Genomic DNA, 56,261 nt, shown 5'->3' with positions numbered 1-56,261 from the left:
CATACAGGTCGCGCGGGACCTTGGCCATGCCAGCCATCAGGAGGACGGTGACCAGGCCGGTTGACACCCATGTTCCGATGAGACCCACCGCCGGCAGGGTCCACGTGTAGTCCCCCAGCCAGGCGGTCGTCAGAGAGTCGAGCCCGACGAGCCGAAGCAGGCCGTTGAGCGGGCCATCCGGTGCATAGATCTGCCGCCAGATGACAGCGACGACGACCATCGCAATCACCTGTGGCAGGAAGATGATGGTGCGGAAGAATCCCATTCCCCGAACATTTGCTCGGGTCAGGATCGCGGCGAGAACCAGGCCGATGATCAGCGGCAGCACAGCGTAGAAGAAGATCAGCACGAGTGCGTGCCAGAACGCTTCGCGCAGTTGCTCGTCCTGAACGATCGCGACGTAGTTATCCAGGCCGACGAAAGTCGACGCCCCAAGCCCGTCCCACTCGAAGAAGGAGAACTGCGCTGCGCGCCCGAGGGGGACGAGCAGGAACAACCCGTACAGCAACAGCGCCGGCGCCAGGTACGCGAATGGCACCCAGGGTCGGGTCAACCGACCGGAGCGCGCGGTGGCGCTCCGGTCGGTCTTCACAGCACTACTCATTCGACTCGACGAAGTCCGCATAATCCGCTTCGAGTGCTTCCGTGAACTCCTCAGGTGTCACGCGACCATCGAGCAAGTCCTGAAGAGACTGCCCGAGGGTTTCGCCGAACGTCGGGGTTGCGTAGTCGAGGTAGGGCAGCAGCGAACCGTTTTCCGTCACTTCGCCGAAGGCCGAGTAGACATCGGCGAGCACACCAGAGGTCGGAGCGAGCTCCGCAGTGCGGTTGACCGGCAGGTTACCGGTCTCAGCGATGATCTCCATGGCACTGTCACTCGTGATGAAGTCGATGTACGCCGCAGCGACATCCGTGTTCTCGGCAGCCGAGGTAATCGTGAACGGCAGACCGGTTCCGCCGGTCGTGGCGAGCGATCCATCGCCGATCGCCGGTACGAAGAAGCCGAGGTCGTCGCCCATCGCATCAGCGAGGTCAGCGGCGAGCCACGATCCACCGATCAGGAAGACACCGTCACCGGCAGCGAGCGACTGCCAGGCCGCGTCGTAGTCGGTGCCGTTTGCACCACTGTTGAAGTAGCCGCTGTCGACCCAGCTCTGCATCGCGCTGGCGGCCTCGACATTTTCCGGGGTGGCCCAGCTGGCGCCGGAGTTACCGAGACCGAGGTTGGTGATTTCTTCTGCGTCGACGTAGCCGGCCTGAAGCGGGCCGAAGACGTGCAGCGCGGGCCACTGCTCGATGTTGCCGAGCAGCATGGGCGTCTCGCCTGCGCTCTTGGCCGTGGCGAGTGCGTCATCGAATTCGGACCAGTCAGCCGGAACATCCAGTCCGAGCTCGCTGAGCTTGCTCTTGGAGTAGAAGACGCCGACGACCTCCCCGACCTGCGGCAGGCCGTAGAGATTGCCGTCGCCGAAGACGGCGGCGTCTTCGCTGTAGGTCGAGTACTGCAGGATCGACTCGGTGTAGCGGTCGGTCCAGCCGTAGGCATCTGCATAGTCGTCGAGTGCTCGGAGCTGGCCGGCTTCGACGAAGGCACCCATGGTGTTGCGGCCGTTGTTCGCCTGAACGACGTCTGGTGCGTCTGTGTCGGTGAGCGCGAGCCGCAGGGTCGTGTTGAGGTCGTCGAAGGCCTGCGACACCCTGTCGATGGTGACGTTCGGGTACTTCTCCTCGAACGCCGCGTTGAGCTGCTCGATCTGCTCGTTCTGTCCGCCCCTGACCTCCTGGTCCCACACGGTCAGGGTGGTCTCGCCGACGCCCGAGATATCGGTGCTGATCGGGCCGTCGGATTCCGGAGCATCGTCGCCCTGACCCGTCCCGGGCGCGCACGCCGCGAGTCCGAGAAGGAGGGCAGCGCTGCCGATCGCCATCGATGCCAGCCTGGTGTTTCTTTTCATCGTGTACCTCTCATTGGTGTCTGATCTGCAGGTGATTCACTGTGGGGCTCGGACGTGGGTAGGTGGTCGGTGAGATAGAAGGTGGCTTCAGCCCGTCGAACCGCGCTGGCGCGTTCGGCCGGCAGGAGGTCCGACAAGAAGCCGTACCGTTTGGCGAGGTCCCTGTCACCATCAAGACGGATGCGATCCCACCAGTCAGCGATGTCGCCCCAGCCTGGTGCGGCGAGGGATCCGCCGAAGTGCTGCACGGCCAGCGCGGAACACAAGGCGGAGAACGACAGTCGTTGTTCGAGGGGCCAGTCACGGAGCGTGCCCAACACGAACGAACCGGCGAACACATCGCCCGCGCCCGTCGCATCCAGCGCAGTGACGGGAACAGAGGGCACGCTGATCTGTTCTCCGGTCTCTGAATCGATGGCGATTGCGCCGTCAGACCCACAGGTCACGACGACGAGAGGCACGCGCTTTGCCAGCGCACGGGCTGCAGCCAGTGGCGTGTCCTGGCGCGTGTACGCCATGGCCTCACGGGAGTTGGGTGTGAACGCGTAGCAGGATTCCAGGGGAGCGAGGTCATTGGGGTCCCAGGCTTCTGCCGAGTCCCATCCGATGTCTGCGAAGATCCGCGTTCCGTTCCTCGCTGCACGCAGCCACCAACTGTCACCGGCGGCATCCGATGACATCGCGCCGAGGTCCGCGAGCGCTGCTCGACTGCGGATGCCACCCTCGAGGAGCGTGTCATCCGAGATCGGGCTGTCGTGGCCATGCGTGACCATGCTGCGGTCGCCGTCTTCGGCCACCGACACCGTGACTGCTGTGTGCCAGTCGGGGAGGAGCCGGGACTGGCTGAGGTCGACGCCCTCGCGTGAGGACAACACGTCCCAGCACCACCGTCCATAGACGTCATCTCCGAAGACCGAGGCCAGAGCAGTGCGCAGTCCGAGACGGCTCGCGGCAACCGCGAGGTTGGCGATTCCGCCGGGGCTCGAGCCCATGCCCGAAGCCCAGACTTCGGTTCCGGCGGACGGTTTACTGTCCAGTCCGGTGAAGATGATGTCGAAGAAGACAGGCCCCGCAAGCACCACATCGAACTCTGCTGGTTCGGTCTCGGCCATTGCGGCTCCTTCCCCGTGGGCTTGTCCACGGTGACATTCGGTTTGATAGAACATACTGCAAAATGATTGCAGTTGCGTAAAACGATGCTCAATCTTGACTGATATGCTCGCTGTCATGCTCACTGCTACCCGCCAGGCCAAGATTCTTGACTCGCTTCGCGTCAATGGCGAAGTGTCCGTCGACGACCTTGCCGGCCTTCTCGGGGTGTCACCGTCGACTATCCGGCGCGACTTGAACACTCTCAGCGCGGAGGGGCTCCTCACCCGGGTGAGAGGCGGAGGAAGCATTGAGATGGACCGCGTCCCGTTCAGCGACGTCGCGCAACAGCAACGGCACGAGAAAACGCTGGTCGCCGAACGTGCGGCCGAACTCGTCAACGATGGTGACGTCATCCTCGTCGACATCGGCACCACGACAGCGTTGTTCGCCCGATTCCTGCGCGGCCGCCGGATCACCGTCATCACCTCGAGCCTCGCGGTGATCGACCAGTTGCGCGACGATGACGCCGTCGAACTCATCGTGCTCGGTGGAGCAGTGCGCAAGAACTACAACTCGATGGTCGGCGCCTTGACCGAGCAAGCGCTCGCGCAGATTCGAGCAACGACGTGTTTTCTCGGAACAAGCGGTATTCGCGCCGACGGCACGATCGCAGACACAACGGGCATGGAAGTACCGGTCAAGCGGGCGATGATCGAATCGTCGTCTCGCGTTGTCGTGCTTGCTGACTCGTCGAAGTTCCCCGGCGTCGGCCTGCTCAACGTGTGCGGGCCAGACAAGATCTGGGGCCTCGTGACCAATGCTGATGCAGATCCCGCCACGCTTGCCGTGTTGCGCAATGAGAAAGTCCAGGTGATGACCGCGTGAAACTCACGATCATTGGAGGCGGCGGATTCCGCGTTCCCCAGGTATTCGAGGCGGTATCCGCCGACAACGCACCGGTTCGCATCGACGAGCTGGCTCTCTTCGATGTGTCCGAGTCCCGGCTCTCCACGATCAAGACGATCATCGACCGGCTCGCCGCAGACACGAAGTTTGCGCCACGCGTCACGGTCACGCAGGATCTTCGGAAAGCCCTTGCCGGAGCCGACTTCGTGTTCAGCGCCGTGCGCATCGGCGGCACAGCGGGCCGGATCATCGACGAACGCACCGCACTCGACCTCGGCGTGCTCGGGCAGGAAACTGTCGGGCCGGGCGGGCTTGCCTATGCTCTCCGCACCATCCCGTTCATGGTGAGCCTCGCTGAGACCATCCGTGACGTCGCTCCTGATGCCTGGGTGATCAACTTCACCAACCCCGCCGGCATGGTGACCGAAGCGATGCGCGCCGTTCTCGGTGATCGCGTTGTCGGCATCTGCGACACCCCGATCGGGCTCATGCGCCGAGCGGTGGCCGCTGTCACCGACAGCACGCAGACCCCTGCCGCCGATCTCCGGTTCGACTACGTCGGCCTCAACCACCTCGGCTGGTTGCGTTCGGTGACCGTCGGTGGCGAAGACCTCATGCCCCGCCTGCTCAGTTCTGACGATGCCCTCGGCGACATCGAAGAGGCCCGCCTGATGGGCTTCGACTGGGTGCGGTCTCTCGGTGCGCTGCCCAACGAGTACCTCTACTACTACTACTTCACGCGTGAGGCGACCGATCGCATCCGCTCTGCTCCGACGACGCGTGGTGAGTTCCTCGATCAGCAGCAGGGCGACTTCTTCGCCAAGCCCGGGAGCGACCCGCTCGCCTCGTGGCTGCGCACCCGGCACGAACGCGAATCCAGCTACATGGCCGAGAGTCGCTCAGAAGAAGAGGAACGCCAGGAGTCGGATGTCGACGGTGGCGGTTATCAGACCGTCGCGCTCGACCTGATGGCTGCGCTGGCAACCGGTCGGTCGTCGACCATGATTCTCAACGTTCGGAACAACGGGCTGGTTCCGGCTCTGCCGGAGGATGCGGTGGTCGAGGTCGGCTGCACCGTCGATGCCGACGGTGTTCACCCGTGGCCGATCGCTCCGGTGAATGGCGAGATGCTCGGCCTGATGACGCAGGTCAAAGCGGCGGAGCGTCTGGTGATTTCTGCTGCGCTCGAGGGCTCGAAGGAGCTCGCGTGGCGCGCGTTCGCGGCACATCCGCTGGTTGACTCGGTCACGGTGGCGCGTTCTCTCGTCGACACGTACAGCCAGAAGTTCGAGTCGATCGGGCGGTTGCTCCGCTAGTCGTACATGGCGTGTGCCGAGGGGGCAGCGGCATCCACCAGTGATCAGACGGCGAGCGCGCCCACCATCAGGGCGACGGATGCCGCCATGCTCGCCGCCTCGAGGCACCCGAGCAGGTCGCGCCGCGGCATCCGATACAGAGTGACCGCACGCCAGGCGGAGTAGCCGACGTAGATCGCGGAACCGCCGAACACCAGCAGTAGAAACAGCCCTCCTCCACCATGATGCACCGGGACGGATGCCACGTGACCGGCCGACATCAGCGCGATGAGTCCGGCCATGACGATGAGCCCGAGGCTGGTGTGGAGACCGGGATGAGGGCGAACCTCGCGGGAGCGATCGTGACGGATCCCGATCACCGGGGACACCACCGCAAGCACGACCAGCCCGACCACCCACAGGATCGGGGCGACCAGGCCGAGGCCCACCGCGACATCCGCCATCGCGACGAGCATCACCACGGCGGCGGACGCCTCGAAGCCGGAACGCACACGACCACGCCGCCGGCCACCCACGGTGCAACACGCACCGAAGGCAGCCGGCAGCAGGGCCGAGAGATGGAGCAGCTCGGTCATGGGAGGGACGCTAGTGTCCGCAGGTGCAGTTGTCGCCGCATCCGCCAGACGCAGATGACGCAGCCGCAGACGCGCCCGGCGAAGCAGAATTAGAAGCCGAAGCAGCAGCCGTCAGCCCCAACTCCTCAGACGCCACCCCATCAGGCGACACGATCCCCGACGAGCAGTGCGCCACCGTAGCGGGCACATTCAACGCCGGGTTCTTGCCGAAGAAGCCATAGGGCTTCAGCGTGAACTTGGCGTAGTCCACCGGCATCACCGGCCAGTCTTCCGGCCGCGGAAAGTGCGTCGGCCCGAAGGTGTGCCACAACACGATGTCTTCCCCATCGACCGAGGCGTCGTCGGCAATATACGCAGAGATCCCATCTCCACCCGGGTTCTGGTGCACGAAGTCACCCGCCGCGTACTTCTCGGCCGGGTCGTACTGCGTCACGAACAGGTGTTTCGTCGCGAACTCGGCCCGCGCCGCGATCGACGACGAGGCATCCGCCAGCAGGGTCGGAGCATCCTGCGGATACAGCGTGTACCCGGTCGGCCGGCCCATCCGGTTGGTCTTCTCCGTGTTGACGACGTTCCAGGAGCGGGCGACGGATGCGTCAGCAGTGCGCCCCGACAGCGCCTCGGTCGAGATCCGGGTCGTCTTCTTGGTGAACGCATTGCCGTGCTCGTTGCCAGGCCCCACCGGAACCCGCCCGACCTCGACCTCGTCGACGGCATTGGAGAGCCCGTCGACCATCATGTCGAGCCGTGCCGAGAACAGGTGCTGGTGGTACGGGCCGCCGAGTCCCGACGCGACCTCGGACGCGTACGGGTAATCGGAGCCGTCTTCAGCCAGCCCCGGGTACGCCGACGTGAACAGGATGCCGGTGAGTTTCGCCTCGCACTCGATCGTGCCGTCGAGGTAGAGGTACCAGTAGAAGCCGTAGTCGTAGTTGCCGACGGTGGTGAAGAACGAGATCACGAGCCGGCGCGAGCGGCGCACCTCGTTGGAGTCGGTGTAGATGTCGGAGTGCTTCCACAGTGTGCCGAAGTCCTCCTCGTGCATGCAGATGCCGTTCTTGATCGTGAACGGGTTGCCGGTCTCATCGGCCATCGTCGCGTCGAAGTACTTGATCTCACCGACACAGTCGCAGCCGAGCGCGAGCGAGTTGGTGAACCGTCCGAACAGGTACTCGCCGGTGTCGAAGTAGTTCTGCCAGAAGCGCACCGGCGACGGGTCGCCGTACGGCACGAGCATCTCGTCGATCGAGGCGCGGTAGATCACGGGGCGGTCTTCGCCGGCATCCGTGAAGGAGAGCTGACGCAACACGAGGCCTTCGCGCACGTCGAAGCCGATCTGGAACTTCCAGTTCGCCCAACTGACGACGTCGCCGTCCACCTCGAAACTCGGCCCCTCCGGCTGGGTAATGACGATCGGCTTGAGCGTCGTGAGCGGTGGCCCCTGCACGGCGGGGTCGTCGAAGTTGCCGCTCTCCGCCGGGATCGGCAGGTCGTCTGCGTCGATCAGCCGCGTGATGGTGCGGGATGCCGTGTCGACATACGCGCTAAGACCGTCGACCGGGTGCGCCCAGACGTGGTCACCGGGGTAGTCCTGACGAAAGGCGAGCACGCGAAGCATCCGTCGCCCTTCTTCTTCAGGAAAGTCGTAGTACCCCGCAGACAGAGGAACGACCTTGACGTCGTCGATGGTGGTGCCGCGGCGTTCGAGCGCGGCGAGCCAGCGCGGGTCTTCGGCGACGATGTCTGCGACGGCGTCGAACTCCTCGACGAGGATCGGCAGCTGCCCGGCGGAGCCGTCGAGCACGGCGGTGGAGACGACATCACCCGAGGAGAGCGACACGATGTTGTCTGTGGAGTGCCCCGTGGCCATGTCGAGCAGCATCACCCGGGCGCGGCGCTCGGGCAGTGCTCCCTCCCCCGCCTGCCAGGCGAGAACCGCGCGCTTGTGAGGTTCGTCGAGTCCGACGTACGCGAAGCGGGTGGTGTCGGTGAACTCGGGTGTTGCGGTGACGATGTCGCGGATGGCCACGAACTCGTCGGCGGTGAGGTCGGCGAGCGGATGCTGCACGCCGCCGGTCTGCGAGGCGGAGGCTGGTGCGGTGTCGACGAGGGTCATGAGGTGGTCTCCTTGCTGGTGGTGCGGGGTGGGTAGTGAAAGGGTCAGCTGCTGATCGCGTCGGTGAGCGTCTCGTAGACGGCCGGGTTGGTCTTCTTGACGACGATGGCCTGCACCCAGCCGATGGCGGGGAAGAGCACGATCAGACCGAGGAGCACGGCGCTCACGGTGCCGAACGCGGGGGTCCCGGTGGCATCCACATCGCCGACGAGCATCGGGAAGTTCACGATGATCACGACGGCAGCGCCGACGAGTCCGAGAAAGCCGAGGCCGGGCGCGATGACCGTGTTCCAGAGCCGTCCGTCTTTCTTGGTGCGGGCGAAGTAGACGATGATCGCAGCGCTCGTCACGGCCATGAGGATGGCGATCGCGAGGGTGGCGACGCCGGCGAACCAGGTGAACACCTGCAGCACCGGATCGAGCCCGAGCATCGCGAAGATCACGATGCACACGGCGGCGGTGATGCTCTGGGTGAGCGACGACAGGTGCGGCGAGACGTGCTTCGAGTGCACCGAGCCGATGCGGGCCGGCAGGACTCCGGCGTTCGACATGGAGTGCTGGTAGCGGGTGATGACGTTGTGGAACGAGAGCACGCAGGCGAACATGCTCGTGATGAGCAGCACGTTGATGATGATCTCCCCGACGGTGCCGAGGTACATGGCGGTGGTGACGAGGATCATCGCGCCCGGGTCTTCAGCGGCGACGCCGAGTACGTTGTCTGGCCCCCAGGCCATGACGAGTCCCCAGGAGGCGAGCGTGTAGAACAGGCCGATGCCGATCACGGCGACGTAGGTGGCGCGCGGGATGGTGCGGTTCGGGTCTTTGGCCTCGTCGCGGAAGATCGCGGTGGCTTCGAAGCCGATGAACGCGGCGATGGCGAACATCAGGCCGATGCCCGGGGATCCGCTCATCACGTGAGCAGGTTCGAACGGAGCGAGGGAGAGGCCGTCGGCCCCACCGGCGAAGACGACGGCAGCGACGAGCGCGAGCACGATGCCGACCTCGCCGACGAGCAGAACGCCGAGCACCTTCGACGAGAGGTCGATGTGCCGGTAGCCGAGGATGCCGACGAGCGCGATCGACGCGAGCGAGTACAGCGGCCAGGCGATGTCTGGGCCGCCCAGTCCGGTGACGGTGACGTTGAGGAGGTAGCCGATGTAGCCGTACACCGACACCTGGATGGTCGTATAGGTGAGCAGCGCGAGGAAGGCGCTGGCCAGGCCGGCTTTCTTGCCGAGTCCGTAACCGACGAAGGTGAAGAACGCGCCCGGCTTGGGCACGTGTTTGGTCATCGCGGCGAGCCCGACGGAGAAGAGCAGGAGTACGACGGCCGAGATGGCGTACATGCTCGGAAAGCCGACCCCGTTGCCGAGGAGGATGCCGAGCGGCGCCGCACCGCCGATGACGGTGAGGGGTGCCGCCGCGGCGACAACCATGAAGACGATGGCCGTGACACCGAGCGAGCCGGAGAGGGCCCGGCCGGTCGGTGCGGCACCGGCGTCTGACGCCGGTTTGGTGGTGACTGTCATGAGGGTTCTCCAAGCTGAGGGGCCGCGAGGGCTGCGGATGTGGAGGGAGCGGATTACGGCAAGCATCCAGTGCCGCTGTTGCGCTCAGATTCCTCGAGCGTAAAACACCGTGCACGGTGAATGAGACGGATGCCGCCCGGCTGTCTCATTTAGCGGTCACGAACCCGAAACACGGCCGTCGCGACGACGCAACGGAGGCCATCTACCGTGTGTTCATGTCGGAGTTCTCCCTGTGACCGCGCTCGAGCGGGCGATCGCTTCCCCCGAACCTGTTCCGGGGTTGGGGCGCCGGTCTCCCATGCACGGCCTCGACCGCCGCAGTGTCGGGTTCGCCGACGTGCTGGCCCAGTCGGTCTCGGCAGTGGCGCCGTCAGCGGCGGCCACGACGATGCCACTGCTCATCGCGCTGGTGTCGGGCGGGGCATCCGTGTGGGCGCTCGTCCTGGCGATGGGTCTCGCGCTGCTGATCGCGACGACGGTGAACACGTTCGCGAAGCGCATCGCGGCGACCGGGTCGCTCTACACGTTCGTGGCGAAGACGTTCGGTGCCGGCGCGGCCGTCGTCACCGGGGTGGGGATGCTCATCGGCTACGGCTTCATTGCGATGTTCGCGCTGGCGGGGGCCGGCTACTACCTCGTAATCCTGCTCGGCCGGGTGTCGCCGTTCCTCGCGGCGAGTTCGGCGGTGGCGGCCCTGATCGTGGGGCTGCTCGCGGCGGTGGTAATGCTCGTGCTGGCGCGGGGCATCCGGGTGTCGACGCGGGTGACGCTGCTAGTCGAGCTCGTCTCTGTGGCGATCATTCTTGTGCTCGTCGTCACGTTGCTCGTGCAGGTGGGGCCGACGATCGACTGGTCGGCGCTGTCGCTGGCAGGTACGACGCCGGCGAGCCTGTCGGTGGGGGCGGTGGTGGCGTTGACGGCGTTCGTCGGCTTTGAGAGTTCGGCCACTCTCGGGGTGGAAGCTCGGCGACCGTATGCGGCGATCCCCCGCGCCATCGTCTGGACGGTGATCGTGTCTGGCGGGTTGTTCCTGCTGGCAGCGTTCAGTCAGCAGGTGGGGTTCGCGTCGCTGGGGGGCGACATCCGTGACAGTGGGTCTCCGGTGAACGATCTGGCGACGGCGTTCGGGGTGGCGGGCATGGGGGTGCTGCTCGACGTGAGCATCGCGGCGTCGTTCCTGGCCTGTGCGATCGCGTCGACGACGGCGCTCGCGCGGGTGCTGTTCACGATGGGGCGTGAGGGTCTGCTGACGGAGGCGTTCGGGCGGGCGCATGCGACGTACCGAACGCCGTTCCATGCTGTGATGGTGGCGGTTCCGGTGATCGCCGTGGTGCCGATCGTGGCCGTGTTCATCGGCGACGGACTGTGGCCGGCGATGGAGGTGCTCATCGTGGTGGCGGCCGCCGGATACATCACGGCCTACATCCTCGTGTGTGCGGCGGCGCCGGTGTTCTTGCGGCGGATCGGTGAGTTCACGGTCTGGGCGGGGGTGCGCGCGGTGGCGGCATCCGTGTTGCTGACCGGCGTGCTCGTGGTCTACCTCGTCAGTGAGGCGTTGTCGGCGCGGGCGGTGGGGGTGTGGATGTTCGTGGTCGTGTTGCTCGTCGGGGTGGCGGCGTACCGGTTGCGGTTGCGGCGGCGTCCGTGGCTGCGCGAGACGATCGGGGCGTGGGATGAGCCCAGTGCCGCCGATGTGCTCGGAGGGGCGACGTCGGATGTCAGCCGTGACTGAGCCGCGCGCTGCCGCTGGCTCTAGCGAAGCGAAGCCGAGGGAACCGGCGACCGAACTCCGAGCCCGCCAGCCGAAAGCAATCCACAGCGCCCTAACCGTCCTGGAAGAAGTGGCCCGCCTGGGCGCAGGCGTGACGGCGCAAGAGATCTCGCAGAGTCTGGGCCTCCCCCGCGCGACCACCTACCGCCTGATCAACCTCCTCGTGCAGGACGAATACCTCGTGCGGATGCCCGACCTCACCGGTTTCGCGCTCGGCCGCAAGGTCGTCGAACTGGCGCACTTGGTCGCACCACCCCCGCCGCCGCTGGCGGTGCGAGAGGTGATCGCAGAGCTCCGTTCGCGCATCCGGGGCGGAATCCACCTGGTCCGCTACGAAGGCGATCGGGTGCTCATCGTCGACGCCGACCCGGACTTCCCGCTGAGTGACGAGTCTCGGATCTCGCGCGACCTGACCGCGTCCGCAATGGGTCGCTTGCTCCTGGCTGAGCGCGCCGGTGGTGCATCATCGTCGGGCTACGCGTCGCAGACCGGCGAACTGACACCGGGATACGGATGCCTGGCGCTGCCGATCCGGGGATCGGACGGTCGCCTCGTGGGCGCGCTCTGCCTGTCGGCACCGGCGCAACGTATCGCAACGCCGGGCGACCTGCTTCCCCAGCTCGACGAAGGAGCGCTCGCTTTGGCGCCCCTTCTCGCGTAACCCACCGACGCCTTACGACTGCGCTTGCTTTGAAGCTCGTGTTCGCCGCGCATGGAAAGCGTCAATCCGCTACAGCTTCCCCTGACCCGAAGGCAGCCGCCACTTCGCCTTGACGATGCTGCGGCATCGTTTCGCTTTTCCAGGCAGGCGTGGCGAACCCGTACCGATAGATCGGTACGATACGGTCGTCCATGTCCGGCAGGGTTGCCGGAGACACTGCAACCTGGGGGTATGTGGCGAGATGCCTGCGGACCGGAACACACTCGAGACCGTTGCGCAGGACATCATCCCGGCGGGCGCGTCAATTGCTCATCTCGGCACGGGCGGGTTCGCCTGCACTTTCAAGGTGACCGATGACGGCGATCCTTACGCACTGAAGGTGATCGACCCTAGTCTCTCCGAAGCGGCGCGCGTCGAACGAGAGCTGGCGGCGCTCCAGCGGGTGTCGCATCCCGGCGTGGTCCCCTTTATCGCTCACGGCGACCACGAGCACGACGGCGTCACGTACAAATGGATCAAGATGGCCTTTATTGAAGGGCATTCTCTTCGCCAAGCGATCGCTGGTGGGCAAGTATTCCCCGTAGTGGAAGCGCTCCAGCTCGTACGGCAGATCACTGACGCTGCGTCAGCAATCTGGGCGGAGCGCACGGCGCACCGGGATCTCTCGCCAGGAAACATTCTCCTGCGCTCTGACGGTAGCCCCGTCATCGTAGATCTGGGTCTCGCCCGGCACATGGACGATGAGACGTTGACCGAGCTTCCGACACCCGGAACACCGGGTTGGATGAGCCCGGAGCAGGTTCGATCCTCACCCACCCACGGCGACTGGCGAAGCGACCAGTTCGTCATCGGCTCCTTGGGGTATCTCTTTCTCACCAATGTGCCGCCGTTCTTCGCAGCGAACGTCCACGACCGCTGGCTCGCCCCCGCGAATAAGGCGCCGCAGCCGATTCGAGGCATCGACCAGAACATCCCGAGTGTTGCCGCCGACGTGATCGAGCGCATGCTCCAAAAGCAGCCCCACCGACGCTATCTCCGAGTAGAGGATCTAGTCCTTGACCTCGACCGTGCGATTCTCGCCCTCGAAAACTCACAGCTCGCCGAGCCGGCGCCGCAGGAATTCTTCGTAAACATCGCCCAGGTGAAGAACTTCGCGGAGGGCCCGGGCCTCGCCGGGATTGCTCCTCACGGTGTCATCGTCGATCTAAGAGCAGGCAAGCGCGTCACCGAGTTCGTTGACGCGGCACGGGCGTTCGGGGCCCGCGCAGCGGTCGACCCCGTGACTCACTACTCACGCAGCCCCGAGGAGTTCCGACCCTCGTTCTTCAAAAGGCTTCCCTATGGAGAGGGCGCTCGGCTCACCGGGTTCAGTGACGATGACGCGCGCTCGGCATACTGCCGTGCGGTCCTCGATCAGATGATGGAGCACTCGCCGGATGTTGTGATCGCGCCGTACTTCTATGCCGGGGAGGGCGAAGCCAGCTGGATCTATGAGTCCTTGGCATGCGCGACAAAGTTCGAGGAACTCATGAGCGAGCGCCCTGAGGGCGAACGCGCAGAGGTGTGGACAGGGATCGCTGTCCACGCCACGTGGCTATCGGAAGACTCCTCGCGGGACACGCTGCTGGCGGCGGTCACCGGCCAACGGATGTCTTCGCTGTATCTGCTCGTTGCCACCGCGCAGCCCTCCTTTGCTCCGCTTGGGGATGTTCCCACGATTCGCGGCTTCCATGACGCGCTGACTGTCATGCGAGAAGCCGGGGTGCCCGTGATCGTGGGTAAGCGCGCGAGCAGCGGACTCCTGCTCCTCGCCCTCGGTGCGGCAGGTTGGGGAACAGGGACGAGCGGGAACCTCATGAACATGAGTGCTCACCCCGAATCCGAAGAGGAGGGGTGGAGCCCTCTCGATCGGGTTTACGTTCCGCAACTTCTCAACTCGGTGCCCGTGGACACTTACGTCCTAATGCGTAGAGCGAATGAAGCCCTGGTTGAACTTCACACAACCCAGGGTGTAGAGCTGCTCGCCGCGAATCCCGACCTCGACAACCTCAGTACCGACCAGCGGGTGCTCCTCGTCCAGCACAACCTGACCTCGCAGCGTGAGCAGGTCGATGCGCTGGCAGCCCAACCCGCCGGCCAGCGCATCGCGATCATGCGAACGCTCGTAGAGGAAGCTGCGACGAACTATCGCGCACTTCCGCCGACGCGTATTGCCGGCGACGGCGGCGGATTTCTCGCGAGTTGGGCAAGCGCCTTGATCTAGCGCCGCCTCGGAGCGCCCGCAGACCGAGAGGCAGCGTCGGCATGCGCTGCCATGGTGTACTCGCTAGCCATCCGCCTCCGCCCTGCTGTCGCGTACGAGTCGCCGTCGGGTTCCACGATCTCCTCCACGAGCTCTGTATGAACGGCGAGCAATCCAACTCCGATTGCGCGCGCTCGCTCCATGAGGTCGGGGTTGACTCGATGAGCGGGGAGCGCGAGGTAAGCCACGTCGGCGAACGCACGGTAGGCGTACGCCTGAGCCAGGCCCCTCGTGGCGTCGGCCAACTTCAGTTCGACGGCGATTATTCGTTCAAAAGGGTCCTTCGGCGCCACACGCGCGCGGAGCTTGTTGTTCTGGGTAGCAAGCATTCCAAGGCTAAGAAGGGGTTTCAGTGCGCGTCGATTCAACTCAGAGAATCCGTTGGGAGCCCACTCGCGCAACTCGGCTTCGGACCGTGACGTCTGGCAGAAATTGAGGACCGCGAGCTGAAGCGCATGCGTCACAGGTCGCGCCTGCCGCCGTCGATTGCGCAGGGCTGCCCGGCTACCAACGCCGCCTACAAGATCGGGAATGCCGTACCCGACTTCGACCTCGCGACCGACACAGGTGCTGCCCATGAACGCGAGCCACGCCTCAACTGGCGCTGCTAGCTCAGTCTCTGTCGAGAACCTGCTCTCGTGCGTCACTCTCTTCTCACGCATACGATGAATCTACCTCTTCAACAGTGGGGCCGTGATGCCGACCTGGAGGGGTTCGTTGCTTTGATTGGGGCCGCGCCTAGATCCTTGCGGGCAATCAGCGGCCGCACCTACGGCTGTCGAGTCGGCCACAGGCCGACAGATTGCCTGTACTCCATCGCATCGGCGGTCTCGGTGAACTCCAACAGGTTGCCCACCTTCTCCAGAAGCACGTCTCGGACCTCGGATGGGCTCGCGAAGAAGAACTCCTTCCGTGCGTTGGCCCGGTTCAGCGCCCGATCGGCGAAATGTTTATGTAGTTCGTTCTCGAGTGTCACCGCATCTTCCGAGAAGTAAAGAGTGTGCGTGTCGAACCGGAACGGAACGGATGCGCCGCTGAGTTCTGCGATTCTGTCCGCCGGCTCGAGGCGGCGAGTCAAACCGATCTTCACCACGTTCTTGCCGAACGCACCCTCGTTAGAGATCACATAGACGTAGCCGGCCCGGATGTTCGCGGCCCGGAAGTCGTTCTGCTCGATCGCAGCGTCAATTGCAGAAAGGCGACCGATGAGGTCTGGGTCTGATTGCCCTTGCTGCTCTAGAACGCTGAGGGCATTGAGAAGATGGGCGCGCTCTTTGTCCAGCCGCGCGCGTTCTTCCGCGAGTTCCTTTGCAACCCGATTCTCCTCTTTGAGCCGAGCTCGTTCCTCGCGTTGCTCTTCTCTCTCTTCTTGCTTCTTCATGAGCCAGTCAGAAGTGAGCTCGATCTCTTCGAAACGCAGCGCGTGAAACTCGTCACTGATCTGCATCTCCATCATGCGACCCAGCTTCGCGATCGCGGTGCGAGTGGCATCCATTCGACGTTTCGCCGTGACAACGTTTCCTGCCCGAAGAGACCGAACGCTGTTGTCAGCCTCGGCGTTGTAGGCGCGCAGCATGAGCTTCGAGAGATCGTCCGTCATCCGACGCCCCTGGGCTAGGGAGTTGTTGAAAGTGAAGAGCTCCGACTTGACGATCGCCCTCCCGGTCTTCACGAGGTCCGCCGCGCGACCGTCGATCTCACTCAGGCGTTCCTTGTACGCGGCCGCGGCTTCGAGCGGGTGGTGATACCTGTAGATGCCCACGTCTTGTAGGACGACGGCGTCGTTCAGTTCTACGTATGTTTCGGATGTTGTCGCTGTCAGACGCGAACGCAATGCGGCATTCTCAGCCTCAAGCACTGCGATTCGGCTTGACTCATCGCGAGCAGGTTGTTCTTCGACTGGGGCGCCAAGAGGCACGTTACTTTGAAGCGGATCAGCCGATACCTGAGCTTCCTCACCAGCCGTTCCTGACATAGTCCAGAGTTCCCAGCCCGAGGGCATGTCCGGCCAGGACGGGTCTGGTGTCCAGCCCGCTGGGGGTTGCCACCCGGGAGGCGGAGTGGGCCACCCCGGAGGCGGGTTGAAGTTCAACGCGCTCAACCCTGCACGCTCCGGACACCCGAACCGCTCACAGGCACGAGGCCCAGCGGATTCTTCGAGACCACGGCGCCGAGATGGGCAAGAGTTGCCGCGGGAACGACCGCCGATAGATCCAGTTCGGAGAAGACATGACGGGAGACTGCTACGGCAGCAAACGGTACATATGTTTCACGGCCGGTGGCTGGATTAATGGTCTCTGTGCCAAGTTCCAGAGCGATGCTCTGGATAAGGCCACGTCGATCTGCTTCGAGTACTTCGTGGAGGCTCCGCAGGGCAACGTTGTGAACGACATCCGCATACCTCTCTTTGGTCTCCTTCTGAGACAGCGGCGTCTCAACAATTTCGTCTGACGCCTTCACGTACCTATATCCCTTGACCGCGGGAATCTCCCCGGGGCCGGGGATCAGTACTCTCACGCTGAGCTCTGCGGTCGAGGGCTCGAACTTTGCCGAATGACGCACCTCGACTTCTTCGGGATAGACGGAGTTCGCGAGGACGATGCCTACATACTCTTGAACAGCGTCCACAGTGCCGTACCCGAGCCCACTGATGAGCTGGTCGAGTTCGGCATTTTGCTCGCGAACCGCTTCCTCCCGAGCGGCACATTCACGGTCGTATCGTGCCTTCTCGTTTTCGAGTTGTTCTAGACGTCGCTGCTCCAGTGCTGCATATTCGGCAGCCTGCGCTTCGCGACGGGCTGGTAGCTCCTGCGTCGCTGCGTGCCACGCCCAATAGTCGGCAGCGTATTGAGCCTCCACCGCAGCTTCCGCCTCAGCAAGCTTCTGCTTCCGGCCTAGCAGGCCTTTCGGGGGCAGTACTGGATGCTTTACAGGGAGCGCTGGTTCAGGAATGGTTGCCGGCGCAGGAAACGGTTGCTTTAGGTCCGGACGATCGAATGGGGGATGCGTGGCCACCTTGCGGAGAGATTCGAGATCGACATAGTCATCAATGCTTAGGGTCGCCGAGAGCAGTGAATCTATGCGCTCGTACTTCGCAGAGAGTTGAGCGTTCAGCTGCTCTACCTCTGCCTGCATCGCCTCAACGTGTGCAGCCGCGGCCTCCTTCTCGAGTCGCCGACGATCTGCCTCCGATGCTCGCTGGGCTGCTAACGATGCTCGCTGCGCCGCTTTCTGTGCTTGTTCGGTCCGCCGAACGGCCGCGTTGTATTCGCGCGAGGCGGCGGCTTGGCGCTTCTCCGCTAGACGTGCCTGGTGCTGCATCTCTGCAAAAAATCCTCGACGCTGGGCCACGCGAACCTCCTTGTTTGGTACTCGTTCCGTAGTCTATTGAGGTCGACGGGCCTGCCCTCGCGGTGGGGGACACCCAGAACGCGTGCCATGCGGCTCTACCCGCGGCATTGAACCTCGACTACATGGACGCCCCTGCTAGGTTGACGGAATGGTCGAAAAGTCAGTCCGCGACGAGATCGCAGCCTTCATGGCCGAGCGCGAGTGGGCTCAGTTTCACAGCCCCGAGAACCTCGCGAAGAGCATTGCGATCGAGGCGGGCGAGTTGCTCGAGTGCTTTCAATGGGATGCCGACGGTGACCCCGCACGCGTGCGGGAAGAACTCGCCGACGTGCTGACGTACTGCATGCTCCTTGCAGACCGCATCGGCGCCGACCCGAGCCAGATCGTCAAAGACAAGCTGGCCAAGACTCGCGAAAAATACCCGGTAGAAAAGGCGCGGGGCCGAAGCACGAAGTATGACGCCCTCTGAGATCTCGCGCCTCGACTTCACCTCCGAGGCAGTCACCCGGTGGGCTCCGAGCCACCCACACAATACAAACTGGCCCGTCGTATATGTCCTCGACGACACCCACGGCGAATCGAAAACTACGGGTCTTCGCGACGTCTACGTCGGGGAGTCACGAAACGCAGCCACTCGGATGCGCCAGCACCTCGACTCGCCAGACAAGCGTCACCTGAAGAGCATCCGCGTCATCGTCGACGAACGGTTCAACAAGTCAGCCTGCCTGGACCTGGAGTCGTTCCTCATACGACTTCTCGCCGGCGACGGCGCGTACCGGGTACTGAATCGAAACGACGGCATCACCGACGGCGACTACTACGACCGAGACTTGTACCGGGAATCATTCCGCGAGGTTTTCGACAAGCTTCAGGCCGATGGAATCTTCACCCGCAGCATCCCGGAGATTGAGAACAGCGATCTCTTCAAGCTCTCACCATTCAAAGCGCTGACCCACGACCAAGCGATTGCCGTCGAGGACATCCTCGAGGGGCTCTTCGCCGACCTCGAGTCCAACGCCAACAGCACGATCGTCATCCAGGGCGAGCCTGGAACCGGCAAAACGGTTGTCGCGATTTACATGCTGAAACTGCTGGTCGACATCGCGAACACCGTCGCGGTGGAGGATTTCGACAGCGACACCATGTTCTCGGAACTCTTCATCCCCCAAAATCGGGCACTCCTGACCGATCTACGGATCGGACTCGTTGTGCCGCAGCAGTCTCTGCGCGAGTCGATCAGAAAGGTGTTCCGGAAGACTCCGGGCCTTAATCCGTTGATGGTGCTGACGGCGTTTGACGTCGGAAATGCCCAGGAAGACTTCGACCTTCTGATCGTCGACGAAGCGCACCGACTCAACCAACGCGCGAACCAACCGTCCGGCGTCCAGAACAAGAACTTCGCCGGCATCACCAAGAAGCTTTTCGGCTTCGATGACGTCACCAAGACCCAGCTCGACTGGATACAGGCAAAGAGCAAACACCAGATCTATCTGCTCGACGCCGAGCAGAGTGTGCGCCCCGCCGACGTTCCGTCCGAACTCCTTGATGCACTCGTCAGTAGTGCGAAGGATCGACATCGCCACTACCCGCTTGCGACGCAGATGCGAGTTCAAGCCGGGTCGGACTACGTGGCATATATCCGTCGCATCCTCGGCTCTCCAGGAACGTTGGACGACCCGTCTCTCCCCGCAGTGGAGCAGTTCGAGGGCTACGATTTTCGGATGTTCAACAGCGTCGCGGATATGCGCGAGCAGGTGCTTCTCAAGGACAAGGAAGCGGGACTTTCCCGGATGCTCGCTGGATTCGCCTGGCCGTGGAAATCCAAGAACGACAAGACGGCGTACGACATTGAGATCGATGGTCACCAATTCCGCTGGAACAGCACCCAGACGGACTGGGTCGCCTCAAAGAAGTCCCTCGAGGAAGTGGGATCCATCCACACCGTGCAGGGATACGACCTCAACTATGCCGGCGTGATCATTGGGCCCGACCTTCGCTATGACGCCGGGACGAAGCGGCTGTATGTCGATCGCGCGTCGTACTTCGACAAGAAGGGCAAGGAGAACAACAAGGTCCTCCAGAAGAAGTACACGGACGAGGACCTGCTTCGATTCGTTCGCAACATCTACGCGGTTCTCCTGACCCGCGGCATCCGCGGCACGTTCGTCTACGTCTGCGACCCGGCACTCCGCGACTACCTCCGTTCCTTTATCCCGACGGCAGGTTGAGCGCACCGCCCGTTAGGCCCGCCTTACCCACGTGGTCATCGTCGCCGGCGACTCGGACAACATCCCGCTCGCTCAGCGCTGCAAACGCCTCGACCGTTACGTCGTCGGCATCGAGGTATCCGGCTCGACCAGCCGCTCATGAATCGGGCTGCTTCATGACGACATCCGGCGTAAGGCGGCGACACATCGATTGCGCGCTCCCTGCCACCTCCGTACCGTGGCTGACTACCGCGGCGTACCCAAGTGGTCAAAGGGAACGGTCTCATAGCCCGTCAATTCGCAAGTTCGAATCTTGCCGTCGCGTCTGAGCATCTGAGACCGGTACCCGAGCGAACCTCACTCCCGAGCGACGACGTTCTCCCGTTCGGCCTCGTTATTCGAGCCAAGAGCGGGAGCATCTCCGAAGTCACGCACCGGCAGTCGCTCCCCTCCCTTCAGAGCTGACTGGTGCGCAACGATTCCTGGCAGGGTGAAGCGTGCCGCTACCCAGGCGTTGACCGGCGGACGGGTGCCATCCGTCACCGCGGTGACGAAGTCGTCGACGAGGAAGTGGTGGCTCCCCTCGTGTCCGTTGTGTGCACCGTGGAATTCGCTGGGCAACCGTTTGATGTCGTGCACCGAGGAGTGGCCGGAGACAAACGCATCTTTCAACGCGGGCGCCACATTCGCCAGCGCCGGGTCGTCGGCATCCGCTGTCGCTTCTGTGGCCAGAAGAGCAGAGACATCCGTGACCCCCTTCTTGTCTTGCCATACCGACACCGTCGCGAGCTGCTCGAAGCTGCCCTCCGTGCCGAAGTACCGGAACCTGCTCTCCCTCAGGTGTGAGGGGTACCCCACCCGACGCATTTCATTGATGCGCATCGACCCGCCACCCGCGAGCTCAAACAGTGCGGTGGCATTCGAGAAGTCGTTGCCGAACATGCTCACCTCGGTGTCGAACACGCCGTCGCCGCGGTCATCACGAACTCCGATGCAGCTCACACTGGTGGCGTAGGTGGGAATCGCGCCGAGCACACCCCCGATGGAGTGCGTCGGGTAGAGCATCGGTGGGTACGACGCGGTCCGCTTCCAGTCCGTTCCGCCGCTGTACTGGTACGCCTCGTAGAAACCGAGGTCCATGTCGTGGACGTAGTCCCCCTCGGCGTAGAACACGCGCCCGAATTTTCCGGCCGCGACTTGATTGCGGGCGTAGATCGTGGCCGGGTTGTAGTAGCTCGTCTCCCCCATCATGTAGGTGAGCCCGGTGCTCTGCACGGCGTCGATGATCGCTTCGATGTCGGTCTCGGTCGTCGCCATCGGCACCGCCGAGTACACGTGCTTGCCCGCAGCGAGTGCCTGCAGCACGAGCGGCCCGTGTGTCCAACGCTGAGTGAAGATGGCCACCGCATTCACGGTCGGGTCGGCGAGCATCGACTCGAAGCTCTCCCTGGTGCCATCGAGGCCGAGTTGCTCGTTGAGGTCGGCCGACCGTTCGGGGAGCACGTCGGTGATGACCACGCGGTCAACCCGCGGGTGCAGCTTGAACAGGGTCGCGAACTGGCCGGCGAATTGCCCGGCTCCAACGATGCCAAGGGTGAATGTCATGGGTTTGCCTTTCATAAAACGGATGCTTCCTCAAACGGATGCTGGAACGAAAGTGAGAAACGGATCACTCCTGCAGGATCGCGTTGATCCTCTCGTTGACCTGCGTGAGTTGCGAGACGTCCTCGCTGCCGATGTAGATGGCTTCCATCACAGGAACCATGATCGACAGAATCTCGGCGCCGTTCGTGGTGACGGGGAACAGAACCGTGTAACCGTCGTCTACAAGGTCGGTGAACGGTGAGACGTCGAGCCCTCTCGCTTCGAAGGCCTCAACGGCGGCTTCGGTCCCGGCCGGCCGCGCCGGGAAGACCACGCCCTCTTCGCCGACAATAATCTGGCAGGCGTCAGACCCCAGGAAAGCGACGAACTCCGCAGCCTCCTCCGGGTGGTCGGTCTGTGCGCTGATGGAGTCGCCGAGGCCGTTATACATCGAAACGGGGTGGCCGACCGGCCCCGCCGGGATTTTGGCAATTCCCAGGTCGATGCCCTCCAGCCGGCCGTAGGCGCTGATGGTCCACGACCCGTTCGGCGAGAGCGCTGCCTTGCCCGACCCCAGCTGCTCTACCGGGTCCGGTGCGCTTCCGACGCTTTGGTAAGAGGGCATGAACCCCTTGTCGACCAACCCGAAGAGCCACGCCAGTGAGGCCTGGAAGCGTGGGTCGTCGTAGTGATACTCGTCGCCCCAGACATCTGCATTGGTGTATTCCCAGCCGGTCGACGCAGCGAGCCATGCCCATTGGGTCTGACCGTTGGTGTCACCGGCTCCTCCGGACGCGAGACCGTAGACCTCGACGTTCTTCGGGTCGAAACCCTCTTCATCTCCCCGAACACCGTTCGCGTCGACCGTGAGTCGAGCGATGACTTCTTCGAAAGTTCCTCCGTCCTCCGGATTCCACTGCAGGTTCTCGAGGTCGGCCGACGTCAGTCCTGCGTCGGCAAGCATGTCGTTGTCGTAGAAGAGTGCGACGGTGTCGAAGTCCTTCGGCATTCCGTACTGCAGTCCGTCCTGGCCAACCCACAGGTCAGCGAGGCCCTCCTGGAACCCGGCGCCGTCGAAGTTGCTGGTGGCCTCGAGTTCGTCGAGCGGTAACAGCACACCGCGACTCACGAACTCGGGATACTTCGTGAGGTGGTCGGCGAACACATCGGGTCCGGCGCCCGCGACAAGGCTTGCCGTGAGCTTCTGCCAGTAATCACCCCATCCGTACTGGGTCAGCCGAACCTGGATGTCGGGGTTCTCCTTCTCGAACGCGGCAGCGCATTTCTGGTAGGCGGGAACCTGGAGCGATTCCCACAACCAGTAGTCGAGGGTGACGCCGGTCGATGCGCCAGGAGCGGCGCATCCGGTGGCACCGAGAAGGCCGACCGACAGGACGGAGCCGACAATCGTGCGCCACAGCGCGCGGCGTCCGGTTTTACGTCGGGAGATGGTGGGTCTGGTCATGATTCGCGCCTCACTTGATTCCACTGAAGCCGATGGAGTTGACGATTTTCTTGGCAAAGCACGCGAAGAGAATCACCATCGGGAGGGCCGCGACGAGCGTCGCCGCCATCAGTCCTGCCCAGTCGGGCCCGCCCTGCGGGCTCTGTGCGCTGAAGGATCCAAGCGCGACGGTCAGCACTCTCGATTCGTCACTGTACGAAACCATCAACGGCCAGAAATAGTCGTTCCACGCCGTGATGTAGGTGAGGATCGAGATTGTCGCGATCGGGGCAACCGACATCGGCACAACAACACCGAAGAACACCCGGACCTTGCTCGCTCCGTCGACCAGTGCCGCCTCTTCCACCTCGATGGGCACGTTGAGAAAGAACTGCCTCAAGAAGAAGATCGCGAACGGTGCGATCAACAACGACGGCAACATGATCCCGAGGAGGCTGTCGATGAGTCCGAGCTGTTTGATCAGCAGGAAGTTCGGCAGCAGCGTGAAGATCACCGGAACCATCAGCGACAGCAGAAACACGCTGAAGACGAGGTTGCGGCCTTTCCATTTGAGCCGGGAGAAGGCATACGCGGCCATGGCCGAGAAGAACACCTGGCACACCGTTATCACCGTCGCGACAACGACCGAGTTCATGAGGTAACGCCAAAAGTCGAGTTGAGCGCCAGATCCGCCGTCGGCGATCGCTTCGTCTATTGGCTGCAGGCCGAATACCCGTCGAAACCCGTTCCAGCTGAACTCAGCCGGCAAAAACGAAGAGGCATTTGCCGCGAGCGCGCCGTTGCTCGACAGCGCGGTTCGGAGCATCCAGTAGAAGGGGAAGATCGTGATGATCAAGAGGATCACCATCACGGTCCAGGCGAAAATCCGACCGACGCTGACGCGGCGGCGTTTTCGCGGCGGCGTCGGTGCTGGCGGTGGCGATTCGGGTTCGTCCGTCACGGTCAGGGTTGATTGGGGGAGTTGCGTCATTGTCGGTCTCCCTAGTTGAGGTCGGTCTGGCCGGCCCGCGTGATGCGGTACTGGAGGAAAGTGACGATCATCAGGATCGCGAGCATCGCGACGCTGAGAGCGGATGCATATCCGAAGTCGAACTGCGCGAACGCGTTCTCATAGATATAGACCTGAAGCACCCGTGTGGCGTTGATCGGGCCACCGCCCGTTGTCACCGAGATGGTGTCGAACACCTGGAACGATCCGATCACCGAAATGATGAGCACGAGTCCGAGAATGGGCCGCAACAAAGGCATCGTGATCGACCGGAACATCCGCACCTCCGATGCCCCGTCAACGCGAGCTGCCTCATAGAAGTTGCCGGGGATGGCTTGGAGCCCCGCGAAGATCAGAAGTGCGGTGTAGCCCATGTGTCGCCAGACGTTCACAAGCGCAACGGTGAGGATCGCCCAAGACTCTGAGGTGAAGAACCCGATGCGGTCGAGCCCCAGCCACGCGAGGATCTGGTTACCGATTCCGAGCTGGAAATCGAGAATCCAAAAGAACACCAGAGCGGCAACGACGTTCGACACGAGAAAAGGAGAGAGGATCACGGATCGCAGCAGCGTCGACTGGGTGAGCCTCTGCATCAGCACGGCGAGAACGAGCGCAACAATCGTCTGGATGCCGATGTTCAGAACCACGAAGGTAAGCGTTACTCGAATCGCATTCCAGAAAACCGGATCGGCAAACATCCGCACGTAATTGTCGAAGCCGATGAACTGAGCGGCTGACAGGAGGTCCCACGACGTGAAGCTCAGCCACATCCCACGCAGCAGCGGCCAGAAGTAAAAGACGACCAGGCCGATCGCTGCCGGCAGTATGAACAGGAATGCTAGCCGCGAGTCGTCTTTTCCGGGACGCTTCCGCCGAGTTTTTCCGGGCGGAACCGCCACCTGTGCGGTTCTCGTGCTGGGTGCAGCTGTTGTCACCGTGACTCCCTTGTCATCTGTTTTTCGATGGTGCGCAGTGCCGTCAGACGATGAGGCGCAGCGCACCGCTGCGCCTCATTGCGTTACCGTGCGGTGAGCGCCGGCGGTAGCAAGGCTTCGTGGGCCTCGAAGAGCTCCTCGGTCATCGAGCGGATGTCGTCGAGCGTGAGAATCGCGCTCGTGAGGGGATCAACGGCGACCGCGTGGAAGACGTGCTCTCTGTTGCCGGTGAGCGCAGCCTCGACGGCAAGGGTCTGCAGATTGATGTTCGTTCGGTTGAGCGCCGCCAGCTGGGGCGGGAGTGCTCCGATGGCGACCGGCTGGACACCATTCCGGTCGACGAGGCACGGTACTTCGACACAGGCCGCGGGAGGAAGGTTCGAAATGAGGCCGTCGTTGGGCACGTTGCCGTAGATCACGCTCGGCACGCCGGTGACGACAGAGTTGATGATGCTCGCCCCGTATTCGACCGACGGTTCGAGGTTCGCCTTGAGCTTCTCGAGCTGTTGCTCGATGTCGCCAGACAGATCGTGCGCGACGCAGATCTCGTAGTAGTCCCACCGCTCCGGAATGTACTCGAGCACCGTCTGGGAATCCTTCCGAAAGTACGGAAGGTATTCGGACGCGTGGTGGCTCGATTCGGTTTGGAAGTAGCCGAACGAGTTCATGATCGCAGTGCGAACCTGTTCGTTTCCGCCCTCGTAGTTGCTCGCGGCCTCGGCCGCTTCGCTGTGGTCGCCGTCGTCATCGGTGAGGTCCGCCGCCCCGCGTCCGCGCTGATGCAGCGCCGTCATGGTCTCTCGCAGCCGTGGATAGAGGTCTTCCCTCTCGTGCTCGAAGCGGAGGATCCAGGCCTGGTGATTGATGCCAGCGCACACGTAATTGACCTCGTCGTACGGAACACCAAGCGTTCGCGCCAGCATCCGTGTCGTGCCCTGCACACTGTGGCAGAGGCCGACCGTTCGGAGCCCCTTGGCGTTGAGAAACGCGGTGGCCATGGCCATCGGGTTCGCGTAGTTGATGAACTGCGCGTTGGGGCAGAGTTCGAGCGCATCGGCAGCGATGGCCTCATACGCCGGAACCGAGCGGAGGAATCGAAACACCCCGCCAGGTCCGACCGTGTCGCCGACGGTCTGGTCGACGCCGTACTTGCGCGGAATTTCAACGTCGTGGCGATAGGAGTCGATTCCGCCGACCTGGAAGGTGATGATGACGAAGTCGGCATCGCGGAGCGCCTCACGGCGGTCGGTCGTTTCGATGATGGTGGTGTCGAGGCCGTGGTGGGCCACCAGCTCGCGCGCCGCCGTTGCCGTGCGGGCGACCCGCCCGGCATCGAGATCCATGAGGCAGAGCGTGCTCGACTGGAGCGCTGGAAAGCTGACGAGGTCACCAATGAGGCGGAACGGGAAGACAAAGCCTCCCGCGCCGATGATGGTGATCTTGGGCGGTCGCGTTGGAGAGTGCATGCTTTCACGCTAGAAGCGCCGAGTGGTCGGGCACCTCCGCCGTGAGGTCGACTTTGTCCGGAATACTCAGGTCGTGTCTTAGCCTGTAAGCATGTCCATTGCTGTGCATGCCCCGTCCGTTGACTCCTCCGCCGTCGATGTTCAGGACTCCGCCATTTGGAGTCGCCGCGGTGAACCCCTGCCCATGGACCGCTCTCACCGGCACGACGATCTGGAACTCAATCTCGTACTCCGTGGACAGCTCGACTACCTCTTCGGTGGAGAGCGCATCAGTATTCCGACCGGGCATTTGGCGCTGTTCTGGGGCGCTACTCCGCATCGACTGATCCAGTCGCCCGACGACGATCCGGTGGACAGTTGTTGGCTGCACATTCCGTTGAGCACCGTGCTCCACTGGGGGCTCGCGGCCCGCGATCTCAACGATGTGCTCCAAGGCACCCCAGTGATCGTGCCGATCGCGGCGGCCGGTCACGATGTCGAGTCGATGTTCATGTGCTGGTTGCGAGAGCTGGAAGATGAGGACGGCGCGACGACCGTGCTCATTGAGGCACACGCACTGGTGCGACGCCTGCTGGGCTATCACCGCCGATCGACCGAACACGATTCGACGATGGTGCTCGCGAGATCAGGAGCCTCAGAATCGATGCAGCGGGTGACCGCGATGGCCCAGTTCATCATGGCGCACTTTCGAGAGCCGATCACCACCGCGGACGTGGCCGAGGCTGCGCACCTCAACACCCATTACGCCATGTCGTTGTTTCGGCGATCGGTCGGAACAACGCTCGGTGAATACCTGACCCGCTGCCGCGTTTCGGAGGCACAACGCCTCCTGGTCACCACAACGCTGAGCGCGAGCGAAATTGCACACGCGTCAGGCTTCGGATCGCAGAGCAGCTTCTACGCCCACTTCGTGAAATTGTGCGACGTTTCGCCGGGTGAATATCGCGCCCGCAACTGCTGAGAGGCTGACTCAATCCTTCCCGTCTTCAAGCCGACCGAGGGGGACGGTCTCATACCCGGCCCGCCGCGGCGACCTGGATGAGCGCTTCGCGCGGACCGGCGAGCGACACCGAGCTGGATGGGCCAGCGATGCGGCCGCTGTGACGGCACCGCCCGTCCGTCCGTCTCGAGCGATGACCCTGCGCGGCGCGACGACCACTCCGGATGCCGGCACCTTCAGGTCCTCAATCTGGCCGCCGCGGCCACACGGGAATACGATGCTCGCGAGCACAGTTAGCCCTGATTGATGCGAACGCATTGACTTTTCGCGAACATCGGACGGACACCCCATGTCACAGCAGATCGAACTCGGACTCGACACCTTCGGCGACGTCACCGTCGACAACAAGGGCGAACGCGAGAGCGACGCCCAGGTAATCCGCAACGTTATCGCGCAGGCGGTGCTCGCCGACCAGGTGGGCATCGACTTCATCGGCCTCGGCGAACACCACCGCGACGACTACGCCATCTCCTCCCCCGACATGGTGCTCGCCGCGATCGCCGGCCAGACCGAACGCATCCGCCTCGGCACCGCCGTCACCGTGCTTTCCAGCGACGACCCCATCCGTGTCTTCCAGCGCTTCTCCACCTTGGATGCCGCCAGCAACGGCCGCGCCGAAGTCATCCTCGGCCGCGGCTCGTTCACCGAGTCGTTCCCGCTGTTCGGCTTCGACCTCGCCGACTACGAGACCCTGTTCAACGAGAAGCTCGACCTCTTCGTGGAGCTGCTCAAGGAGAAGCCGGTCACCTGGTCCGGCAGCTACCGGGCCCCACTCGTCGACATGGACGTCTTCCCGAAGACCGAGTCCGGCCGGCTCACCGCGTGGATCGGTGTCGGCGGATCACCGGAGTCTGTTGTGCGGTCGGTGCGCACCGGCATCCCGATGATGCTCGCGATCATCGGCGGCGACCCGGGCCGGTTCCTGCCGTACGTCGAACTGTACGGGCGGGCGTCGGAGCAGCTGGGACTTCCGCGGATGCCGCTCGGCGTGCACTCCCCCGGACACATCGCTGCCACCGATGCTGAGGCTCGCGAGCAGTTGTGGCCGCACTTCAGGAAGAACCGCAACCGGATCGGTGCCGAGCGTGGCTGGCCGCCGGTGACCGAGGCGGAGTACGTGAACGAGATCGAGCACGGCTCGCTCTATGCCGGTTCGCCGGAGACGGTCGCGCGGAAGATCGCGGCGACGGTGCAGACGCTCGGGCCGGACCGGTTCGACCTCAAATACTCGAACGGACCGATGCCGCACGACCAGCTGATGACGAGCATCGAGCTGTATGGCACGCAGGTGATTCCGATGGTGCGGGAGATGCTCGGCTGAAGCGCGCCGTTCCTTGGTTGACCAGCTCCCGAATCGCTCGACGGACATCTGAACCCGACCGTAAAGCGCGTCGTTCAGTAAATGGCTTTCAACTCGGTCGAAAACGAACGTCCTCTCCGCAGAACGGCCTCGCAGGCGGCAGGCGGCGGCGCGGCAGTTGGTCCTCGATATGCTGAGTTGGCGATGGAGGGTTCTTTCGAGGGAGGGGTCGCTTTTGACGGCGAGGCGCCTGCTTGATTCGGTCTTGGCGATCCCTTCGACCGCACTAGCGACGAACTTCTACCTTCCCGAAAGTGACGCAGAAGGCGACTTCCGCACGAGTGCCGACGAACGATGCGATCGCCTTCTCTCGCATGTCAGTCGTGTGGACAGCGGAGACCTTGTCATCGTCGGCGAGGCCCCCGGCTGGAAGGGCGCACGTCAATCGGGAGTGCCGTTCACCTCAGCCAAGACGGTCGGGCTCGAGGGAACCAGCGAGGGAAGCGCCACCATCGTGCACGGCATGCTGTCGAGCCTCGGGATTGCCGACCGCACGCTTCTCTGGAATTCGTTTCCCCTTCACCCGCATATGGCGGGGTCATCCCGCACCAACCGAACACCGACGGGCGAGGAGTTGTACTTGGGTTTAGCCACACTTCGGCTGGCAGTAGCCGGTCGACGGATCATCTGTGTTGGCAACCCTGCGCGAACGAGCGTCGGCAGACTCCTCGGTCTCAAGGTGCCCGGAGTTGGCGACGCATCCGCCACTAGTACGGCAGTTGCCATTCGGCACCCAGCCAATGGGGGTGCCCCAGAGTTCAGATCAGGACTCGCGACTGTGGGTGATCTCTGGGATCTCTAGTGCGAGCGGATCATCGAGAGAGGCTTCGTCGCTTCACTTCGATTAGAGGCCGGCGGCTGCTCCATCTAGTCGCAGGCGATTCCGTCGCCGTCGCGGTCGAGGTCGTAGACATCCGGCCCGACTACGCGCAGCGGGCCGCTCACATACTCGGGGCCATTGCCGCTTCCGCCTGCGCAGTCGACGTCGCTGGCCTGCGGGACACAAACGCCTGAGTAGCTCGGGTGACATCCGTTGCTCTTGGGGGCAGGGGGCGGCGGCGCAACGTATGGCTGCTTCGTTCCGACCGAGGTGATCTGCGCGATGGGCTGCACGTTGACTTCTTCGCGAAGCACCGATCGCTCCGTCTCGGCGCCGTCGATGTACGTAACGACATAGATGATGGTCTTCTTGCCGTCCACGCCGGTGGTGGTGATGCCGCTTGTTCCGACATCCATGTTGGGGTCGTCGACGGTTCTGCTGGTGAACGGGATGGCGAGCGATTCCCGAACTTCCTCTTCAGTCACAACCGGTGTCGGCGTCGGGGTCGGGGTCGCCTTCTCTTTCGCCTCCTTCTCGTCAGTCTTGGGCGCAACGTTGGACGCCAACTGTGTGGGTTCGGGCGGATTCACGGCCGCGTTCACCCCTCCACCCACCATCGCGAAGAGAAGCCCGGTCCCGAGCACCAGTGCACCAACCCTTCGCGAACGCACCCGGAAGCGGCCAGCGGAACCCACGGCAAGAGCGTAGGCGCCGACCGCCGCGGCGAGGAGCCCGCCGAGAAGAATGAATTGCGGGAGGGTGCCGCTCCCAACCACGATGACAAGAAACAGGGACCCCAGCGTCGCAATGAGAAGAATCGTCCCAGCCTTCATAGGTGCGTTCGTCTTCTTCTTTGGAGCTTGGGATTTCACCAGCGGCGCACTCGGAGTGGGAAAGTCACTCCACGCCTCACCATTCCACCAGCGCACCTGGTTCCCGCGCGATGAGTCGGCATACCAACCCGGGGTTGCTGGAGGCATCGTTGCTCCTGTGTCCGCTGTAAATGGGGCGAGCACAAGATGAGCACTCATTCACATCTTGGCGAAAGGAAACGGTCGCGACATGCCCCCGTCCGGGGCGAGGAGCATCCGCCCCAAACTGGTGCTGCCGCCAGACCCTTGCCGCTGCCACTCTGGAACGTGTGAGTAGCCCGCACCAATACCCCTCTCCCCAGCACCAAGTCATCTACCAGTCGGTGGTGAAACCCCCATCGAACGGCATGGCGGCCACCGCCCTGGTGCTCGGCATTGTCGCCATCGTCTTCGGCATCTGGATCCCCATCCCGATCTTCGGCCTGTTCATGATGTTCATCGCGTTCCTGCCCGCCGTACTCGCCATCGTGTTCGGGCACATCGGCCTCACCAACTCCGCCCGCTCCGGCGTCGGACGCGGCGGCGCCATCACCGGACTCGTGCTCGGCTACGTCGTCATCGCCCTCTCCGTCGCCGTGACCGCCCTCTGGTTCGTCGGCATGGCCGCGTCGTCGAGCTCGACCACCGTGGTCGGCGCCTGACGCGAGGCGAAAGCATCCCCGCGACCGCGTCGCCGTCTCGAGATCGACAAGAGCAGCGCGACGCCGCTGCGGTTGAGACCCGAAGTCTGAGTTCGCGGTGGCGGCATCAGCCACACGCCTTCGCCTCTACTCGACCAGCGGGGACGTTTCCTTCAGCACGTCGCGCGTCAGCTTGCGGCCCAGCACCGACCCGGCATCCGCCACTGCGGCCAGGTCCGAGCGCACCGGACTCTGCGCCGCATGCCGACCCGCGATCCTGCCCGAGACCATCGCCCAGCCAATGTGCAGTCCGTGGTTCAGCAACTGCAACCCGCCCTGACCGGTCGAGCCGGCTGCCCAGAGTCCGGGGATGACCTGCTCCTGGCGGTCGACGACACGCAGCTGCGTATCGACATCCAGCCCGCCGTCGGCCAGGGTGATGAACGCCCCCAGCGGGCCAAGGGCATAGAACGGACCGCGGGTGACACCGCTGCCGAAGTGCTCGCGCCCGAACTCCGGGTCGGTCTCCGAGCGCACGTTGTCATTCCATTGATCGACCGTCCCCCGCAACGTCGACGGAGCGACACCGATCTTCTCGGCGAGCTCCTCGATCGTGTCGGCCTGGAAGTAGACGTCTGGCCGGTAGGTCTTGTAGTCCTTCACGTAGGCGTATGCGACACCGGGGAAGGTCGACACGGGGTTCGGCCACGCCGAGAATTTCTCGGCCAGGGTCTGGTCGAAGACGACGAACGATCTGTTCGACCCGGCTGCGATACCGCGGGCCAGCAGCTTGTCGCTGTCCTCGTTGGCGAACCGGCGTCCGGCATCGTCAACGAGGATCGCCCCTGCACGATACATCGTGTTGTTCGGCGCGACCCAGCTGGTCAAGGCGCCACGGGCGATGAATGCCATAATCTTCGGGATCTTCTCCGACACCAGACGCATGCCCCGTGAGAGGAGCGGATGCGTCGGCATCGCCTTAATGGCATCCGGCCGCTTCGACGGGAAGAAGCGCAGCCCCTCGTAAAGCCGGTCCATCTGCGTGGGCACTCCCCCGACATCAACGCCGAGCTTGAAGCCGTCGCCGGTGTTATTGGGGTTGACCGGGCTCACCTTCGCGGCCGCCTCGTCGACGAACTCGGCCTTCATCTCAGCGGATGCCGAATAGTCACCGGTGGCAAGGATGACGCCCCGTCGGCCGAGGAAGATTCGGTTGCCTGCGCGGGCACCGATGATCTCACCTGCCGCGTTCTTCACCAGCGTCTCGACCCGGGCGTTCACCGCGATCTTCACACCACGCTTGCGGCACTCGGCGAGCAACGTCGTGGCATAAGCGCGCGAGTTCGGGATGACGTTGTGCATGCGCGGCTTCTCGTACGGCGGCTCTGGGGTCGGACCGAGGAACTGCACCCCGATGCTCGACAACCACTCCACGGTCGGCCCGGCGTTCTCGGCGAGGATGCGACGCAGCGGCTTGTTCTCGCGCTCCTCATCGGCGCCGTTGGCCACCTTCATGTCTTCGATGAACAGGTCGATCGAGTCGTTCACGCCGGCACGGTACTGGTACGAGGTGTTCGCTGCGGTGAACGAACCGACGCTCATCGCCGTCGACCCACCCACCTGCTCGCACTTCTCCAACACGGTGACGGTGGAGCCGCTCGTCGCAGCCGAGATCGCTGCGGTCAGGCCGGACCCCCCTGCTCCGATCACCAGAACATCGGAGATGGTGGTCGGTGCGGTGTGTGTCGATGACAAGAGGACACTCCTTCGTGTCGGGGTACCGCCGTGACGGTCGGGAACGGAACGCGATGCTGCCGTGCGGTCGAAGTTACGGGACCCTGCGGCATCCGCCGGGCGCATTCTGTGCAGCAGAATCGTCCGTTCCTGAAGCGAACCCGGGACCTATCGTTGGGGCACTGACGATTCCTGCACCGACGAAGGGACTGCAATGGAGCAGATGGACGGCACCGCCGACACACCTGAGCTCGAACAGCTTTACCGCGACTTCGAAGCAAACGACATGGCACCGCTGTGGACGCAACGCGACGACCTCATGCCGATGATCCCTTCCCCCCAGGCGATCCCATTCGTCTGGCGCTGGAAGACCCTGTTCGACCTGGCTGAACGCTCCGGCGAGCTGGTCCCGGTCGGCCGTGGCGGCGAGCGGCGAGCCGTCGGACTGGTCAACCCCGGACTGCCCGGCACCGGCTACGCCACGCCGACCCTCTGGGGCGCCATCCAGTACCTCGGCGGGCACGAGACCGCGCCCGAGCACCGTCACTCGCAGAATGCTTTCCGCTTCGTGGTCGAGGGCGAAGGCGTCTGGACGGTCGTCAACGGCGACCCGGTCGCCATGCGCCGCGGCGACCTGCTGCTCACCCCGGGCTGGAACTTCCACGGCCACCACAACGACACCCCCAACCCGATGGCATGGATCGACGGCCTCGACATCCCGTTCAGCAATTACATGGATGTCGGATTCTTCGAGTTCGGATCTGAGCGCGTCACCGACGAGGCATCCCCCGCCGTCTCTCGCTCCGAGCGCATGTGGGCCCACCCCGGCCTGCGCCCCCTCTCCGTTCTTGACGAGAAACGCTCTTCCCCGCTGTCGGCGTACCGCTGGGAACACACAGATGCCGCCTTGCGGGAACAGCTGAAACTCGAGGACGAGGGCTTCGCCGCCACTGTCGCTCCGGGTCACGCGGCCATTCGATACACGAACCCGACGACCGGTGGTGACGTTATGTCGACGATCCGCTGCGAGTTCCACCGTCTGCGCGCGAACGCTGCGACCCTGCCGACCCACGAAGTCGGCTCATCGGTCTGGCAGGTCTTCGAAGGCACCGGCACCGTCGTGCTCGGCGAGACCGAGCACAAGCTCGAGAAGGGCGACCTCTTCGTGGTGCCGAGCTGGGTGCCCTGGTCTCTGCACGCCGACAACGACCAGTTCGATCTATTCCGCTTCAACGACGGCCCGATCATGGACCGTCTCAACTTCGCCCGCACATTCGTGCCCGGGCGCGACAAGGAGATCCGATGAAACTCGCCACCCTGCGCACTGCCACTTCAACTGTTGCCGTACGCGTCGACGAGACCGCCGCTGTGGAGATCGACGGCTACACCGATGTCGGAGCCCTGCTCGCGAACAGCGACTGGCGCACGATCGCGACGTCAGCATCCGGCACCCGTCACACCCTCGACGCGATCGCCCCGCAGGACTGGGCGCCCGTCGTGCCCAACCCGTCCAAGGTCGTCTGCGTCGGGCTCAACTACGCCAACCACATCCGTGAGATGGGCCGCGAGTTGCCCGAATTCCCGACCCTGTTCGCGAAGTACCCGGAGGCGCTGATCGGTGCGAACGACGAGATCGCGCTGCCGGCTCACGCGGCCGACCACGTCGACTGGGAGGGTGAACTCGCCATCGTTCTCGGGGCACCCGCTCGCCGTGTTTCCGGCGACGAGGCATCCGCTGCCATCGCCGGCTACGCCGTGCTGAACGACGTGACCATGCGCGACTACCAGTACCGCAGCCCGGAGTGGTTCCAGGGCAAGACGTTCGAGAACACGACTCCGTTCGGCCCGTACCTCGTGACCGCCGACGAGTTCACGCTCGGCGGCGAACTTCGCACGTCGGTGGATAACGAGGTGGTTCAGTCGACCCCCACCGACGACCTTGTCTTCGACCCGAAAGCGCTCGTGTCGTACATTTCTCAGATTTTCACCCTGAAACCGGGCGACGTCATCGCGAGCGGCACTCCCGGTGGAGTCGGCCATGCCCGCAAGCCCGCGCGATACCTCGCGCCGGGCAACGTGCTGTCGACGAGTATCGAGGGCCTGGGCGTTCAGCGCAACGCCGTTGTCACGGAGCAGTAGCCATGGCCGCTCGCGACGACAAGACGCAGGACCCGGTTCTGCGTGAGCAGCTGCTCCTCACCCGTCGAGGGCAGGCGTATTTCTCGCGCAAACTTCACGAGCTCAGCGATGCCGAGTTCGACGAGCCGTCTGCGCTGGCCGGCTGGACCCGCCGACACCTCATCGCCCACGTCGGCCTCAATGCGAGGGCGCTGACCAACCTGACCGAGTGGGCGACGACCGGTGTCGAGACGCCGATGTACTGTTCCCCGACCCAGCGCAATGAGGACATCGAGTTCTCGGCGACGCTGCCGGTGCAGGCTCTTCGCAACCTCTCCGACCATGCAGCCATCCACCTTAACGTGGAGTGGCGCGACTTGGAACCGGATGCCTGGTCGCACGTGATCCGGACGGCGCAGGGACGTGAGGTACCGGTGTCCGAGACGATCTGGATGCGTGCCCGAGAAGTATGGATCCACGCAGTCGACCTCGACAACGGCGGAAGTTTCGCCGACTTCCCCGCCGGGTTCGTCGACCGCTTGCTGGTCGATGTGCTCGGCGCGTGGGACAAGCGACGGGATGCCGAGTCCCTTCCGTCGTTCGTGTTGGCGCCGTCAGATCGGGCCGAGTTCGTGACGACGGGGAGCGCTGCCTCGTCGGTCACTCTGAGAGGCAAGGCCGCCGACCTGGCCGCATGGGCGACCGGTCGTGGGGGCGCTGGGATCGCCGCCGATGCCGGCGACATCCCTGCCGCACCGCGCTGGCTCTGACTGTGAGTGCCGCCGCGGCCGACGAGCGCCTTGGTTTCCTCCTGCGCCGGGCTCAGCAGGCGCACCTCGCACTGTGGAACGAGGTGGTATCGGCCGAGGTCACGAGCGTGCAGTTCGGCGCGCTCGACTTGATCGCCGCCGAGCCGGGATCCAGTCAGGCTCAACTCGGAAGAGAACTCGACCTCGACCGGTCGACCATCGCCGATGTCGTGGCACGCCTGGAGCGCCGCGGTCTCGTCGAACGCGCCCGCGCTGACAGCGATCGTCGGCGCAACGCCCTCAGCATCACCGAGTCCGGCCGCGCCTGCCTCGCCACGCTCGCGCCGCGGGTGGAGCAGATGGATGCAACGCTGACGCACCGGCTCAGCGCGCCCGAGCGCACCGAGTTGCGTCATGCCCTCCGCTCCCTGCTTGGGTGACGAGTCACAAAGCTGACGCGCCCCGAGCTCGTGAGCAACGATCGGCAGTGTCACTCCGAAGTGTCGAGCTCCACTCCGTGCAACTCCGCCTCGATTTCACGCCGGGTCTCGGCGACCAGCGCGAGAACCCGCTCCGTCTGCAGCATCCCGGAACGCTGCGTCGGTACCGCCACGGTGAACGCGGCGATCGCGGCACCCGAACGGTCGCGCAGGCTCATCCCGAGCGCGAACACGCCGGACTCGGTCTCGCCCATGTTCACCGCGTAGCCCTTCGCCTTGACCTGGTCGAGCTCCCGGAGCAGCCGCACGAAGTCGCGGTCAGCCATCGCCTCCCCAGAAAGTTCGGCGGACTTGCTGCGGTACAGCCGTTCGAGAATGCTCCGGTCCACCTCGGCGAGAATCGCCTTGCCCCCTGATGCAGAGCGCGCGTCCAGAACCGTCCCCGTGCGGTCGCCGACCCGCAGCACGTTCGACGCCTCCGCGCTCACGAGAAAGCGCACCTTTCCGCCGACTCGGAACATCAAGTTCACCGTCTCATTCAGCCGGTCGGCGAGCAGTTCGAGGTGCGGATATGCGAGGGATCGCAGCGCTCGCGTCCACGGCACGTTCGACGGTGCCGCCCCAAGCGCCGGGCCAGGTGCATAGGACCGCGAGTCGTCTTGCACGGCGAATCCCCGGTAGACCAGCATGGCGAGCAGCCGGTGCGCGGTCGATGGGGCGATGCCGAGTTCGGTCGCCGCATCGGAGACCCGCAGCTGACCCGTGTCGCGCAGAATCTGGATCAACCGCAAGGCGTGGTCGACCGACGTGATTGCATACGTCGGACGACGGTAAACCTCTTTGTTCTGCATGACGGAAGCCTATCCACGATCATTGCGGGGGTGACATCCGCTTGGCTGCCGCGGATTCTCCGGAACAGAAAGGAGCGGATGGCGCTGGGTCAGACGGAAGCCGCGACCGGGCGGGCTGCCTTTACGGCGTCGATACTCGACTCCAGCGCGTGGCCGTAGACCCAGTCGGTATGCGGGGAGACGTCGTCGTTGCTCGCCTTGAACAGCATGTTGCGCAGCAGGCGGGGCAGGCCGTCTACGTGCCACGATTCGCCCCACACCCGCGCGGCGGTCTGCACGCGGGCCGTACGCGGCTGACGAATTTCGGTGAACTCGTCGAACACCTGCCGCCAGGCGCTTACGTTCACGCGACCGTCGACGAATACGGTGCCGCGGGTGAGTTCCTGCAGCGCGGCGGCGTCTTCGAGCGCCTGACAGGCACCCTGCGCAAGGTACTGCAGCATCGGGTGGGCGGCGTCGCCGATGAGGAGCATCCGTCCGTCGACCCACTGCTCGATCGGTTCACGGTCGAACATCGGCCAGCGGATGCCGTGCCACAAGTGCTTCAGGGACTCCTGTACGTGAGGCACACAACCCGCGTATGCCTCCTGCAGTTCCTCGAGGCCCGGCGCCTGCTCGATGCCGCTCTCGAACGACTTCGACCGGAACACAGCGACGGTGTTGAGTAGCTCTCCGCCCCGCAGCGGGTACTGCACCATATGGCAGTCCGGGCCGAAGTACACGGTTACGTCGTTGATGAGCTGGTCACTCGGCAGGCCGGCGGTAGGCACGGTGCCGCGATAGGCGACGTACGCGGAGGAGATCGGTTCATCGTCGGAGATCTGCGTGCGCAACCGCGACTTCAGCCCGTCGGCGGCGAGAACGGCGCCGGCGCGGTAGATGGTTCCGTCGGCGGCTGTCGCGATGGCCTGATCACCCGTGGTGACGACGTTCTCGATCGTGACGCTGTTGATGAGAGTAACCCCGGCGACACGGCATCGCTCGAGCAGCACCCGGTGCAGGTCGCTGCGATGGACGACGACGTAGGGAGCCCCATAGGTGTCGGCGAAGACGCCCGTGACGTCCTGACTGAGCAGCGGCTCTCCGGTGCGGGCGTCCTTGAAGGCGACGTGATCGGGGGTGACACCGACGGCGAGGACCTCGTCGAGCAATCCCCACTTCTTGAGCAGCCGGGTGGCGTTCGGGGCGAGCTGCAGGCCCGCTCCCACCTCGCCGAATTCGGCCGCCTGCTCGAGGAGCATGACCGATGCCCCGTTCTCACGGAGCGTGAATGCGGCGGCCAGTCCGGCCATTCCTCCGCCGACGATCAGCACGTCCTGGGTGGTCTCTGTCATGTTCCTGCCTGACTTCATCGTGATGCGGGAGTGGTGGTTCGGATGCCGCGTCCCGGCAGGGACTCGACGTTGAGCTGTCGCTTTAGCGATGGATACAGCCTGAACCCATTTTCTGCGCTTGGCGGGGTTCTTCTGTGCTACAGAATCGGGGGGGGTGGTGGACGGCCGACGCATCCGCTCAGCCGTCACTTTTGTCGGATTTCACGCTCGGAAGCCGGCACAAGCGACGGATGAACGCCGCAGCCGATCCGTCACGTCAGCTCATCCGTCGCCAATGTCGGATTCTGCGCCCGAAAACGAGCAATCGCGACGGATGAAGCGCAACCGCACCGCGGCATCAGCTCATCCGTCGCGATTCCCGCGTTCTATAGGTTGCGCGAGCCCAGCTGGTCCAGCGGAACCTTGTGAGTCTCGCGGGCCGTCGAGATAGCAATCGCCGAGATGAGGCATGCTGCGGTCGTGAACACACAGGCCGGCCACCAGGCGTTGTCGTTGGCTGTAGAGAGGGCCTGGATGATCGACGGGGCGAATCCGGAGAGGACGATTCCGATCTGGAGTCCGATGGCCATGCCGCTCACGCGGAACTTCACGTTGAACATCTCGCTGAAGAAGACGGGGTAGACGGCGTTCGCGCAGCCGAAGCCGATGGTGATGCAGAGGAAGACGCCGAGGTAGATCATCGGGATGTTAGCTTGGCTGACCGCCCAGAAGAACTGCCAGACCGACGCCGCACCGATGAGGTTGCCGGCGATGAGCACCGGCTTGCGGCCGATGCGGTCGCTTAGTTTCGCGAACAGCGGCTGCGAGATGAGGGCGGTCGCGTAGCCGAATATCGCAGCCCACAACATGGTGCTCGACGGGATCCCGATGACGTTGGTCGCGTAGGTCAGTCCGTAGACGGGAACAACCGAGCTGATCACGATGAGAAGGGCGGCAAAGATCACCCGGACGACGTCGAGCGGCTGATGGCGCAGAAGTTCACTGATCGGAGCGCGCGCGATCTCTTTGTTCGCCTTCTTGTCGGTGAACGCCTCGGGTTCTTCGATCGTGCGGCGGATGATGAGACCGAACACGACGATGATCGCGCTCATCCAGAATGGCAGGCGCCAGCCCCAGGACAACAGCTGATCCTCGGGCAGGGTGGCCACGGCCAGGAACGCGAAGGTCGCGAGAATGTAGCCGACCCAGATGCCATTGAGCATCCATGAGGTGTAGAGCCCGCGCTTGCCCTCGGGGGCATGTTCGAGTGTCAGGGAGGTTGAACCGGCGGCTTCACCTCCGACGGACAGGCCCTGTGCGAGCCGTAGCACGACGAGCAGGATCGGCGCGAGGATGCCGACGGTGTCGTAGGCAGGGAGGCATCCGATGAGGAAGGTCGCGATGCCCATCACGAGCAGCGTCGCGATCATGACGTTCTTGCGGCCGAGCCTGTCACCGAAGTGTCCGGCCAGGAAACCGCCGAGCGGCCGCGCCAGATAGGCCACGCCGTAGGTGGCGAGCGATAACAGCAGGCCGGTCGCACCCGAGTCAGGGAAGAAAACCCGGCTGAAGACAAGCGCGGACGCCGAGGCGTAGATGTACATGTCGTAGTACTCGAGCGCGCCGCCGAAGAAACCGGCGAGCGACGACCGTTTGGCCTGGTTGGAGCTGCGCTTACCTGCAGGTTTCGGCGAAGATGGAGCCTCAGTGGTAGTCGTCATTGACCTTGTCCTTATTGGTAGAAGGGGAGGGAGATGCAGCCGGCTCAGCAGGTGAGCCAACCGCCGTTCACGTCGAGGCTCGTGCCGGTGATGTACGAGGCCTTGTCGCTGATGAGGAATTCGATCGCATCGGTGACCTCGTGCGGCTGACCGAACCGGCCCATCGGCACCTGCGTCGTCATCTGAATGGTCTCGGCGTCCGGCATTCCGCCGGTCATCGCGGTCGCGACGAAACCGGGGGCGACCCCGTTGACGCGGATGCGCCGTGACGACAGTTCGCGGGAGAGCGACGCCGTGAGGTTCTGCAGCGCCGCCTTCGACGCTCCGTAAGCGACGGATGACGGCAGAAAGGGCGGAAAAACGTCGCCGGGCAGCCCGCCGGAGCCGAGCTTCGACGTGATGGAGAGGATGTTAACGATGCTCGCCGAACCATCCTGCGCCATGTGCTCGTACGCCTCCTTGATCAGCAGGAACGGCGCTTTGACGTTGACCGCCATCACCGTGTCCCACTCGTCCTCGCTGACATCGAAGAAGGGGCGCTTGCGACCGTTGTCCTTCGGCGAGATTCCGACGGCGTTGACCAGCACGCCGATCGGGGCCATCGCTGCTGCGGCCCGTGCGGCCTTTCGATTGACGTCGACATCGGTCAGGTCACCGGAAACAGCGGCATGCGCGCCTCTATCGATGACGGGCAGAGCGGATGCCACGCGCTCGGCGGCCTCGGAGTTCGCGTCGGCGACGACGACGACATAGCCGAGCTCGGCCAGTCGATGCGCGACGACGCTTCCGATTCCGCCGCCCCCGCCGGAGACGATAGCGCTTCGCAGTTCAGTCATAGGAGTTCTCCGGTTCTCAATAGTCGGCCCGCCCGCCGGACATGTCGTAGACGAATCCGGTGGTGAAGGATGCCTCTGGTGAGGTGATGTAGGCGACGAGTCCGGCGACTTCATCGACGGTCCCGAATCGACCCATCGGGATGAGGGAGCGCTGGATCGCCCGGCGTTCCTCGGTCATCGCGGCGATGAGCGGCGTCTCGATCGAGGCGGGGGCGATCGCGTTGACCGTCACCCCGCTCGCGGCATACTCCTTGCCGATCGCCTTCACCATGCCGATGACCCCGGCTTTCGACGCGGAGTATGCAGCCATCTGCGGGTTGCCTTCCTTGCCGGCGATCGAGGCGATGTGCACGATCCGGCCGTAGCCGGCCGGTAGAAGGTGGTCGAGCGCCGCCCTGGTCACCGCAAATGCCCCGCCGAGGTTGAGGTCGATGATGCGCTGGAAGGTGGCCTGGGTCGTCTCCGTCGTCGGGGCGACCGGGCCGAGGATGCCGGCGCAATTCACCACGACTTCGAGACCCCCGAGCACCGAGGCAGCCTCGCCGATCGCCTTGTGGACCGAGTCCGCATCGGTGACGTCGATCGCCAGGCGATGCGCGGCCCTGCTGCTCTCGGGCCATGTCGCCTGGGCGAGGTCGAGTCCGACCACGGCGAAACCCGCCTCAGTGAGCCCGTCGACGATTGCCGCGCCCATTCCACTCGAGGCGCCGACGACGACGGCCCGCTGTGCGCGGCTCATGCGGTCGCTCGCTCGCGCTGAGCGGCGAGGTGTGCGGCGACGATGCGCCCGAAGACAGCGCCTTTTCCGAGCGATGTGCCGGTCATGTATGCCGCACCGTGGAATCCACCGGTCACCTCACCAATGGCATACAGGCCGTCGATGATGTCTCCGTCGATGTCGACGACCTGGGCTTTCGTCGTGATGGTGAGTCCGCAGTAGGTAGAGGTCATCAGCGACTTGGCCGGGTAAGCGTAGAACGGGCCCTGGGCAACGGGGACGAGCTGACCGACACCGTTGACGAGCCCGGTACGCCCCAATGGATCGGCCGCCGTTCCCGCGACCATGGCGTTGTAGCTCTCCACCGTCGCTGTCAGGCCGGCGGCATCGATGCCGGCGAGCGCGGCGAGTTCCTCGAGGGTGTCCGCCTTGTGTACGTGCCCGATGCGTTCGAGGGCACCGATGTCCGCGAGAGGAACCCCGTCGTGTGAGAGCGCCCGTACGGTCGAGTCGAAGATCTCGAAGCCCATGCCGTTCGGCTGCCTCAGACAGGCAGCCCCGATGGTCTTGTACGAGGACGACTCATCGATGAACCGGTCTCCGTTTTCGTTGACCACGATCGCACCCATGTAATAGGCGGTCAGCAACTCGTGGAAATCCTCTCCGGTGTCGGGATGCGAGCCGAACGTGGCGGAGATGAACGACATGTCGGTGACTCCTGCTCCCAGCTTCCAGGCCATCCGAAGACCGTCGCCGGTGTTGCCGGGGCCGCCGTACGGAATCGCCGCGCGCTGTTCGGGCGCGAAGATGCCGAGCAGCTCAGCACTGCGGCTGAATCCTCCTGTCGCGACGATCACGCCGATTCGGGCGCCGAACGTGACCACGCCATCCGGGGCATCCGCGATCACACCGGCGACCCGGCCGTTCTCCCGGAGCAGCGAGGTGGCAGCGTGTTCGAACAGCAGCGTTCCTCCGTCGGCGACGAAGCCGTCTGCGAGCGCGCGGAGCACGTCCTTGATCGGGGTGAGGTGACTGCGGGCAGTGCTTTGCCCTGAACTCTGCTCGAGCGGACCGAACCGGATGCCCCGCGCCTTCATCCAGTGGTAGACATCGGTCTGTGCGTCGAGGTACGCGCGCAACAACCGTTCGTCGCTGTGCCCGCCTCCGGCATCGCGGAGATCCTTGAGGAAGAGCTCTTCGGAATCCGTGACATCGGATGCCGCCTGCTCGTCGGTGCCACTGAACGCGAAGAATCCGCCACTCATGGCGCTGGACCCGCCGATCACCGAACGCTTCTCGAGCACCGCGACCTCGAGTCCCGCTTCACGGGCGTGGGCAGCGGCGGAAAGACCCGCGATGCCGGCGCCGAGGATGACGACGTCGTAGGCGTTCTCGGTGCGCTCAGTCATGGTCGGATCCGGTGCTCAGGGTGGAAAGGTACGCGGTGGCGGATGCTCCGGCCCAGCCGCCGGTGAGGAACGCGGGCGCGAGGCCGCCGGCGTATCCGGAGTTCGACAGCCCACCGATGTCGGCGCCTGCCGCGAAGAGTCCGCTCACCGGCTGCCCTGCCGCGTCGAGTGCGCGCGCCTGGTCATCGATACGGATGCCGCCGAAAGTGAAAGTGATAGCGGGCTGCACCTCGATGGCGTGGAACGGTCCGTTCTGCGGCGGCCGCGCGTTCGGGGAGACTGGCACGCCGTCTGCCTCAGCTGATCCGGTCGCTACTGCGTCGATGTAGGCGCGGACGGTCGCGGCGAGAACGGTCGGGTCGATGCCGAAGACGCCCGCCTGCGCGATGAGGTCGTCGAGGGAATCCGCGTCGACATGCCTCGCACCGGCATCCATCCCGACCTGGTAACGGTCGAGTACACCGAGATTCGGGAACGGCTCAGCGGTCGCATCTTCGCGCCGCACTTTCTCGTCGAAGATGAGCACGCCGCGGGCTTCGCGCTGGAAGAGCAGGTCCTGGTTGATGATCTCGTCACCGAGGGTCTCGTCGGTGAATCGCCGGCCGTCGAGGTTCACGAACAGGCACTTATCGGAGTAGTACTGCGAGAACGGAAGGAACTGCTCACGGATCAGTGGAGCGTCCAATGGTGAGGGCATCAGGTGCCCGTAGAAACTGGAGAAGTTTCCGGCGGTACCGGCGCCGAGCGACGTCGCGAGTTCGAGGCCGGCTCCGTTGCTCGTGGGATTGGCACGGTGCAGCAAGCGGTCGCCCCATGGACCCATGTGCTCGGCGAGCATCGAGCGTGAACCCTGGAACCCGCCGGTGGCGATCACCAGCGCGCCGGCGGTGAGCGTCTCACACCGCTCGCCTTGCTCGGTGTCGATCTCGAACGTGTCTCCGTCGCGACGGATGCCGGTGACCCGTGTCGCGAGGCTGATCTCACCGCCACCCGCGGTGATCCGCGCACGGAACCGCGCGAGCAGCTCCTTCACGTCAAAGGAGTACCCCACCCCGAAGGTCATGACGTCGCGCGTTGGTTCGGAAGCGACATGCACGCCTGAGTCGCGGAGCCGGGAGAGGCCGCCGTCGTAGTCGGCGACGATGCGTGCGCCCAGCCGCTTGTCTCCGAGCGGGATGCGGCGTTCAAGCGCGACCACATCCGGCGCGGTCCAGTACATGCCAGCGCTCAGCTGCGACGAGCCGCCGGGCGTCTCGGCCGCGTCGATCACGCGAACGGCGGCGCCGCTCTCGACGGCGGTCAGAGCGGCGTTCAGCCCGGCGATACCGGTGCCGAGCACGACCACATCCACAGCGCTTGAATTCGAGGGGTTTTCCATCGACACTCCTTCGTGTCTCAACCAGCCGACGCAACAGCGTCGGTGTTGAGCGACTCTAAGCCAACCGCTTCTGCGACCAGTCGCTATTTCTTGCCAGCAGAAAGTGACTGGCAAGCCTGGGGCGACGTGAACCTGATCAGCATCCTGAGGAGTGCTAGATCTCGGTCTTTCCAGCCAGGAACGGGGATCAGCGCCTGTTGGGTGCGACCCGTTCTGCCAGACCTTTTCTTACAGGCGGAAATACGCATGTTCACCTGCCGTGGGGAACGTTCCTCCCGGACGGGTTCCACGTTCCCTCCGCGAATCCCTCGACCCCCAGCTCGATCAGTCGTCGTTCGGCGATCAGCCAGAGACCGCTGCGGCGGACGAACCGGTCGTCGTAGCGGAGCCGCGCGGTGCCAACGCTTCCGTCCCACCGTTGGTGCCAGGCGATGACGGAGGTGAGGCCGTTCGCCGCGTCCTCGCCGTCGAATCGTATGCGACTCTGCCCGAGGTGGTGCTGAGTACGGCGGTAGATGCCCATCCGCACCTTCTGGGCGGGAAAAATCGCATCCCGTCCGGTTCGAGGCCCACCATTGCCGGGGCCCGGATCGAAAACACAGTCCTCGGTGAAAGCCTCGGCGACGCTGTCGATGTCGTAATCATCGAGTTTCTCGCAGTAGACGGCAAGCAGGTCGGCGATCTGAACTCGATCGCCGAGCCTCGCTCCCGATAGGTCATTGACAGATGGATCATTCACGGCGCTCTCCTTTGGACGCGGTGCGACCACCGCGCGTGAGCACGGAGGTCGTTGGTGTGCAGGAACAGTACCGGTCGAACGGGACGAATAGTCCAGCATTCCGCAGGCCGGGACGACGCGGCTGATGGCTCCGCCGCTTCTGACGCGGATGTTCTCCGACCAGCCGGACGCGTGGTGTCCCACTTGGCGGGACACCACGCTTACGAGCGACAGCGACCACGCACCTCAGTCCCAGACTGAGAAGGTAGCCGAATTATTCAACGAGTCAGAGAGCGGACCATCATGCTGCGCAAACGAATCGCACTCCTCCGTCGCCGCGCCGACATCACTCTGGAACAGTTCGACGCGCACTGGGCCGGGCCGCACGCCCCGCTGATCCAGCGACTCCCCGGGTTGCGGCGGTATGTGCAGAACCACAGGGTCGCCGCGGCAGACGAGACCATCGACGGCGTCGTCGAGGTCTGGTTCGACGACGCCGTCGTCTCCTCGCCCGAGGTCCATTTCTCGGGCGAGCAGGCCGAAGACGAGCTGCGGTTTCTCTCCGGCCTCAGCGCTTTCGTCGTGGACGACACGAGCGACTACGACCCACCGGCAAAGGTCTGGGCGATTCTCCGCGAACGCACTCCCGGCGCTGCGATGCGGGCAGCCGATAGTTTGCGGAGCGCCCTGCCGTCATCCGAGGTCCGGGTAAACAGGCGGCTGAAAGACGTCCCGGCGATGAGTCGACCCGCCCTCGCCTCTGAGGACCCGTTGCCCGACGTACTCCTGACCATCTGCTTCGACTTGGTAGACGACGCCCTCGCATCGCGCGATCAGGTCGAGTCACTCGTGTCAGCCACCAGTGACTTCGACGGAGTGCGCGTGCTCACAACGTCATCCACAAGGTTTCTCTAGGGCTCGACCCGCATCGCAGGACACGGTTTCCGCACTCAGGATGTCGGCCAGAGCTTCGCCCGTATTGCCGCGATCGTGTCGTCCGGCGCGTGGCTGTCGTCGAGGTGCACGGTCGGAAGTTCGTCCACCTCTTCGAGCAGCAGCCGGACATCCTTGAAGAGCAAGTCATAGGCGAAGTTGTCGAAGTTGTCGGTCATCCAACTCTGCCCGCTCGACGCGGAGACGACATCGAGGAACTGCGCGGCCGGCACGCCCCGGGTGATCGCCAACTCGAGCATTGCAGACGTCGCAAGAGCGTTGTAGGCGCCCAACGTGTTGTTGAGCAGCTTGAGCGTGGCCGGGTCGCCGTAGGAGGCTGTGCGAAACACTCGTCCGGCTGCGTCGGCCACGAGCGTCTCTTCCGAGGGCGTGAACTCCGGCCCGGCGACGAAAAGCGACATGGTGCCGGCGCGCGCCCCCTGCGGCCCCCCGGAGAGCGGTGCCTCGAAGGTCCGCCAGACCGTTGGCGCATCTCCGAGGATCCGGATAGCATCCCGCGAGGTGAGCGTCGTGAGCGCGAACACTGACAGGGGCGCTTCGCCCGCCTGTTCCACGATCGACGCGATGGCCGATTCGAGCTGACCGGCGACACGCACCGCAATGAAGACGGTGTCGACGGCTGCCCAGGGCAGGTCCGCGAATGACGTCACGCTGGCGGCGCCGGTCGTGGCGCTCCACTCCGCGGCACGCGCGGCATCGAGGTCGAGACCGACGACCTCGTGGCCCTTCTCTGCAAGTCGGGCGCCGGTATTGGCGCCGATGGGACCCAGCCCGACGATGGCGATCATGGCTCTCCTTCTTTTCGGGATTCAGATGCTGCGGGACTGGCCGCCGTCGATGACGACGGAGGTTCCAGTGATGTGTCGGGCCTGCTCGGAGACCAGGAACGCGACCAGTGCGGCAACGTCCGCTGCCTCGCCAGGACGGCCCAGTGGCATCCCGGAGCGAAGGTGTTCCTCGGCAGCCGTGGCCGACTGGCCGCTAATCCGAGCGAAGCCCGCGACAAGTCCGTCCCAGCGGGAGGTGGCGATCGGACCGGGGCAGACCGCGTTGACCGTGATCCCATCGGCGGCGAGCTGAAGCGAGGATGCCTTTGTCAGGGCGAGCAACGCGGCGTTCGCCGCTCCTGCGGTCGCCATCCATGGCTCGGGTTCCCGACCGGCAGTGCCCGCGATGTGGACGATGCGACCATAGCCAGCCGAACGCATCGCCGGGGTGGCGGCACGCATAAGTCGCACCGCGCCGATCACCTTCGAGTCGAGCGCAGAAGCCCAGCCCGCTGAGTCGACGTCATCGAAGTGGCCGGCCGGCGCCGAGCCGACCGAGTTCACGAGGATATCGATCCGGCCGTGCGCCTCGAGAACCGCCGCAATGGCGGCATCCGTCGACGCGTCATCGGTAGTGTCGAGTTCCTGCCCGGTGACGACCGAACCGACGAATTGCCCCACGGCCGTTGCCGTCCGCTCCTCGGACCGGCCGCCGAGCACGATGATGTGTCCAGAGGCCGCGAGTTCATGTGCGACGGCGAGGCCGATGCCTGACGTACCTCCAGCGAGGAAGGCGACCCTCGTCGCCGCGCCGACAGCAGCCATCAGGACTGGTAGTCGATCTCGAGCTCGGCAATGTCTTCATCGTCGAGGTTGACGACGATGTTGCCCGGGGTGCGGGTGGTCAGCCAGACGAGCTCTTCTGTGCGACTCGCGTTGCCCTCGATGTGCGGAACGAACGGCGGTACGTAAACGAAGTCTCCTTCTTCCATGTAGATGATCTCTTCGTAGCGCTTTCCGAATCGAATGAAGCCGCGCCCCTTGAAGACGTAGCCGCCGGTCTCGGCCAATCCGTGATGGTGCGCGCCAGAGATCTCTCCGGGGCCGGTGAAGACTTTGCCGAACCAGAGGCCCTCGACTTCGGTGTTCTCCACAGCGACCCCAGACAACCGCAGCGCCTGAGCGGTCTGACCAGGAGCCTCGTGTAGTTCGTCTCTGCGCTGCACGGTCAGTTTCTTCAGTGTGGTCGACGCTTCGGTCATTGCGGTTCCTTTCGTTCGTGACGGCGACGACCCGATGAGCGGATTCACCGTCACGCAGACGGCGTCGTCACAGTCGAGTCTGCGATTTCGCCACGGCAAGGAACGACCGAGACGTCTGGCGTGTCCCACTGAACGGGACGATATGAGGGTGTTCGGTAGCCTTGAAGCGAGAAATGGCCCTTCTGATGCCCCGGCCGAGGCGTTTGTTCCGCGTGGAGGAATTCGCTCTGACTTTTTGCCGCATGGGGATACATTTGCCGAAACTCACCGGTGAGCAGAACCGTACCCGCGGACTACTCTCCGGCCCCCACGCACAGAATTCAAAGGTGAACTCATGGCAGTGACAGTTGAAATCGGGTCCGAGAAAGCTCAGGACCTCAAGAGGCAAAACATCGCCGACCGGCGCATGTCGCGTCGCGCCGTCGTCAGCGGAGCGCTCGGTTCCGCGCTCGAGTGGTTCGACTTCGCCATCTACGGCGCTTTGTCGGCCACCCTCTTCCCCATTCTCTTCTTCTCCGACCTGGGGCCGGCGGGCGCGCTTATCGCCTCATTTGCTACTTTCGGCGTCGGATTCCTTGCCCGCCCTCTCGGCGCAGTCGTCTGCGGTTACCTCGGAGACAAGTTCGGCCGTCGCCCGGTGCTGCTCGGCACGTTCATCGCCATGGGGATTTCGTCGGTCTTCATCGGGCTGCTCCCTACGGGCCAGGGTGTCTTTATCGCCTTCGTGCTCGTCGCCCTGCGCTTCGTTCAGGGATTCTCGCTCGGAGGAGAGGCCACTGGCGCCCAGCTGATGACCATGGAACACGCGAAGGGTGACCGCCGGGGCATCCTCGGGGCTTGCATCAACATCGGTTCCCCTCTCAGCCAGGTCATCGCGAACCTCACGCTCACCGTGCTGGCTCTCGTCCTCTCCGTCGAGGACTTCCAGAGCTGGGGCTGGCGCATCCCTTTCCTGCTCAGCGTTCTGCTCGTCGCCGTCGGTGTCTACATCCGGCTCAAGCTCGAAGAGACCCCGGCTTTCGTCGTGCAGAAGGAGATCGTCGGCGAGAAGAAAGTCAACGGCCTCAAGATCGTCAAGACTCAGCCGCTCACCATCCTCACACTCATCCTCGCCTGGGCCGGATCGGCCATGACCTTTTACGTCGTCGCCATCTACGGCCTCAGCTACATGACTGCGCAGGCCGGCTTCGAGCAGGGTGAAAGCTTCCTCATCCTCGTCATCGGCAACGCGATCTCTGTCGGGGCCGGTCTCTTCGGTGGCTGGATCAGCGACAGGATCGGCCGTAAGCCCGTCCTCTACATCGGTCTCGCCGCCCAATTCGTCGCGCTCGCCTTCTTCTTCCCCGCGGCGAACACCGGCAGCTTCACCCTCGCGATGCTGACGGTCACGGTCGCCCTCAGCGGCGTGCAGTTCGCATTCGGCGCCCAGCCGGCGTTGTTCGCCGAGCAGTTCCCGACCGCTGGACGTTTCTCAGGATCGGCGCTCGCCCTGACCATCTCCGGTCTGATATTCGCGGCCCCTGCTCCGATGGTGGCCGCTGCCCTGGCCGGTGCCGGCTGGTACTGGGGCATCGGCGTGATCAACATGGCGGTCGTCGTGATGTCGGTCATTGCGATGACCTGGGTCAAGGAAAATCGCCACGTTGACCTCGCCACCTACGTGATCCGGAAGTAATACACCGAATGGACAGTACACCGCTGGATCCTTCAGACTCCGATGTCGAGAACATCGGGGCGGGATCCGGCGGCGTTGCTGCTGATCCGTACACGATCGGCGGGCTCGACACGGGTCTTCGGGCGCTCTCAATCCTTCTGGAACGGGACATCACCACGGTGACGGATCTCGCCACCCGGCTCGGCGTCGCCCGCTCCCGTGCACACCGCACGCTGCGCACGCTGGAGCGCGACGGCTTCGTCTCCCCGGCAGCCCGAGGTCGCGGTTTCGTCGTCGGCCCAAGATTGCTTGCCCTGTCGACCCCGCACGGGTCCGACCCGGAACTCCGCTCGCTGCATCGCCCACTTCTCGGCGCTGTTCGTGAGGCCACAGGAGAAGCAGTCCACACATCGGTTCTTCTCGGTGACCAGTTGCTCGTCACCGACGGCAGGCGATCCACGCACGACGTTGACATCGGGCTCCGAGTCGGCATGATGATGCCCGCCCACGCCATGGCCGGCGGCAAGCTGTTGCTGTCGTACCTCGACGACAACCAGGTGCTCGCGCTCTTTCCGAACCCTCGGCTCGCACAGCACGGCCCGAACACGATTCGCGATCGGGACGCGCTTCTCGACGATTTGCGGCTCATCCGCGGCCGAGGCTATGCAACGGCCATCCAGGAGTCTGAACGCGGCGTCGACTCCGTCGGCGTGCTGCTCAGCGGTTCCTCCTGGCGCGACCGCTCAGCATTGGTGGTGTCGGTTCCGGCCGCACGCGGCGGCAGGGCCCAGATCGAGCGGCTCGCTCAGGATGTGCTGCAAGCTCTCGCCCGCGCGCGCGCCGATGGCGCTCGGGCTACTGAAGCCTGAGCAGAGACCCTCAGGCTGACCAGTTGAAGGCGGTTCCCTCGTCGGAGCTGGCGACCGGAAGCGTTCTGATCGGCGAGAAGCCCGTCGGGTACATGATCTTGTTCTCCATGGTCCGGATCATCGGACGGATGACGGCAAGACACTCGAGCCACGCGGCATCCTGCGCAAGGAGAGCGCGCCGTTCACGGCGCTGTTCGAGGTCTTCGTACGCCCAGAAGTGGGTGAGCTCGTTCTGAACGCCGAACTCTGTGACGAAGTAGCCGAGGAACCCACCGAGAATCGCCTTTTGGCGCGGCAGTCCGACGTTCTCGTAGGACGCCATGTAGTCGGCAAGGCGGACCTCGGTGTGCAGGACGTATGTGCGCTCTTCAACCAACATGGGACTCCTTCGAACTCGTGGATCCAGCGTACCGATTGCATTTCCCAGATAGGAAAACCGGTGGCGAATTTCTGTTATGCGGGATAATCGAAGGATGGTCGACCAACTTCAGTCCGTCACCCACGCGCTTCAACTTCTCCGTCTGCTTGAACGGACGGCGCCGTCCGGGGTGTCCGACCTCTCGAAGGAACTCGGCGTCAGCTCGTCGACGGTACACCGGCTTCTCACCACCATGGTCAGCGAAGGCTTCGTGCGGCAGGTCGCGCCGACGAAAAAGTACGGCCTCGCGCGCGGTATCTCGCTCACCTCGCCTTCAGACATCCTGGCCCGCTGCATCCGGAGCGCTGAGGACGATCTCAAACTGCTGCGCGACAGCTCAGGCGAGACGGTGCACCTCGCAGTGCTCAACGGGCTGAACACGCGCTACGTTGCGGCGGTAGAGTCCGATCGGATGATGAAGGTGACCGGGCGCGTGGGCGAAGAGGCCCCTGCGCACGCGACGGCCGCCGGGAAGATTCTGCTCTCCTACCGGAGCGACGACGAACTGCGCAGGCTCTACAACCGGCGGGTGCTCGAGACGCCGACGGAGTTCACAATCGGCGATGTCGACGTCCTGTTGAGGGAGATCGCAGACGCTGGCGCGCGCGGATACGGCCGTAACATCTCCGAGTCGGAGATCGGGGTCTACACGATGGCGGTCGTAGTCGAGGACAGCAGGGGCAAGCCCGTCTGCAGCATGTCCGTGGCGGGCCCCAGCGCCAGAATCATCGCGGGGTCTGGGTCGACGCTGTCGCCGGACGAGGAGCACATCCTGAGTTTGCTCACGCACCATAAAAAGCGGATCGAGCAGGCGCTCGCCGGGAGCTGAGCGGCGGCTCGACAGAGCAGTGCGAGGGCGGTCCGTTCCATGTTCTGCGGCCGCCCCCGAGATCGACAAGAGCAGCGCAAAGTCGCTGCGGCTGAAGCTCAGGGTAAGAGGTCGTGGCGGGAAGGGATCTCGACAGGCGTGGTTACTGAGATTGTCAAAATGCGATCAGCGTCACTGCGCAATCAGCTCGGCGCGACCACCCTGAGCGCCGTCGTCCCCCGCGGCACGAGCTCCACCGGTTTGACGACACGTTCCGTGATCTCGCGCTGACCCTCGATCCGGTCGAGCAGCATGGTCGCCGCCGCGCGCGACATGTCGGCATAGGGCTGCCGGATCGTCGTCAGCCCGAACGCCTTCCAGCCGGTCATATACATGTCGCCGACACCCATCACCTGCAGGGTCTCTGGCACTGCGACACCCGCCTCAGCTGCGGCCTGCAACACACCGAGCGCGACGAAGTCGGTGGTGCAGAAGATCGCGTCGGGCACCGCCCCGCTGTCGAGCATCGCTGCCAGGACGATCTCACCGTCGTGCGCTTCGACTGCGCCGTGATGCACGGCGATGTCTCCGTCGGCCACCCCCAGCTCGGTCAACCTCGTGATGAAGGCTGCCTCACGAGCATTCGAGGTCGGATTGCTCTCGGTGCCTCCGACGACCGCGAACACCGCGTTGCCCTGCGCCAACAGGTGCTCTGCAGCAAGACGCCCGGCAGCAGCATCGTCGGCGACGACTCGATCGACCTCAACGCCGCCGGCATTCGGCGTGACGATGTCGCGACCGAGCACGACCAGCCGGTGCCCGGCGGATGCGAGCATGTCGACGAGATCGGAATCGGAACGCGCTTGCATGAAGATCGTCCCGTCGACGAGCCCACCCTGCAGCACATCGATCCCGGCGTCGCGCATTCCTTCCGTGCGATCTGTGAGCAGCACCATGCGGTAGTCGCGCTCGGCAAGCACCTCTTGAATGGACTCGACGAATTGCGCGTACATCGGATTCAACAGGTCGGGAACCAGCACGCCGATGGCGCGGACGCTCCCCGTGATCAGGCTGCGTGCCGTGAGGTTCGGGATGTAGCCGAGCTCGGCGGCGGCCGCCCGGACCTTGTCGCGCGTCGCCTGCGAGATCCGAGGATCATCGCGCAGGGCGCGAGAGACCGTGGACTGCCCAACGCCCACGCGAAGGGCAATGTCATAACTCGTTGTTCGGTTCGTCATCTCGGTCCCATGGTACGGTCCGCCCGCAGCGCGCGAAGCGCCGGCCCGGAACACCTGACGGGTTCCCAGGCCGGCTGACTCGCATCCGCCGTGCTACCGAGCCACGGTCGGTTCGGGCGCCTGAGGTGCCGGCACCTGGTCTGTGCCCGCCTGATCCATCGACGCACCACTCGTCTCGACCGGAACCAGAACCAGGGTGATGAGCATGACGACCAGGACAACCACGACAAGTCCGATCGGACCAGCGACCCCGAAGCTGCCGAACAGGGCAGCGATCACGTACGGTGTGCCGATCGCCGCGCCGCGGGCGGCGACGGACGAGACGCTGTTGCCGCGCAGCCGCAGCGAGGTGGGAAAGAGTTCCGGAATGTAGGCATACAGAACCACAGCAGTCATCGTGTACACGCACGACACCAGAACGAAGCCGCACAACGCGATCGCCCAGAATTCCGTGAGGTTCGGGTAGATGAGTCCGACGACGATGGCGATCGGAGCGAAGACAAACAGAGTGGTCCTGCGCTTGAGCCGGTCCGTGACCGCGTAGCCGATCAGTGCGCCAACGGGTGCGCCGACGGCCATGAACGTGGTGAAGCCCAGCGAACTGACGACGGTGTATCCCTGCTCCACGAAGAAGGTCGGAATCCATGACACGAAGCCGTAGACACACACGTTGATCGCCACGGCGCAGACGACGGCGAGCAGGACCCGACGAAGCATCCGGCCGCGGAAGAGGTCGCGGAAGGGAGCGCGCGCAGCGGGAATGGACGGGGCGGTGACGGAAGGAGCGTCGAGCGGCCCGTGTTTGGCCGCGATCCGGCGCTCGAACTCAGTGACGATCAGGTCGGCTTCCTGATATCGGCCGACGGATGCCAGCCAGCGCGGTGATTCCGGAACGTTGCGACGCAGGAACCAGACGATGAACGCTCCGACACCGGCGATCGCGAACATCGGCTGCCACCCGATGGCCGGGATGATGATGAGGCCGAGGCCGGTCGCGATGAGCAGACCGGAGTTGATCATCAGACCGAGGATCGTCATCCAGCGCCCACGAATGCGCGGCGGGAGGAACTCAGAGAGCATACCGCCGGCGATCACGAGTTCGGCGCCGAGGCCGATACCCATGATGAGGCGACAGATGATGAGCACCTCGATGTTCGGCGCGAACGCGGCAGCGATCGACGCCGCACCGAACAGCAACAGGTTCCAGGTGTATGCGGTCTTGCGGCCGAAACGGTCACCGCTCCACCCGGCGAGAGCAGCGCCGACGAGCATCCCGAGGAATGTCATCGACATGAACGTCGCGATGTTGCCGACGTCGGCGAAACCTTCGGCGCGCATCGCGGCGGTGACGCCACCGGCAAGGTAGACGTCGAACGAGTCCAGCATCGCGCCGGCCCCGATATAGGCGAGGAGGCGGCGGTGGACGCCGGAAACGGGCAGTCGGTCCAGGCGCGGACCGATGTCAGTGCTGACGGGTGTGGTCATGGCAATGATCCTTCGTGTGACGAGAAAGACAAATGAGTGATTAGTGGAAAGTTGTGGCGTGCTGCCAGTGCTCTGACGACTGAAGATGCTGGGCGAGATCGAGGAGCGTGCCCTCGGCGTGAGGTCGACCGATCAGCTGGATGCCGGTGGGCATGCCACCCGCGAGTCCGCTCGGGATGCTGACAACCGGCAGGCCGAGATAGTTGAGGGCACGAGTCCAGTAGGAGAACTCCCCGAAGCGGCTTTCGGCCTCGTGCGCGTCGACGATCCGGGTTTCGTCGATCGTGGGAACAGGGAACGCCAACGTGGGCAGGATGAGCGCGTCTGCTCCGTCGAGATAACGGTGCACGAAGTCGGCGAGGAGCGTCGCCCGGATGCGAAGTGCCCGCGAGTACACGTGTGCCGGGTACATCGCTCCGCGCTCGACGCGTCGTCTGACCTGGTCACCGATGGCATCCGGTCTGATCTCGAGGTAGTCCCGGAAGCTTTCGAACGCCTCGACTCCGGTGATCACGGTTGCCACCTGGTTGACCAGGTCGAAGTCCGGCAGGTCAGATGGCAGGACCGTGACCTCGTCTCCGGCGAGTGCTGCGGATGCCGTGCTGAAGTTCTCCGCGATCTCGTCGGCAGCGTGGGTCGAGCCGACGACATCCGGAACCGCGATCGTGAAGGAACGACGCGGAGCCGGGGTCGATTTCGGGGTCGTGGCCGCTGTCGCTGTCGCTGTCGCTGTCGGGGCGAGTGCGGCGAAGACGACGGTGCAGTCTGCGGCGGTCGTGGCGATGAGCCCCGGGCAGTCAAGTGAGGGCGACAGTGGCATGGCATGGCTTGTCGACAGCGTGCCCTGGGTGGGTTTCAGCGCGGTCACCCCGGTGGTGCCGGCCGGGATCCTGATGGAGCCGCCGGTGTCGGAGCCGAGGGCGGCAAAGACGAGTCCGTGCGCCACCGCCATGGCGGAACCGCTGGAGGAGCCTCCTGAGACGTAGCTCGGGTTCCAGGGGTTTCTGCCGTCACCGATGTGGTCGTTTCTCCCCATCGGGCTCATGGCGAGCTCCGACATGTGGAGCCGCCCCAGGTCGACGGCGCCCGAGGAGTCGAGGCGGTCCAGCAAGGGTGATGTCTGAGTGGGAACGTACTCCCCCAGAAGCGCGCTGCCGAACTGTGACACCTGGCCGGCTCGGAAGAACATGTCTTTGTGTGCCAGCGGGATCCCGTCGAGAAGGCCGAGGCTCGACCCTGTCGCGCGGCGCCGGTCGCTCTGCCGCGCTTGCTCGAGGGCCTGCTCTGATTCGACACTGACAAAACCGCTGTGCTCGGTGTCGGCGATCGCCTGGATCGCCTCTTCGGCGAGCGACTCGGCCGTCGCCTCCCCGCTATGGAGAAGGGCCGCTGTCTCCGCGATACCGGGCCGACCCGCAGCCAGACCGGCCGGGACGGTAGCCGGAGTCGTCGCTGCGAGGCTCACGCGATCCTTCCCGTCTCGCGCTGGGCGAGGAGGTCAAGCGCGGTGGTGAAATCAGTGAGGCCCCACCCCAGCTCGAGTGGGTGGGGTGCTGCTGTCGCTACGGCATTGAGGTGCGCGGTGACGGTGTCGATCTTTTGTGTGTCCGAGGTCTGCATGCGGTTGATGTCCGTCCAGTCGAATCGTTGTGCATTCGAATGTACGGAACGAATGTTTCCCCCACGTGACCCACGGATGCGGCGATGTAAACAGCTTGTTTCTGGAACGCTCAATGCTCGAGCGGTGAGATGCGGCTTTCGCAGCCGGCTATCCGCCAAGGGCTACGGCCCACAAGCTCGGCGCGCTGGCGACTCCGCAAACGTCGGACCCTTCTCAGGCAGCTCATTCAGTAGTCGGGCGACCCCCTCACTTCTACGGAACAGTGGACTGCCGAGTCATTCGACCGCCAAGCGCTCGGGTGGGGGTTCC

General features: G+C 64.3%; 52 protein-coding genes, 1 tRNA gene and 2 pseudogenes (1 of these 55 only partly in view). 21 read left to right on the top strand and 34 right to left on the bottom strand.

Translation table 11 applies throughout. The features are described from left to right. The 3 genes in view from IWX78_RS07210 to IWX78_RS07200 are tightly spaced (each overlapping or abutting the next) and all read right to left on the bottom strand, a layout consistent with a single transcriptional unit that may run on beyond the window. Window positions 1-604: the 5' portion of a carbohydrate ABC transporter permease gene (locus tag IWX78_RS07210; protein ID WP_196832855.1), read on the bottom strand. It extends 305 nt beyond the left edge of the window; only the first 604 of its 909 coding nucleotides appear in the window; it begins with the start codon at window positions 602-604; its stop codon lies off the left edge, out of view. Next, window positions 597-1,955: an ABC transporter substrate-binding protein gene (locus IWX78_RS07205; protein WP_196832854.1), complete on the bottom strand. Its 1,359-nt coding sequence runs from the start codon at window positions 1,953-1,955 to the stop codon at window positions 597-599. The genes IWX78_RS07210 and IWX78_RS07205 overlap by 8 nt, the downstream gene beginning before the upstream one ends. Next, window positions 1,952-3,067 (bottom strand): carbohydrate kinase family protein, encoded by a 1,116-nt coding sequence (locus IWX78_RS07200; protein WP_334684616.1) that lies wholly within the window; start codon window positions 3,065-3,067, stop codon window positions 1,952-1,954. Before IWX78_RS07200 ends, IWX78_RS07205 begins: the two co-directional genes overlap by 4 nt. A gap of 115 nt (window positions 3,068-3,182) precedes the next feature. On the opposite strand from IWX78_RS07200, the gene IWX78_RS07195 reads away from it, so the two are divergent. Both IWX78_RS07195 and IWX78_RS07190 read left to right on the top strand, forming a co-directional pair. Next, the gene (locus tag IWX78_RS07195; RefSeq protein ID WP_196832852.1) at window positions 3,183-3,932 is read left to right on the top strand and encodes a DeoR/GlpR family DNA-binding transcription regulator; all 750 of its coding nucleotides are present in this window, start codon (window positions 3,183-3,185) and stop codon (window positions 3,930-3,932) included. Further along, window positions 3,929-5,269: a 6-phospho-beta-glucosidase gene (locus IWX78_RS07190; protein ID WP_196832851.1), complete on the top strand. Its 1,341-nt coding sequence runs from the start codon at window positions 3,929-3,931 to the stop codon at window positions 5,267-5,269. Before IWX78_RS07195 ends, IWX78_RS07190 begins: the two co-directional genes overlap by 4 nt. Before the next feature lie 44 nt (window positions 5,270-5,313). Here the strand turns inward: IWX78_RS07190 and IWX78_RS07185 are convergent, their stop codons facing one another. The 3 genes from IWX78_RS07185 to IWX78_RS07175 are packed head-to-tail and all read right to left on the bottom strand — an operon-like array spanning window position 5,314 to window position 9,489. Then, the gene (locus IWX78_RS07185; RefSeq protein ID WP_196832850.1) at window positions 5,314-5,844 is read right to left on the bottom strand and encodes a hypothetical protein; all 531 of its coding nucleotides are present in this window, start codon (window positions 5,842-5,844) and stop codon (window positions 5,314-5,316) included. 10 nt (window positions 5,845-5,854) lie between these two features. Further along, window positions 5,855-7,960, bottom strand: a complete 2,106-nt coding sequence (locus tag IWX78_RS07180) for a primary-amine oxidase (protein ID WP_196832849.1) — start codon at window positions 7,958-7,960, stop codon at window positions 5,855-5,857. 44 nt (window positions 7,961-8,004) lie between these two features. Beyond that, window positions 8,005-9,489 carry an APC family permease gene (locus IWX78_RS07175; RefSeq protein ID WP_196832848.1) on the bottom strand — a complete coding sequence of 495 codons (1,485 nt, stop codon included), beginning with the start codon at window positions 9,487-9,489 and terminating at the stop codon, window positions 8,005-8,007. A 232-nt stretch (window positions 9,490-9,721) separates the two neighbouring features. On the opposite strand from IWX78_RS07175, the gene IWX78_RS07170 reads away from it, so the two are divergent. From IWX78_RS07170 to IWX78_RS07160, 3 genes are all read left to right on the top strand, one after another. Next, the gene (locus tag IWX78_RS07170; RefSeq protein WP_196832847.1) at window positions 9,722-11,221 is read left to right on the top strand and encodes an APC family permease; all 1,500 of its coding nucleotides are present in this window, start codon (window positions 9,722-9,724) and stop codon (window positions 11,219-11,221) included. Next, window positions 11,214-11,921 carry an IclR family transcriptional regulator gene (locus IWX78_RS07165; RefSeq protein ID WP_334684615.1) on the top strand — a complete coding sequence of 236 codons (708 nt, stop codon included), beginning with the start codon at window positions 11,214-11,216 and terminating at the stop codon, window positions 11,919-11,921. The genes IWX78_RS07170 and IWX78_RS07165 overlap by 8 nt, the downstream gene beginning before the upstream one ends. 115 nt (window positions 11,922-12,036) lie before the next feature. After that, window positions 12,037-14,184, top strand: coding sequence for a serine/threonine protein kinase (locus tag IWX78_RS07160; protein WP_334684659.1), 2,148 nt, complete (start codon window positions 12,037-12,039; stop codon window positions 14,182-14,184). Here IWX78_RS07160 and IWX78_RS07155 read toward each other — a convergent pair. From IWX78_RS07155 to IWX78_RS07145, 3 genes are all read right to left on the bottom strand, one after another. Continuing rightward, window positions 14,181-14,885, bottom strand: coding sequence for a hypothetical protein (locus IWX78_RS07155; protein ID WP_196832844.1), 705 nt, complete (start codon window positions 14,883-14,885; stop codon window positions 14,181-14,183). The two genes, IWX78_RS07160 and IWX78_RS07155, sit on opposite strands and share 4 nt — an antisense overlap. Before the next feature lie 107 nt (window positions 14,886-14,992). Next, window positions 14,993-16,315, bottom strand: coding sequence for a DUF4041 domain-containing protein (locus IWX78_RS07150; RefSeq protein WP_442929221.1), 1,323 nt, complete (start codon window positions 16,313-16,315; stop codon window positions 14,993-14,995). A 5-nt stretch (window positions 16,316-16,320) separates the two neighbouring features. After that, window positions 16,321-17,574 carry a hypothetical protein gene (locus tag IWX78_RS07145; protein ID WP_334684613.1) on the bottom strand — a complete coding sequence of 418 codons (1,254 nt, stop codon included), beginning with the start codon at window positions 17,572-17,574 and terminating at the stop codon, window positions 16,321-16,323. 148 nt (window positions 17,575-17,722) lie between these two features. Between IWX78_RS07145 and IWX78_RS07140 the strand changes: the two genes are divergently transcribed. The 4 genes and pseudogenes from IWX78_RS07140 to IWX78_RS07130 all read left to right on the top strand — a co-directional run bounded on the left by IWX78_RS07140 (window position 17,723) and on the right by IWX78_RS07130 (window position 20,106). Further along, window positions 17,723-18,043, top strand: a complete 321-nt coding sequence (locus tag IWX78_RS07140; protein WP_196832842.1) for a nucleotide pyrophosphohydrolase — start codon at window positions 17,723-17,725, stop codon at window positions 18,041-18,043. Beyond that, a complete protein-coding gene (locus IWX78_RS07135; protein WP_196832841.1) occupies window positions 18,030-19,802 on the top strand; it encodes a DNA/RNA helicase domain-containing protein in 1,773 nt (590 codons plus the stop codon). The genes IWX78_RS07140 and IWX78_RS07135 overlap by 14 nt, the downstream gene beginning before the upstream one ends. A gap of 22 nt (window positions 19,803-19,824) precedes the next feature. Beyond that, window positions 19,825-19,941, top strand: a pseudogene (locus tag IWX78_RS16450) (NYN domain-containing protein); the annotation flags it as partial. 90 nt (window positions 19,942-20,031) lie between these two features. Continuing rightward, window positions 20,032-20,106, top strand: a tRNA-Met gene (locus IWX78_RS07130). Window positions 20,107-20,138: 32 nt separating this feature from the next. Here IWX78_RS07130 and IWX78_RS07125 read toward each other — a convergent pair. The 6 genes from IWX78_RS07125 to IWX78_RS16360 all read right to left on the bottom strand — a co-directional run bounded on the left by IWX78_RS07125 (window position 20,139) and on the right by IWX78_RS16360 (window position 26,508). Next, on the bottom strand, window positions 20,139-21,386 hold the full coding sequence (locus IWX78_RS07125; RefSeq protein ID WP_196832840.1) for a Gfo/Idh/MocA family protein: 1,248 nt from the start codon (window positions 21,384-21,386) through the stop codon (window positions 20,139-20,141). Between the two features lie 64 nt (window positions 21,387-21,450). Next, complete coding sequence (locus tag IWX78_RS07120) at window positions 21,451-22,830, bottom strand: ABC transporter substrate-binding protein (RefSeq protein ID WP_196832839.1); 1,380 nt, start codon at window positions 22,828-22,830, stop codon at window positions 21,451-21,453. 10 nt (window positions 22,831-22,840) lie between these two features. Beyond that, window positions 22,841-23,800, bottom strand: coding sequence for a carbohydrate ABC transporter permease (locus IWX78_RS07115; RefSeq protein WP_196832838.1), 960 nt, complete (start codon window positions 23,798-23,800; stop codon window positions 22,841-22,843). An 11-nt stretch (window positions 23,801-23,811) separates the two neighbouring features. After that, window positions 23,812-24,753 carry a carbohydrate ABC transporter permease gene (locus tag IWX78_RS07110; RefSeq protein WP_196832837.1) on the bottom strand — a complete coding sequence of 314 codons (942 nt, stop codon included), beginning with the start codon at window positions 24,751-24,753 and terminating at the stop codon, window positions 23,812-23,814. 83 nt (window positions 24,754-24,836) lie between these two features. Further along, window positions 24,837-26,219, bottom strand: a complete 1,383-nt coding sequence (locus IWX78_RS07105; RefSeq protein ID WP_196832836.1) for an alpha-glucosidase/alpha-galactosidase — start codon at window positions 26,217-26,219, stop codon at window positions 24,837-24,839. A gap of 4 nt (window positions 26,220-26,223) precedes the next feature. After that, window positions 26,224-26,508, bottom strand: a complete 285-nt coding sequence (locus IWX78_RS16360; protein ID WP_334684666.1) for a hypothetical protein — start codon at window positions 26,506-26,508, stop codon at window positions 26,224-26,226. Here IWX78_RS16360 and IWX78_RS07100 point away from each other — a divergent pair. The 3 genes from IWX78_RS07100 to IWX78_RS16445 all read left to right on the top strand — a co-directional run bounded on the left by IWX78_RS07100 (window position 26,404) and on the right by IWX78_RS16445 (window position 29,381). Further along, the gene (locus IWX78_RS07100; protein WP_334684658.1) at window positions 26,404-27,180 is read left to right on the top strand and encodes a helix-turn-helix domain-containing protein; all 777 of its coding nucleotides are present in this window, start codon (window positions 26,404-26,406) and stop codon (window positions 27,178-27,180) included. The genes IWX78_RS16360 and IWX78_RS07100 overlap by 105 nt on opposite strands. A gap of 328 nt (window positions 27,181-27,508) precedes the next feature. After that, on the top strand, window positions 27,509-28,540 hold the full coding sequence (locus tag IWX78_RS07095) for an LLM class flavin-dependent oxidoreductase (protein WP_196832834.1): 1,032 nt from the start codon (window positions 27,509-27,511) through the stop codon (window positions 28,538-28,540). A gap of 169 nt (window positions 28,541-28,709) precedes the next feature. Then, window positions 28,710-29,381, top strand: coding sequence for a uracil-DNA glycosylase (locus tag IWX78_RS16445; RefSeq protein ID WP_442929228.1), 672 nt, complete (start codon window positions 28,710-28,712; stop codon window positions 29,379-29,381). A gap of 65 nt (window positions 29,382-29,446) precedes the next feature. Here the strand turns inward: IWX78_RS16445 and IWX78_RS07090 are convergent, their stop codons facing one another. Beyond that, complete coding sequence (locus IWX78_RS07090; protein WP_334684612.1) at window positions 29,447-30,232, bottom strand: G5 domain-containing protein; 786 nt, start codon at window positions 30,230-30,232, stop codon at window positions 29,447-29,449. Between the two features lie 54 nt (window positions 30,233-30,286). Then, window positions 30,287-30,379 (bottom strand): annotated as a pseudogene (locus IWX78_RS16440) (DUF2510 domain-containing protein); the annotation flags it as partial. Window positions 30,380-30,597: 218 nt separating this feature from the next. Here IWX78_RS16440 and IWX78_RS07085 point away from each other — a divergent pair. Further along, entirely contained in the window at window positions 30,598-30,912 is a 315-nt protein-coding gene (locus IWX78_RS07085) for a hypothetical protein (RefSeq protein WP_196832832.1), read from the top strand. Between the two features lie 126 nt (window positions 30,913-31,038). Here IWX78_RS07085 and IWX78_RS07080 read toward each other — a convergent pair whose 3' ends face one another. Then, entirely contained in the window at window positions 31,039-32,646 is a 1,608-nt protein-coding gene (locus tag IWX78_RS07080; protein WP_196832831.1) for an FAD-dependent oxidoreductase, read from the bottom strand. A gap of 193 nt (window positions 32,647-32,839) precedes the next feature. Between IWX78_RS07080 and IWX78_RS07075 the strand changes: the two genes are divergently transcribed. Genes IWX78_RS07075 through IWX78_RS07060 form a run of 4 tightly spaced genes read left to right on the top strand, consistent with a single transcriptional unit; the run spans window position 32,840 to window position 35,932 of the window. After that, on the top strand, window positions 32,840-33,931 hold the full coding sequence (locus IWX78_RS07075; RefSeq protein ID WP_196832830.1) for a cupin domain-containing protein: 1,092 nt from the start codon (window positions 32,840-32,842) through the stop codon (window positions 33,929-33,931). Continuing rightward, window positions 33,928-34,764 carry a fumarylacetoacetate hydrolase family protein gene (locus IWX78_RS07070; RefSeq protein ID WP_196832829.1) on the top strand — a complete coding sequence of 279 codons (837 nt, stop codon included), beginning with the start codon at window positions 33,928-33,930 and terminating at the stop codon, window positions 34,762-34,764. The genes IWX78_RS07075 and IWX78_RS07070 overlap by 4 nt, the downstream gene beginning before the upstream one ends. Window positions 34,765-34,766: 2 nt before the next feature. Next, window positions 34,767-35,513, top strand: a complete 747-nt coding sequence (locus tag IWX78_RS07065) for a maleylpyruvate isomerase family mycothiol-dependent enzyme (RefSeq protein ID WP_196832828.1) — start codon at window positions 34,767-34,769, stop codon at window positions 35,511-35,513. Window positions 35,514-35,515: 2 nt separating this feature from the next. Continuing rightward, window positions 35,516-35,932, top strand: a complete 417-nt coding sequence (locus IWX78_RS07060) for a MarR family winged helix-turn-helix transcriptional regulator (RefSeq protein WP_196832827.1) — start codon at window positions 35,516-35,518, stop codon at window positions 35,930-35,932. Between the two features lie 50 nt (window positions 35,933-35,982). Here the strand turns inward: IWX78_RS07060 and IWX78_RS07055 are convergent, their stop codons facing one another. From IWX78_RS07055 to IWX78_RS07020, 8 genes are all read right to left on the bottom strand, one after another. After that, on the bottom strand, window positions 35,983-36,783 hold the full coding sequence (locus IWX78_RS07055) for an IclR family transcriptional regulator (protein ID WP_196832826.1): 801 nt from the start codon (window positions 36,781-36,783) through the stop codon (window positions 35,983-35,985). Between the two features lie 89 nt (window positions 36,784-36,872). Then, a complete protein-coding gene (locus IWX78_RS07050) occupies window positions 36,873-38,117 on the bottom strand; it encodes an FAD-dependent oxidoreductase (RefSeq protein WP_196832825.1) in 1,245 nt (414 codons plus the stop codon). Between the two features lie 365 nt (window positions 38,118-38,482). Next, window positions 38,483-39,817: an MFS transporter gene (locus IWX78_RS07045; RefSeq protein ID WP_196832824.1), complete on the bottom strand. Its 1,335-nt coding sequence runs from the start codon at window positions 39,815-39,817 to the stop codon at window positions 38,483-38,485. 44 nt (window positions 39,818-39,861) lie between these two features. Next, the gene (locus IWX78_RS07040) at window positions 39,862-40,653 is read right to left on the bottom strand and encodes an SDR family NAD(P)-dependent oxidoreductase (RefSeq protein WP_196832823.1); all 792 of its coding nucleotides are present in this window, start codon (window positions 40,651-40,653) and stop codon (window positions 39,862-39,864) included. Between the two features lie 16 nt (window positions 40,654-40,669). Continuing rightward, on the bottom strand, window positions 40,670-41,392 hold the full coding sequence (locus tag IWX78_RS07035) for an SDR family NAD(P)-dependent oxidoreductase (protein WP_196832822.1): 723 nt from the start codon (window positions 41,390-41,392) through the stop codon (window positions 40,670-40,672). Beyond that, window positions 41,389-42,780, bottom strand: coding sequence for an FAD-dependent oxidoreductase (locus tag IWX78_RS07030; protein ID WP_196832821.1), 1,392 nt, complete (start codon window positions 42,778-42,780; stop codon window positions 41,389-41,391). Before IWX78_RS07030 ends, IWX78_RS07035 begins: the two co-directional genes overlap by 4 nt. Further along, the gene (locus tag IWX78_RS07025; protein WP_196832820.1) at window positions 42,773-44,158 is read right to left on the bottom strand and encodes an FAD-dependent oxidoreductase; all 1,386 of its coding nucleotides are present in this window, start codon (window positions 44,156-44,158) and stop codon (window positions 42,773-42,775) included. Before IWX78_RS07025 ends, IWX78_RS07030 begins: the two co-directional genes overlap by 8 nt. A gap of 250 nt (window positions 44,159-44,408) precedes the next feature. Next, entirely contained in the window at window positions 44,409-44,897 is a 489-nt protein-coding gene (locus tag IWX78_RS07020) for a nuclear transport factor 2 family protein (protein WP_196832819.1), read from the bottom strand. Window positions 44,898-45,179: 282 nt separating this feature from the next. On the opposite strand from IWX78_RS07020, the gene IWX78_RS07015 reads away from it, so the two are divergent. Beyond that, a complete protein-coding gene (locus tag IWX78_RS07015; RefSeq protein WP_196832818.1) occupies window positions 45,180-45,791 on the top strand; it encodes an EthD domain-containing protein in 612 nt (203 codons plus the stop codon). A 35-nt stretch (window positions 45,792-45,826) separates the two neighbouring features. On the opposite strand, the gene IWX78_RS07010 is transcribed toward IWX78_RS07015, so the two are convergent. Genes IWX78_RS07010 through IWX78_RS07000 form a run of 3 tightly spaced genes read right to left on the bottom strand, consistent with a single transcriptional unit; the run spans window position 45,827 to window position 47,859 of the window. Beyond that, window positions 45,827-46,618, bottom strand: a complete 792-nt coding sequence (locus IWX78_RS07010; RefSeq protein WP_196832817.1) for an NAD(P)-binding domain-containing protein — start codon at window positions 46,616-46,618, stop codon at window positions 45,827-45,829. 21 nt (window positions 46,619-46,639) lie between these two features. Further along, on the bottom strand, window positions 46,640-47,422 hold the full coding sequence (locus IWX78_RS07005; protein WP_196832816.1) for an SDR family NAD(P)-dependent oxidoreductase: 783 nt from the start codon (window positions 47,420-47,422) through the stop codon (window positions 46,640-46,642). Further along, the gene (locus IWX78_RS07000) at window positions 47,422-47,859 is read right to left on the bottom strand and encodes a cupin domain-containing protein (protein ID WP_196832815.1); all 438 of its coding nucleotides are present in this window, start codon (window positions 47,857-47,859) and stop codon (window positions 47,422-47,424) included. The genes IWX78_RS07005 and IWX78_RS07000 overlap by 1 nt, the downstream gene beginning before the upstream one ends. A gap of 334 nt (window positions 47,860-48,193) precedes the next feature. Between IWX78_RS07000 and IWX78_RS06995 the strand changes: the two genes are divergently transcribed. Beyond that, window positions 48,194-49,534, top strand: coding sequence for an MFS transporter (locus tag IWX78_RS06995; protein WP_196832814.1), 1,341 nt, complete (start codon window positions 48,194-48,196; stop codon window positions 49,532-49,534). 8 nt (window positions 49,535-49,542) lie between these two features. Then, a complete protein-coding gene (locus tag IWX78_RS06990) occupies window positions 49,543-50,382 on the top strand; it encodes an IclR family transcriptional regulator (protein WP_196832813.1) in 840 nt (279 codons plus the stop codon). 10 nt (window positions 50,383-50,392) lie between these two features. Here IWX78_RS06990 and IWX78_RS06985 read toward each other — a convergent pair whose 3' ends face one another. Next, the gene (locus IWX78_RS06985; protein ID WP_196832812.1) at window positions 50,393-50,761 is read right to left on the bottom strand and encodes an NIPSNAP family protein; all 369 of its coding nucleotides are present in this window, start codon (window positions 50,759-50,761) and stop codon (window positions 50,393-50,395) included. 94 nt (window positions 50,762-50,855) lie between these two features. Here IWX78_RS06985 and IWX78_RS06980 point away from each other — a divergent pair, with 94 nt between their 5' ends. Further along, entirely contained in the window at window positions 50,856-51,629 is a 774-nt protein-coding gene (locus tag IWX78_RS06980) for an IclR family transcriptional regulator (protein ID WP_196832811.1), read from the top strand. 182 nt (window positions 51,630-51,811) lie between these two features. On the opposite strand, the gene IWX78_RS06975 is transcribed toward IWX78_RS06980, so the two are convergent. The 4 genes from IWX78_RS06975 to IWX78_RS06960 all read right to left on the bottom strand — a co-directional run bounded on the left by IWX78_RS06975 (window position 51,812) and on the right by IWX78_RS06960 (window position 55,951). Further along, window positions 51,812-52,846 (bottom strand): LacI family DNA-binding transcriptional regulator, encoded by a 1,035-nt coding sequence (locus tag IWX78_RS06975; protein ID WP_196832810.1) that lies wholly within the window; start codon window positions 52,844-52,846, stop codon window positions 51,812-51,814. A gap of 93 nt (window positions 52,847-52,939) precedes the next feature. Continuing rightward, window positions 52,940-54,331: an MFS transporter gene (locus IWX78_RS06970; protein ID WP_196832809.1), complete on the bottom strand. Its 1,392-nt coding sequence runs from the start codon at window positions 54,329-54,331 to the stop codon at window positions 52,940-52,942. Window positions 54,332-54,371: 40 nt separating this feature from the next. Then, a complete protein-coding gene (locus IWX78_RS06965; RefSeq protein WP_196832808.1) occupies window positions 54,372-55,796 on the bottom strand; it encodes an amidase in 1,425 nt (474 codons plus the stop codon). Beyond that, on the bottom strand, window positions 55,793-55,951 hold the full coding sequence (locus tag IWX78_RS06960; protein WP_196832807.1) for a hypothetical protein: 159 nt from the start codon (window positions 55,949-55,951) through the stop codon (window positions 55,793-55,795). Before IWX78_RS06960 ends, IWX78_RS06965 begins: the two co-directional genes overlap by 4 nt. Window positions 55,952-56,261 lie beyond the last annotated feature (310 nt).

The organism is Mycetocola sp. CAN_C7 (genome assembly GCF_015752285.1).
Lineage (GTDB): Bacteria > Actinomycetota > Actinomycetes > Actinomycetales > Microbacteriaceae > Mycetocola_A.
The sequence above is the reverse complement of the archived record's forward strand: the minus strand, read 5'-3'. Positions and strand labels throughout refer to the sequence as shown.

Coding starts and splice junctions, on each gene's coding strand:
- IWX78_RS07205 (WP_196832854.1), bottom strand. CDS start 1,955: ATGAAAAGAAACACCAGGCTGGCATCGATGGCGATCGGCAGCGCTGCC.
- IWX78_RS07200 (WP_334684616.1), bottom strand. CDS start 3,067: ATGGCCGAGACCGAACCAGCAGAGTTCGATGTGGTGCTTGCGGGGCCT.
- IWX78_RS07195 (WP_196832852.1), top strand. CDS start 3,183: ATGCTCACTGCTACCCGCCAGGCCAAGATTCTTGACTCGCTTCGCGTC.
- IWX78_RS07185 (WP_196832850.1), bottom strand. CDS start 5,844: ATGACCGAGCTGCTCCATCTCTCGGCCCTGCTGCCGGCTGCCTTCGGT.
- IWX78_RS07180 (WP_196832849.1), bottom strand. CDS start 7,960: ATGACCCTCGTCGACACCGCACCAGCCTCCGCCTCGCAGACCGGCGGC.
- IWX78_RS07175 (WP_196832848.1), bottom strand. CDS start 9,489: ATGACAGTCACCACCAAACCGGCGTCAGACGCCGGTGCCGCACCGACC.
- IWX78_RS07160 (WP_334684659.1), top strand. CDS start 12,037: ATGCTGCGGCATCGTTTCGCTTTTCCAGGCAGGCGTGGCGAACCCGTA.
- IWX78_RS07155 (WP_196832844.1), bottom strand. CDS start 14,885: ATGCGTGAGAAGAGAGTGACGCACGAGAGCAGGTTCTCGACAGAGACT.
- IWX78_RS07140 (WP_196832842.1), top strand. CDS start 17,723: ATGGTCGAAAAGTCAGTCCGCGACGAGATCGCAGCCTTCATGGCCGAG.
- IWX78_RS07135 (WP_196832841.1), top strand. CDS start 18,030: ATGACGCCCTCTGAGATCTCGCGCCTCGACTTCACCTCCGAGGCAGTC.
- IWX78_RS07125 (WP_196832840.1), bottom strand. CDS start 21,386: ATGACATTCACCCTTGGCATCGTTGGAGCCGGGCAATTCGCCGGCCAG.
- IWX78_RS07120 (WP_196832839.1), bottom strand. CDS start 22,830: ATGACCAGACCCACCATCTCCCGACGTAAAACCGGACGCCGCGCGCTG.
- IWX78_RS07115 (WP_196832838.1), bottom strand. CDS start 23,800: ATGACGCAACTCCCCCAATCAACCCTGACCGTGACGGACGAACCCGAA.
- IWX78_RS07105 (WP_196832836.1), bottom strand. CDS start 26,219: ATGCACTCTCCAACGCGACCGCCCAAGATCACCATCATCGGCGCGGGA.
- IWX78_RS07100 (WP_334684658.1), top strand. CDS start 26,404: ATGGACCGCTCTCACCGGCACGACGATCTGGAACTCAATCTCGTACTC.
- IWX78_RS16360 (WP_334684666.1), bottom strand. CDS start 26,508: ATGCCCGGTCGGAATACTGATGCGCTCTCCACCGAAGAGGTAGTCGAG.
- IWX78_RS07095 (WP_196832834.1), top strand. CDS start 27,509: ATGTCACAGCAGATCGAACTCGGACTCGACACCTTCGGCGACGTCACC.
- IWX78_RS16445 (WP_442929228.1), top strand. CDS start 28,710: ATGCTGAGTTGGCGATGGAGGGTTCTTTCGAGGGAGGGGTCGCTTTTG.
- IWX78_RS07090 (WP_334684612.1), bottom strand. CDS start 30,232: ATGAAGGCTGGGACGATTCTTCTCATTGCGACGCTGGGGTCCCTGTTT.
- IWX78_RS07075 (WP_196832830.1), top strand. CDS start 32,840: ATGGAGCAGATGGACGGCACCGCCGACACACCTGAGCTCGAACAGCTT.
- IWX78_RS07070 (WP_196832829.1), top strand. CDS start 33,928: ATGAAACTCGCCACCCTGCGCACTGCCACTTCAACTGTTGCCGTACGC.
- IWX78_RS07065 (WP_196832828.1), top strand. CDS start 34,767: ATGGCCGCTCGCGACGACAAGACGCAGGACCCGGTTCTGCGTGAGCAG.
- IWX78_RS07055 (WP_196832826.1), bottom strand. CDS start 36,783: ATGCAGAACAAAGAGGTTTACCGTCGTCCGACGTATGCAATCACGTCG.
- IWX78_RS07050 (WP_196832825.1), bottom strand. CDS start 38,117: ATGACAGAGACCACCCAGGACGTGCTGATCGTCGGCGGAGGAATGGCC.
- IWX78_RS07045 (WP_196832824.1), bottom strand. CDS start 39,817: ATGACGACTACCACTGAGGCTCCATCTTCGCCGAAACCTGCAGGTAAG.
- IWX78_RS07040 (WP_196832823.1), bottom strand. CDS start 40,653: ATGACTGAACTGCGAAGCGCTATCGTCTCCGGCGGGGGCGGCGGAATC.
- IWX78_RS07035 (WP_196832822.1), bottom strand. CDS start 41,392: ATGAGCCGCGCACAGCGGGCCGTCGTCGTCGGCGCCTCGAGTGGAATG.
- IWX78_RS07030 (WP_196832821.1), bottom strand. CDS start 42,780: ATGACTGAGCGCACCGAGAACGCCTACGACGTCGTCATCCTCGGCGCC.
- IWX78_RS07025 (WP_196832820.1), bottom strand. CDS start 44,158: ATGGAAAACCCCTCGAATTCAAGCGCTGTGGATGTGGTCGTGCTCGGC.
- IWX78_RS07015 (WP_196832818.1), top strand. CDS start 45,180: ATGCTGCGCAAACGAATCGCACTCCTCCGTCGCCGCGCCGACATCACT.
- IWX78_RS07010 (WP_196832817.1), bottom strand. CDS start 46,618: ATGATCGCCATCGTCGGGCTGGGTCCCATCGGCGCCAATACCGGCGCC.
- IWX78_RS07005 (WP_196832816.1), bottom strand. CDS start 47,422: ATGGCTGCTGTCGGCGCGGCGACGAGGGTCGCCTTCCTCGCTGGAGGT.
- IWX78_RS07000 (WP_196832815.1), bottom strand. CDS start 47,859: ATGACCGAAGCGTCGACCACACTGAAGAAACTGACCGTGCAGCGCAGA.
- IWX78_RS06995 (WP_196832814.1), top strand. CDS start 48,194: ATGGCAGTGACAGTTGAAATCGGGTCCGAGAAAGCTCAGGACCTCAAG.
- IWX78_RS06990 (WP_196832813.1), top strand. CDS start 49,543: ATGGACAGTACACCGCTGGATCCTTCAGACTCCGATGTCGAGAACATC.
- IWX78_RS06985 (WP_196832812.1), bottom strand. CDS start 50,761: ATGTTGGTTGAAGAGCGCACATACGTCCTGCACACCGAGGTCCGCCTT.
- IWX78_RS06980 (WP_196832811.1), top strand. CDS start 50,856: ATGGTCGACCAACTTCAGTCCGTCACCCACGCGCTTCAACTTCTCCGT.
- IWX78_RS06975 (WP_196832810.1), bottom strand. CDS start 52,846: ATGACGAACCGAACAACGAGTTATGACATTGCCCTTCGCGTGGGCGTT.
- IWX78_RS06970 (WP_196832809.1), bottom strand. CDS start 54,331: ATGACCACACCCGTCAGCACTGACATCGGTCCGCGCCTGGACCGACTG.
- IWX78_RS06960 (WP_196832807.1), bottom strand. CDS start 55,951: ATGCAGACCTCGGACACACAAAAGATCGACACCGTCACCGCGCACCTC.